The 57,671-nt window shown below is 64.2% G+C and carries 40 protein-coding genes and 1 tRNA gene (1 of these 41 cut by a window edge); 32 read left to right on the top strand and 9 right to left on the bottom strand.

Features of this window, described 5'->3' with window-relative positions; genetic code table 11:
- The first annotated feature begins 303 nt into the window (after nt 1-303).
- Genes J2S96_RS09115 through J2S96_RS09105 form a run of 3 tightly spaced genes read left to right on the top strand, consistent with a single transcriptional unit; the run spans nt 304 to nt 5,862 of the window.
- Nucleotides 304-849: a WhiB family transcriptional regulator gene (locus tag J2S96_RS09115; RefSeq protein ID WP_306862298.1), complete on the top strand. Its 546-nt coding sequence runs from the start codon at nt 304-306 to the stop codon at nt 847-849.
- Nucleotides 849-4,196, top strand: coding sequence for a glycosyltransferase family 2 protein (locus J2S96_RS09110; protein WP_306862296.1), 3,348 nt, complete (start codon nt 849-851; stop codon nt 4,194-4,196). The genes J2S96_RS09115 and J2S96_RS09110 overlap by 1 nt, the downstream gene beginning before the upstream one ends.
- On the top strand, nt 4,189-5,862 hold the full coding sequence (locus J2S96_RS09105; protein WP_306862059.1) for a DUF5719 family protein: 1,674 nt from the start codon (nt 4,189-4,191) through the stop codon (nt 5,860-5,862). Before J2S96_RS09110 ends, J2S96_RS09105 begins: the two co-directional genes overlap by 8 nt.
- On the opposite strand, the gene J2S96_RS09100 is transcribed toward J2S96_RS09105, so the two are convergent.
- Nucleotides 5,856-6,374, bottom strand: a complete 519-nt coding sequence (locus J2S96_RS09100; protein ID WP_306862056.1) for a metallopeptidase family protein — start codon at nt 6,372-6,374, stop codon at nt 5,856-5,858. The two genes, J2S96_RS09105 and J2S96_RS09100, sit on opposite strands and share 7 nt — an antisense overlap.
- A 97-nt stretch (nt 6,375-6,471) precedes the next feature.
- Between J2S96_RS09100 and J2S96_RS09095 the strand changes: the two genes are divergently transcribed.
- The 4 genes from J2S96_RS09095 to J2S96_RS09080 all read left to right on the top strand — a co-directional run bounded on the left by J2S96_RS09095 (nt 6,472) and on the right by J2S96_RS09080 (nt 10,323).
- Nucleotides 6,472-6,852 (top strand): DUF3499 domain-containing protein, encoded by a 381-nt coding sequence (locus tag J2S96_RS09095; protein WP_306862053.1) that lies wholly within the window; start codon nt 6,472-6,474, stop codon nt 6,850-6,852.
- A 195-nt stretch (nt 6,853-7,047) separates the two neighbouring features.
- Nucleotides 7,048-7,287 carry a Trm112 family protein gene (locus J2S96_RS09090; RefSeq protein ID WP_306862051.1) on the top strand — a complete coding sequence of 80 codons (240 nt, stop codon included), beginning with the start codon at nt 7,048-7,050 and terminating at the stop codon, nt 7,285-7,287.
- Nucleotides 7,288-7,340: 53 nt separating this feature from the next.
- Complete coding sequence (ahcY, locus tag J2S96_RS09085; RefSeq protein ID WP_306862048.1) at nt 7,341-8,834, top strand: adenosylhomocysteinase; 1,494 nt, start codon at nt 7,341-7,343, stop codon at nt 8,832-8,834.
- 127 nt (nt 8,835-8,961) lie between these two features.
- Nucleotides 8,962-10,323 carry a L,D-transpeptidase gene (locus J2S96_RS09080; RefSeq protein WP_306862045.1) on the top strand — a complete coding sequence of 454 codons (1,362 nt, stop codon included), beginning with the start codon at nt 8,962-8,964 and terminating at the stop codon, nt 10,321-10,323.
- Between the two features lie 40 nt (nt 10,324-10,363).
- On the opposite strand, the gene J2S96_RS09075 is transcribed toward J2S96_RS09080, so the two are convergent.
- A complete protein-coding gene (locus J2S96_RS09075) occupies nt 10,364-11,164 on the bottom strand; it encodes an RDD family protein (RefSeq protein WP_306862042.1) in 801 nt (266 codons plus the stop codon).
- A 139-nt stretch (nt 11,165-11,303) separates the two neighbouring features.
- On the opposite strand from J2S96_RS09075, the gene J2S96_RS09070 reads away from it, so the two are divergent.
- Together J2S96_RS09070 and J2S96_RS09065 are read left to right on the top strand one after the other, a co-directional pair.
- Nucleotides 11,304-12,296 carry a stage II sporulation protein M gene (locus tag J2S96_RS09070; RefSeq protein WP_306862039.1) on the top strand — a complete coding sequence of 331 codons (993 nt, stop codon included), beginning with the start codon at nt 11,304-11,306 and terminating at the stop codon, nt 12,294-12,296.
- Nucleotides 12,297-12,441: 145 nt separating this feature from the next.
- Complete coding sequence (locus J2S96_RS09065; RefSeq protein WP_306862037.1) at nt 12,442-13,593, top strand: TIGR01906 family membrane protein; 1,152 nt, start codon at nt 12,442-12,444, stop codon at nt 13,591-13,593.
- A gap of 90 nt (nt 13,594-13,683) precedes the next feature.
- Here the strand turns inward: J2S96_RS09065 and J2S96_RS09060 are convergent, their stop codons facing one another.
- Nucleotides 13,684-15,345, bottom strand: a complete 1,662-nt coding sequence (locus J2S96_RS09060; protein WP_306862035.1) for a dolichyl-phosphate-mannose--protein mannosyltransferase — start codon at nt 15,343-15,345, stop codon at nt 13,684-13,686.
- Nucleotides 15,346-15,417: 72 nt separating this feature from the next.
- Here J2S96_RS09060 and rsmI point away from each other — a divergent pair, with 72 nt between their 5' ends.
- Entirely contained in the window at nt 15,418-16,341 is a 924-nt protein-coding gene (rsmI, locus tag J2S96_RS09055; protein WP_370873055.1) for a 16S rRNA (cytidine(1402)-2'-O)-methyltransferase, read from the top strand.
- A 210-nt stretch (nt 16,342-16,551) separates the two neighbouring features.
- A complete protein-coding gene (locus J2S96_RS09050; protein ID WP_306862032.1) occupies nt 16,552-18,033 on the top strand; it encodes an NAD-dependent succinate-semialdehyde dehydrogenase in 1,482 nt (493 codons plus the stop codon).
- 85 nt (nt 18,034-18,118) lie between these two features.
- Here the strand turns inward: J2S96_RS09050 and J2S96_RS09045 are convergent, their stop codons facing one another.
- From J2S96_RS09045 to J2S96_RS09035, 3 genes are all read right to left on the bottom strand, one after another.
- Nucleotides 18,119-20,593, bottom strand: a complete 2,475-nt coding sequence (locus J2S96_RS09045; protein WP_306862029.1) for a transglutaminase TgpA family protein — start codon at nt 20,591-20,593, stop codon at nt 18,119-18,121.
- Between the two features lie 167 nt (nt 20,594-20,760).
- Entirely contained in the window at nt 20,761-22,182 is a 1,422-nt protein-coding gene (locus J2S96_RS09040; protein WP_306862026.1) for a DUF58 domain-containing protein, read from the bottom strand.
- A 22-nt stretch (nt 22,183-22,204) separates the two neighbouring features.
- The gene (locus J2S96_RS09035) at nt 22,205-23,281 is read right to left on the bottom strand and encodes an AAA family ATPase (RefSeq protein ID WP_306862023.1); all 1,077 of its coding nucleotides are present in this window, start codon (nt 23,279-23,281) and stop codon (nt 22,205-22,207) included.
- Between the two features lie 166 nt (nt 23,282-23,447).
- Between J2S96_RS09035 and J2S96_RS09030 the strand changes: the two genes are divergently transcribed.
- The 5 genes from J2S96_RS09030 to J2S96_RS09010 all read left to right on the top strand — a co-directional run bounded on the left by J2S96_RS09030 (nt 23,448) and on the right by J2S96_RS09010 (nt 29,590).
- Nucleotides 23,448-24,332, top strand: a complete 885-nt coding sequence (locus tag J2S96_RS09030) for a TatD family hydrolase (RefSeq protein ID WP_306862020.1) — start codon at nt 23,448-23,450, stop codon at nt 24,330-24,332.
- Between the two features lie 266 nt (nt 24,333-24,598).
- Nucleotides 24,599-25,750, top strand: coding sequence for a resuscitation-promoting factor (locus J2S96_RS09025; protein WP_306862018.1), 1,152 nt, complete (start codon nt 24,599-24,601; stop codon nt 25,748-25,750).
- A 106-nt stretch (nt 25,751-25,856) separates the two neighbouring features.
- Entirely contained in the window at nt 25,857-26,738 is an 882-nt protein-coding gene (gene rsmA / locus J2S96_RS09020) for a 16S rRNA (adenine(1518)-N(6)/adenine(1519)-N(6))-dimethyltransferase RsmA (protein ID WP_306862016.1), read from the top strand.
- On the top strand, nt 26,735-27,712 hold the full coding sequence (locus tag J2S96_RS09015; RefSeq protein WP_306862014.1) for a 4-(cytidine 5'-diphospho)-2-C-methyl-D-erythritol kinase: 978 nt from the start codon (nt 26,735-26,737) through the stop codon (nt 27,710-27,712). The genes rsmA and J2S96_RS09015 overlap by 4 nt, the downstream gene beginning before the upstream one ends.
- Before the next feature lie 39 nt (nt 27,713-27,751).
- A complete protein-coding gene (locus J2S96_RS09010; protein WP_306862012.1) occupies nt 27,752-29,590 on the top strand; it encodes an ABC-F family ATP-binding cassette domain-containing protein in 1,839 nt (612 codons plus the stop codon).
- 821 nt (nt 29,591-30,411) lie between these two features.
- On the opposite strand, the gene J2S96_RS09005 is transcribed toward J2S96_RS09010, so the two are convergent.
- Complete coding sequence (locus J2S96_RS09005; RefSeq protein WP_306862290.1) at nt 30,412-31,011, bottom strand: TetR/AcrR family transcriptional regulator; 600 nt, start codon at nt 31,009-31,011, stop codon at nt 30,412-30,414.
- A gap of 275 nt (nt 31,012-31,286) precedes the next feature.
- Here J2S96_RS09005 and J2S96_RS09000 point away from each other — a divergent pair.
- The 12 genes from J2S96_RS09000 (at nt 31,287) to J2S96_RS08945 (ending at nt 50,709) form a co-directional block, all read left to right on the top strand.
- Nucleotides 31,287-31,358: transfer RNA gene (locus J2S96_RS09000), tRNA-Gln, on the top strand.
- Between the two features lie 154 nt (nt 31,359-31,512).
- Entirely contained in the window at nt 31,513-33,021 is a 1,509-nt protein-coding gene (gene glmU / locus J2S96_RS08995) for a bifunctional UDP-N-acetylglucosamine diphosphorylase/glucosamine-1-phosphate N-acetyltransferase GlmU (protein ID WP_306862010.1), read from the top strand.
- Complete coding sequence (locus J2S96_RS08990; protein WP_306862008.1) at nt 33,018-33,998, top strand: ribose-phosphate diphosphokinase; 981 nt, start codon at nt 33,018-33,020, stop codon at nt 33,996-33,998. The genes glmU and J2S96_RS08990 overlap by 4 nt, the downstream gene beginning before the upstream one ends.
- 311 nt (nt 33,999-34,309) lie before the next feature.
- On the top strand, nt 34,310-34,885 hold the full coding sequence (locus J2S96_RS08985) for a 50S ribosomal protein L25/general stress protein Ctc (protein WP_306862006.1): 576 nt from the start codon (nt 34,310-34,312) through the stop codon (nt 34,883-34,885).
- 104 nt (nt 34,886-34,989) lie between these two features.
- Complete coding sequence (gene pth / locus J2S96_RS08980; RefSeq protein ID WP_306862004.1) at nt 34,990-35,574, top strand: aminoacyl-tRNA hydrolase; 585 nt, start codon at nt 34,990-34,992, stop codon at nt 35,572-35,574.
- Between the two features lie 180 nt (nt 35,575-35,754).
- Nucleotides 35,755-38,475, top strand: coding sequence for a helix-turn-helix transcriptional regulator (locus J2S96_RS08975; RefSeq protein ID WP_306862002.1), 2,721 nt, complete (start codon nt 35,755-35,757; stop codon nt 38,473-38,475).
- Between the two features lie 76 nt (nt 38,476-38,551).
- Complete coding sequence (locus J2S96_RS08970; RefSeq protein ID WP_306862000.1) at nt 38,552-41,212, top strand: helix-turn-helix transcriptional regulator; 2,661 nt, start codon at nt 38,552-38,554, stop codon at nt 41,210-41,212.
- A gap of 211 nt (nt 41,213-41,423) precedes the next feature.
- Nucleotides 41,424-44,207 carry a LuxR C-terminal-related transcriptional regulator gene (locus tag J2S96_RS08965; RefSeq protein WP_306861998.1) on the top strand — a complete coding sequence of 928 codons (2,784 nt, stop codon included), beginning with the start codon at nt 41,424-41,426 and terminating at the stop codon, nt 44,205-44,207.
- A complete protein-coding gene (locus tag J2S96_RS08960) occupies nt 44,204-46,885 on the top strand; it encodes a LuxR C-terminal-related transcriptional regulator (RefSeq protein ID WP_306861996.1) in 2,682 nt (893 codons plus the stop codon). The genes J2S96_RS08965 and J2S96_RS08960 overlap by 4 nt, the downstream gene beginning before the upstream one ends.
- A gap of 507 nt (nt 46,886-47,392) precedes the next feature.
- A complete protein-coding gene (locus tag J2S96_RS08955) occupies nt 47,393-48,775 on the top strand; it encodes a nucleotide sugar dehydrogenase (protein ID WP_306861994.1) in 1,383 nt (460 codons plus the stop codon).
- 31 nt (nt 48,776-48,806) lie between these two features.
- Entirely contained in the window at nt 48,807-49,811 is a 1,005-nt protein-coding gene (locus J2S96_RS08950) for a dTDP-glucose 4,6-dehydratase (protein ID WP_306861991.1), read from the top strand.
- Between the two features lie 166 nt (nt 49,812-49,977).
- A complete protein-coding gene (locus J2S96_RS08945) occupies nt 49,978-50,709 on the top strand; it encodes a hypothetical protein (RefSeq protein ID WP_306861989.1) in 732 nt (243 codons plus the stop codon).
- A gap of 203 nt (nt 50,710-50,912) precedes the next feature.
- Here the strand turns inward: J2S96_RS08945 and J2S96_RS08940 are convergent, their stop codons facing one another.
- The gene (locus J2S96_RS08940) at nt 50,913-52,076 is read right to left on the bottom strand and encodes a chitinase (protein ID WP_306861987.1); all 1,164 of its coding nucleotides are present in this window, start codon (nt 52,074-52,076) and stop codon (nt 50,913-50,915) included.
- A 516-nt stretch (nt 52,077-52,592) separates the two neighbouring features.
- On the opposite strand from J2S96_RS08940, the gene J2S96_RS08935 reads away from it, so the two are divergent.
- Both J2S96_RS08935 and J2S96_RS08930 read left to right on the top strand, forming a co-directional pair.
- Complete coding sequence (locus tag J2S96_RS08935; RefSeq protein WP_306861985.1) at nt 52,593-54,005, top strand: polysaccharide deacetylase family protein; 1,413 nt, start codon at nt 52,593-52,595, stop codon at nt 54,003-54,005.
- Nucleotides 54,002-55,381, top strand: coding sequence for a glycosyltransferase family 2 protein (locus tag J2S96_RS08930; RefSeq protein WP_306861983.1), 1,380 nt, complete (start codon nt 54,002-54,004; stop codon nt 55,379-55,381). Before J2S96_RS08935 ends, J2S96_RS08930 begins: the two co-directional genes overlap by 4 nt.
- Nucleotides 55,382-55,536: 155 nt before the next feature.
- Here the strand turns inward: J2S96_RS08930 and J2S96_RS08925 are convergent, their stop codons facing one another.
- Nucleotides 55,537-56,274 carry a hypothetical protein gene (locus J2S96_RS08925; RefSeq protein WP_306861982.1) on the bottom strand — a complete coding sequence of 246 codons (738 nt, stop codon included), beginning with the start codon at nt 56,272-56,274 and terminating at the stop codon, nt 55,537-55,539.
- A gap of 28 nt (nt 56,275-56,302) precedes the next feature.
- Between J2S96_RS08925 and J2S96_RS08920 the strand changes: the two genes are divergently transcribed.
- Both J2S96_RS08920 and J2S96_RS08915 read left to right on the top strand, forming a co-directional pair.
- Nucleotides 56,303-56,515, top strand: coding sequence for a hypothetical protein (locus J2S96_RS08920; protein WP_306861979.1), 213 nt, complete (start codon nt 56,303-56,305; stop codon nt 56,513-56,515).
- A 538-nt stretch (nt 56,516-57,053) separates the two neighbouring features.
- On the top strand, nt 57,054-57,671 hold the start of the coding sequence (locus tag J2S96_RS08915) for a helix-turn-helix transcriptional regulator (RefSeq protein WP_306861977.1). Its footprint extends 2,040 nt past the window's final position; only the first 618 of its 2,658 coding nucleotides appear in the window; it begins with the start codon at nt 57,054-57,056; its stop codon lies beyond the right edge, outside the window.

Below are 57,671 nucleotides of genomic sequence, written 5' to 3'. Positions count from 1 at the left end.
GGCCGCGGGGCGGCGAGGGTGCGGCGGCAATGGGCGGAAGCGATTTCCCCGAAATTCAACGTAAATTCATCTAAGTGATGTGGGACTTCCGTTTTTCGCCGGGGCGCGCGGAAGAGGACGGGAAAATCCCGGGCGTGGCGCGCCGCAAGTTAGTGCGGAAAGTTGATTATTATCCCGGCGCGGCTTGACGGCTTGCTAGTTACACGCGTGTAATTAGATATCAAACGCCGCTGCGGGAGTATCGGGTACATAACCGAGTACCGAATGAGCACGGCAGCAGCTGCAAAAATCAGGAGGGACGCCATGGGGCAAGCGTTGCGTATCCAGGAAGATGCAGTCGTCGCGGAATATGCGTCGGTGAAGTACCGATCGCGCGAAGTTCCGGGGGATTGGTATGTTGACCCGGCAGATCCGCAGGCGGCGGACCGCTATATCGAAACCACTCGGGAGTCGCTGGAAGAGCAAGCTACAGCGCTTCTTGCTGCCCACGAGGCTCTTGTGGGGGACACTCCGGTAGATCCGGAGGACGATCTCGATGATCCCCCCATGGAACTGCGCCGTCCGTTCGACAACCCGGCCCAGCCGGTATGGATCGGGTTGCCGGGCCAAGGTGACTTCGACGACGAAGGCGAACTTGGCTGGCAGACGGACGCCCTGTGCGCCCAGACTGACCCGGAGGCGTTCTTCCCCGAGAAGGGCGGCTCCACGCGGGATGCCAAGAAGGTTTGCGGCGCGTGCAATGTCCGTTCGCAGTGCCTTGAATACGCACTTGCCAACGATGAACGTTTTGGTATCTGGGGCGGGCTCTCCGAGCGCGAACGCCGCAGGCTGAGGAAGCGAGCGGTCTAATTCTCAAGGCAGTACACGTTACCGCCGTCGTCGTCTCGCATGACGGCGGTAACTATCTCCCCAGGACCCTGGCGGCTCTGCTGGACCAGACACGTCCGGCAGATGCCGCCATTGGCATTGATACGGGCTCCCGCGACAAGTCCGCAGCGTTGCTGCAGCGGGCCCTCGGCGATGCCAACGTCACCAGCACAGGCGAACACAAAGTAGGTTTCGGTGCGGCCGTCATGGCCGGGCTGGCCCGATCGGCCCCTTCGCGTGGGCCTGAGGCCGTGGAATGGATCTGGTTGTTGCATGACGACGCCGCTCCGGCCCCGGATGCACTCGCCGAGCTTCTTCACGCAGTCGAGCGCGCGCCTTCGGTCACTGTGGCCGGTTGCAAGCAGTTGGCCTGGGATGCGGAACGCAGGCTCATCGACGCTGGTTTGTCCACGAGCCGTTGGGCCGAACGGCTGACGCTCATTGAAGCCGACGAGCTCGACCAAGGCCAGTACGACGGGCGAACGGACACCTTCGCGGTGAACTCCGCGGGCATGCTGATCCGCCGCGATGCCTGGGAGCAGCTGGGCGGTTTCGACCCCGCCCTTCCCGGCGTGGGAGACGACGTCGATTTCTGCTGGCGCAACTGGCTTGCGGGCAACAGGGTTGTGGTGGTTCCGACGGCGCGCATGTTCCACGTGGAGCACCGGCCCCACGGCTTGGCGACACCCGCGGCCGCACGCAAGAGCCAAGTCCACTTGAGGCTCACCCATGCTGCCCCGTGGAAGGTTCCGCTGCACGCGCTTGGCGCGTTGCTTGGGAGCATAGTGCGGCTCGTCTTGAGCATCCTGGTCAAAGAACCGGGTTACGGGATTTCCCAGCTTGGCGCTACCCTTGCGGCGCTCGCCCGTCCAAGGGCGATTTGGCGGTCCAGGCGGAACGCGGCCCGGACGCGACGCGTCCGGCGCTCGATGGTCAAGGGTCTGCAGGCTCCGCGGCGCGAGGTCCGGGCCCACCGCCGCTCCCTTGTCGAGGCGATTGGCGCAGACGAATTCGAGGAGACGGATACCCTGGCTCCGGAACCGAGCGGCGACGCCGGTGACGATTTCGTGGCCCTTGCTACGAATGAGCGGGGTTGGATCGGCACCGGGGCCGTGGCGGCCGGATTTGTGGCGCTGGCTGCCTCGATCGTGGGACTGCCAGGGCTCCTGGGTGCAAACGGGGTGACTGGCGGAGGCCTCTTGCCTTTGTCCGCCACCGCCGACATTTGGCGCTCCGCGTCCAGTTGGTGGATCAGCTTGGGTGCAGGCTTGCCCGGACACGGGGATCCCTTCGCCTACATCCTGTGGTTTGTGTCGCTGCTCGGCGGAGGCGACTCCAGCACAGCCATCGCCTGGCTGTTGCTGCTGGCCATGCCGATCTCTGGCCTGGGCGCGTGGTTTGCCGCTGGCGCGATGACCACGCTGCGCCGTTACCGTTTCATTGCGGCGCTGATCTGGGCCGGTGCGCCGGCCCTCCAGGTCGCCTTGAACCAGGGAAGGGCCGGGGCCCTCCTGGCCCACGTGGCCATGCCTTTGCTGGTGTTGGCCCTCTTTCGGGCCACCGGAACGGCTCTGGGGCGCGACGCTGGATTCGACCAACACCTGAAAAGCCATCGGGTGCAGCCGTCCGCCTACACCGGAGGCAAGCCCGTGCAGGGCAAGCCGGGCGTCAACGGGACTCCGTCGTGGACAGCCGCTGCCGCGGCCGGGCTTGCGCTTGCCGTAGTGACGGCGTCAGCGCCGTCGCTGCTGGCTCCCTTCGCCGTCCTCATTGTTTTCTGCGGCATCGCCTTGGGGCGGCGTGGCCGGACCATCTGGTGGTCGCTGCTTCCGAGCGCCGCCCTTTTTGCGCCGTACGTCGTGTCGGTCCTGGAAAGGCCCCGCGCCCTGTTGGCCGATCCCGGCCTCCCGCTGGGGTTCGAAGCAGCACCGTTGTGGCAGCAGATTCTCGGCCAACCCCTCAAATTCGACGTCAATGGTGGATTGGCCGGCTTGCCCCTCTTTGGCCCTTCCGGTATTCCATGGGCACTGGCTCTCGCCGTGCTGGTGGGTGCGCCGGTCCTGCTCCTGGCCATCGCCGCACTCTTCGTGCCTGGACGGCGGTCCCGCGTCACACGTTTCCTCTGGGCAGGGGCCCTTTTGCTCCTCGCCTGGGCATGGCTCGCCGGACATGTGGCAACCGGCGTCGACGGCAACCTGCTCGTCTCGCCGTTCACCGGGCCGGCGGTTTCCGCCGCCGGGTTCGCGATCCTGGGCGCGGCGTTGATCGGCGCCGAGAACCTTCTCCGGCTCAAAGCCAAGGCAGAGGAGGGCCGCCCGGTCCAGCGCGCGGCTGTCCGGACCGTTTCCGCTCTCGCAACCCTCCTCCTCATCGCCGGGCCGTTGGCCAGCATGGGGCTATGGGCAACCGGAAATGTCCTGGCCGGCGCAGGCACCTCGCCTGCACCGATCGGCGCGCTTGGCGCGCCGCGCCTGGTCCAGCCCTCAGGGCCGGGCACCTTGCCCGCCACGGCCGTCGACCATGGCCAAGGGCCGGAACAGACCCGGACGCTGGTCATCACCGCGGATGATAGCGGGGGCTACACCTCTTCCCTGATGCGGGGAGCCGGAACTACCTTGGATTCGCTTTCCACCATCGCCGCGGCACGTTCCATCGTGGGTTCACCCGGGCAGGAACGCCTTATGGCCGACGACGACGCTACTGCGTCCATCCGGAACGCCGTAGCCACGATTGTTGCTGGAACAGGCGTGGACCCCCGGCCCGGCCTTGAGCAGCTCGGCGCGGGATTCGTGGTTCTGAAGTCAGCCGACACCGCTGCCCCGCTGATGGCCAACCGGATCGATTCCGTTCCCGGCCTGGTGGCGGTGGGCAAGACCGATTCCGGCTGGCTGTGGCGTGTCACTCCTCTCAAACAGGCCGCCGCAGCCGATGCCGAGACTGCGCACCGTGTCAGGGTGGTGGACGCAAAGGGTGCCGTTGTTGCCCTCTTGCCCTCCCTGGGAACGTCTGTCGCCGGAAACATCCCGGCAGGCGGGGACGGACGCCAGATAGTGCTCGCAGAACGGGCCGACTCCGGCTGGAGTGCCTGGTTGGATGGCCGCCAACTGAGCCCGACGACATCCGGATGGGCGCAAGCATTCAGCTTGCCGCCCGCAGGCGGCCAGATCGAGATCCGCTACACCACCGTCTGGGAGCCGTGGCTCGGCATTCTGCAGGCCGTGGTTATTGGACTGACGGTCTTGCTGGCCATCCCGGTGCCCGCCCGCAGGCCGAAGGCCGGCCATCTGAAGGAACAAAACTCTCTCCGTAAGGAGTACAGCAGTGTCTGACAACCAAGGCCCGGCACCCGAGGCCAGTGCGGAGTCGAGGAGGCGCGACCAGCGCAAAGCCGTCCCCAAGGGCCGCGACCAGCGCAAAACCGCCTCCAAGAACAAGGCCGTTGTGTTGGGAGCGCTTTCCGCGACGTTGCTCCTTGCCGCGGGTGCAGGAATGGTGTCGGCAGCATCCATCCTGCCTGCCCCGTCGGGGAACAAGAGCGTGGACATTGCCCTCGCGGATGTCCCGGCAGGCAGGACAACCGCAGTGTGTCCGGCTCCTCCGCGCCTTCCTGAAGGTTCCGCGGCGGGCACCGATACCCAGTTCAGCCCTGTCTCGCGTTCAGCAAAGAGCTTCCTCGATGCCGTAGTCCTCAGTGACGCCAAGGGATCGGTTCCCGGTAGCAACATCGCGTCGCTGGGTGGCGCTCCGATCGCCGACATTGCCAAGCCTCCCGCCAACGCCCAAGCCCCGGCGTCAGGTCCTCCGGTCCTGAATGCCGGCGTCGTGGCCCAGAGGCCCGCGGCCGACGTCACTGTGGTGGGGGCAGATCCCGTGAGCGGCCAAAGGGCCGCGGTAGCGGGCTTGATGAGCTACACCGCGAGCGACGGCGATCTCCGCGGCCTGGCGGCGGCCCCCTGCCAACAGCCAGTCAATGATGCGTGGCTCCTGGGAGCCAACACCGCACTGGGGCGACTGGCGGTTTTGAACATCAGCAATGCTTCGGGAACACCGGCTACCGTCAATCTTGACCTTTTCGGTGCCCATGGACAGATCCAGGCCCCGGACAGCCGCGGCCTGCTCGTATCCCCGGGAACTACCCGGTCCATCAACTTGGCTGGACTGGCCCCAAACGAGGGGCAGCTTTCGGTTCATCTGCGCAGCAGCGGCGGCCCCGTTGCGGGAACCATTCAGCAAAGCGTCCTCCGGGGACTCACTGCCGGCGGTGTCGAGCTCATTACTCCAGGTGCTGGTTCGTCTGATTCCCAAGTCATGACCGGGGTGGACATCCAGGACCCGGCCGCCGTGAAGTCACTTGCGGACAAGCCAGGTTTCGCCGATGTTGTTCCTGCCTTGCAGATCACCGTCCCTGGTCCTGTGGACGCCGTCCTGGACGTGCGCTTGTTCGGGCCGAACGGACAGCGCGCTTTGCCCGGCGGGGGAGCGGTGACCGCCAAAGCAGGTTCAGTCACCGAAGTGCCGCTCACGGGCGTCCCGGCCGGCATGTATACCGTGAGTGCTACTTCGGATGTTTCCTTCATCGCATCCGCCCGCGTGACGCGGGGACTAAAGGCCGGGGATCCCCTCGATTTCGCCTGGTCTCCGGCTGCGGGCCGCCTGGGCAGCCAGCATGTAGTTGCGGTGCCTCAAGGCGATTCGCGTTCCCTGAGCTTCGGCGTGCCTACGGGCCGGGCCACGGTCAGTTACACGCCCGTCACTTCGGACGGCAAGCTGCACAAGACCGAAAGCGTTGATATCGCCGGGGGGACTACCTCAGTCATCGCCGTTCCGGATAAGTCCGACGGCGCCGCGGTTTCCGGCTACGTCGTGTCCGCGGCAGGCGACGCGGCCTACGGCGCGCTCGTGCTTGGCCAGGACGGGCAGTCCGGGGTTTCGGTCCTGGCTATCCAGGATGGCGCTGCGGGCCACGAAAAAGTGCAGGTCAACCTGGGTTACTGATAACGACGGCGGTAGACAGGGTCCAGGGTCTCCGGCGGCACGCCGAGCATCTCGGCGGTGTACTCGACAACGACGTCGTGCACCAGGTCCTGCAGGTCCTCCCGGCCGCCGGTGGTGTGCTCTACGACGCGTCGATAGATGGTGATTACGGGTCCTGCGCCGTGGGCTGCAGGGGTGTATGCGCCCAGCGGTGCCGGGGTTCCCTCTGCCACGAGTTGCTCAAGGTTTGGCGGGATCTCGTCGACGGCGAACGCGACGCCGTCGAGCCTTTTGCCCCACATATCCTGCAGCCGTTCCGCGGAATCGAGCACGAGGTCATCGAACCTTTCGGCACGCGTCCGGTAGCCGGGAAGGTTGGGAAGGATGATTTCCCCCCGCAACCCCCGTCCATGGCGGTTCCTGCGGCGCTCCCTGAACCCGCGCGCGGATGAGCCCGCCGTCGTCATTTCCTGGCTGTCGCCGGTGTCAGACAAACGAACTGTGAAGCCCGGAACGTGGTGCTGTGACTGCATATATCGACTCTAGACCCGTGATTCGGCCAACGCGACATAATGCCGTCAAAGAGGCAATGCCCCGCGCCGCGGCGAAGTGCGGCTAATCTGGGATGTTGTGGGTGCAATTCGTCAGTGTTCCAGATCAGCTTGCCGCCAATCCGCGGTGGCTACTTTGACGTACGTCTACGCCGAATCGACGGCGGTGCTTGGTCCGTTGGCCACCTATGCCGAACCGCATTCCTACGATCTGTGCGCGCAGCATGCCGAGTCGCTGACTGTGCCGAGGGGCTGGGAAGTCATGCGGCTCGCCATGCCGTCCTCCCCGCCGGAGCCGGGGCCGGACGATCTCCTTGCCTTGGCGAACGCTGTGCGCGAAGCCGCATCGGCCCCGGCTCCGGCGGCGCCGGAACAGCGCACAGTCCGCGCTCCCTTCGACGGCCCGGCCCCCGTAGAGGGAACAAGGCGCCACCTGCGCATCCTGCGCGACCCCTCCTGAACCCCTGTCCCACTGCAACCCTGGACCACTGCAACCCCGGACCACGGGAAATTACCGTCTTCTTGCCCTGTGTGTCGCCGTTCCCTGCAGGACAAGCTGTGTGACACCGTTCCCTGCGCCGCCGGGTTGTACTCTGGAAGCTGCCATATCTGTCCAAAGCGGCGTCCGCTAGATGCCATCCAGGGAGCTTCAACCATGCCAAAGGTCAGTCCTGAATTGTTGTCCATCCTGCGGTGCCCCGTCACCGGGTCCCCGCTGGAGCAGGACGGCGAGGAACTTGTCTCGACGGTTGCGGCGGCCTCGGGTGAAAAGGTCCGCTATGCCATCCAGGACGGCATCCCCTTGCTGCTGCCCCCGGAACTGCTGGCCGCAGCCAACGCCGCGTCTTCAGGCCAGCACGACGCAGGCCAGCACGACGGTCCCCGCCACGCCTGAGCCCCATCTGACTCGACTGACTCGACCATTAGGTACACTTCCAAAGGACTTCCATGACTTTCGACTACAAGGTTGCAGACATCTCCCTGGCTGAAGCCGGGCGCCACCAGATTCGACTGGCCGAGCACGAAATGCCGGGCCTGATGTCGTTGCGGACGGAATTCGGTCCGAGCCAGCCGCTCAAGGGCGCGCGTATTGCGGGATCCCTGCACATGACTGTGCAGACCGCGGTTCTCATCGAGACCCTGACGGCCCTCGGCGCCGAGGTCCGGTGGGCCTCTTGCAACATCTTCTCCACGCAGGACGAGGCCGCTGCCGCCGTCGTGGTCGGCAAGGGAACCGTCGATGATCCCCAAGGTGTTCCCGTGTTCGCCTGGAAGGGTGAGACGCTCGAGGAATACTGGTGGACCGCCGAGCAGATCCTCACCTGGCCGGGCGCGGACGCCAACCCGGAGTTGGGCCCCAACATGATCCTCGACGACGGCGGCGACGCCACGCTGCTGGTCCACAAGGGCGTCGAGTTCGAAGCTGCAGGCGCGGTGCCGAGCGCCACGGAAAGCGACCCCGAAGAGTATGCAATCGTCCTCGACGTGCTGCGCAAGAGCCTTGAGGCCGATTCGAAGAAATGGACGCGCATCGCAGCCGGCATCCGCGGCGTGAGCGAGGAAACCACTACGGGGGTACACCGCCTCTACCAGCTTGCAGAACACGGCAAGCTCCTGTTCCCGGCCATCAACGTCAACGACTCGGTGACCAAGAGCAAGTTCGACAACAAGTACGGCATCCGCCACTCCCTGCCGGACGGCATCAACCGCGCCACGGATGTCCTCATGGGCGGCAAGGTCGCCGTCGTCTGCGGCTATGGCGACGTCGGCAAGGGGGCCGCTGAGGCGCTCCGCGGCCAGGGTTCGCGCGTGATCGTGACCGAGATCGACCCCATCTGCGCACTCCAGGCAGCCATGGACGGATACCAAGTAGCCAAGCTGGATTCAGTGGTGGAACAGGGCGACATCTTCATCACGACTACCGGCAACAAGGACGTCATCATGGCCTCCGACATGCTCCGCATGAAGAACAAGGCGATCGTGGGCAACATCGGCCACTTCGATAACGAGATCGACATGGCCGGACTGGCAAAGATCCCCGGTGTCCGGAAGGTCGAAATCAAGCCGCAGGTACACGAGTGGGTGTTCGCCGCAGCCGACGGCCGCGAAGAGCGATCGATTATCGTACTCTCCGAAGGCCGCCTCCTGAACCTGGGCAATGCCACAGGCCACCCCTCCTTCGTCATGAGCAACTCCTTCGCCAACCAGACGATCGCCCAGATCGAGCTGTGGACCAAGAAGGACCAGACTGGCTCTGGCCCAGGCGCCACGCGCGAATACGAGAACCAGGTCTACGTGCTGCCCAAGATCCTCGATGAGAAGGTCGCCCGCCTGCACCTGGATGCTTTGGGCGTGGAACTGACCGAGCTCAGCAAGGAACAGGCGGAATACCTGGACCTGGACGTTGCCGGGCCGTACAAGCCGGAACACTACCGGTACTGAGAAACTGAGAACATCGGCTGGGAGCACGCCGCGCAGGCGCGCTCCCAGCCAATATCAAGCCGCGCCGTTTAGGATTCGGCTGTGGGGCGTGAGCCCTTTGGGGGCGTGAGTTTTGGAGAAAACAGGAATGGGTCTTAATCCCGACGGCGAGCAAGCGGACACTTTCGAGCATGTGGATGCTGCGCGGCTCTTCGACACTGAACCGGGCAGCGGCAGTGCCGATTACTTGGACACTGCTTACCCGGATGCCGCTCACCTGGGCCCTGCGGCGACGAATCGACGCAGGTTCCGGAAGGTCGCCTGGATTGTGGTCGTTTGCCTCATTGCCGCGCTCAGTGGCACGTTCGCCGCAGTGGCCCCGCATGCGGCCAGCGCGGCAATCGAGTCCGAGGGATCATCAGGTGAACGCAGCGAAGCGTCCGCCGTGCTCCCTGTGGTGAAGCCTGCCACGGTGGTTGCCTCGCCGGCCAGTGGCGCGAAGCAAGTGAACCCGGCCGCGCCCGTCACGATCAGCGTCAAGGACGGGACCCTGGACAGGGTCTCTTTGACGAGCGCCCGGGGAAAGACCGTTGACGGCGCGTTGACCCCGGATGGGTTGAGCTGGACCGCGTCCACGCCTCTCGAATTCAACTCCTCCTACACTTTCAATTACACGGTTGCGGATACAGTCGGCCGCGCAACGTCGAAGACCGGATCGTTCACGACGGTTTCCACCCAGAACGAGGCAGACGCGGCCATGTACCCCCTGGACGGGTCGAAGGTGGGGGTTGCGCAGCCCCTCCAGCTCACGTTCAGCGAACCCGTGGTCAACAAGGCCGCCGTTGAGAAGGCCATCAAGGTCACATCCACCTCGGGCCAGGTCGGGGCCTTCCACTGGTTCAGCGACACCATGGTGCGCTACCGCCCGGAGAACTTCTGGGCAGCCAACAGCACCGTCACCGTGGACCTCAAGCTGTTCGGGGTGGATTTCGGCAACGGCCAAATCGGAAACTTCAACAAGACAAACACCTTCAAGATCGGCGACAAGAAAGTAGCGGTTGCCGACGCTGTCGCCCACACGTTCACGGTCAGTGTCAACGACCAGCAAGTCGGACAGTGGCAAGACACCATGGGCGACACGAGGTTCCCGTCCGCGCGCGGCTACTTGGTGCTCATGGAAAAGTACCGGGTAGAGCACATGGATGCCTCCACCATCGGCCTCAAGCCGGGGGATCCGGCCTACTACGGTCAGCTTGACGTCAACTACGCCACACGCCTGACCCCCAGCGGCGAGTTCATCCATCAGGCCACCGACGCGGCCCTGCCGTACGTCGGCGTCACGAACCTGTCCCACGGTTGCATCGGATTGGGACCGGACGGCGCGAAATGGGTATACGACAACATGACAACCGGAGATGTTGTCCAGGTGGTCAATACGCAGGGTGACTACGCCAATTTCGACGACGGTTTTGGCGACTGGAACATCCCCTGGGCCCAATACGCCAACTGAGCAATACGCCAACTGAGCAGTACGCGAACTGCGGGCCTTGCTAGCGCGTAAACGGGAGCCTGTTGAGTCGATCCCCGACGATGGCGCTGCGTTGTTCCGCCCGGCGAAGCCGCGCCAGGTCCCGGTTTCGCCGCTCGCCCAACACGGCGTGCAGATAGTTTTCCGGCGTCGTTCCGGCGGGCGGCGGTGGGGCGACGTAAGCCGCTAGTTCGCTTGCGAGGGCCGCCGCCAGGTGGGCGCGCGACTCCGGTGCCATGCGCCAGGCCTGCTGGATGAACTGTGAGGCCCGCCTCGCGGTGCCATCCGGAACCCTGCCGATATCCGCGAGTCCTACCCAAGCCTGCAGGTGCCCGGGAGCGTAGGGGAGGATCTTGGGTTCAGCGGGAACGCGCTGCCGGAGCGAATAAGTTCCTGCTACGACGTCGCCAAGCCTCTTCGACTTGTCGTTGAACAGCGCCACGGCAATGGCCAATCCGCCGAACGTCGCATAGATCTCCAGGAAACCGATCAACCCGCGGATCACCGCGTGCCGGAAGCGGATGGAACCGCCGTCGTCGCGCACGATCCTGAGCCCGGTAGCCAGCTTGCCCAGCGAGCGGCCACGACTCAGCGTTTCCACCGCCACGGGGACCACCACGAGGCACAACACGACGCTGGTCAAGGCCATCGCGCGGGCCGCGGCCACGTCCACATCACGCACCGCCATACCGATCAGGAACAACAGGCCCAACAGCAACACAATATGGACCAGGACATCGAGCATGAGCCCAAGGGCCCTCGCGCCGAAGGATGCCGGCCTCAGTTCAAGGACGACGGCCTCGCCGGTAATGATAGAACTCAAGCCCGCCCCCAAGCATTGCCGCGATGTCTGCAGGACCGGACGGCTCCCGCTGGATCGAGTTTAGCCGCGGCTACGGATGCGGGGGAGGGCTTTGCTTGGATTGGGACTATTTGGGGAGGGATGGGATTAGGGTTGAGCCGTGGACATGGATGCCTTCTCCGTGGTGAACGGGACCAAATGGTCCCGCCTGCACGAGCTTGCGCACAAACGACGCCTCGACGGCGCTGAAGCCGACGAGCTTCTGCGTTTATACCAAGTGGTGTCATCGCACCTGTCCCTCATCCGGTCTGTGGCCCCGGAGAGTGCACTCTCCGCATCGTTGTCGGCGGCCCTCGCCCAGGCCCGCACCCGCTTCACCGGGGCTCGATCGAATTTCATGGAAGACCTCGCCCGCTTTTTCGTGGTGTCCCTGCCTGCCGCGTTCTACCGCCTGCGCTGGCTCACGGTATGCTGCGGGGCTTTCTTCTGCCTCGTGGCCGCGGCCTACACACTCTGGATCGGTACGTCGCCGGACGCTTTGAGGGCCCTCGGAAGCAGTGACGCAGTGAAGCAATACGTCGACCATGACTTCGTCGGCTACTACTCCGAGAACCCTGCGGCGTCCTTCGCCGGCGCCGTCTGGACCAACAATGCCTGGATCGGGGCGCAGTCCGTGGCCCTGGGCATCACCGGATTCTGGGTGCCGTACATGCTGTTCTCGAATGCGCAGGGCGTGGGGATCGCCGCTGGCGTGTTCGCAGCCACCGGCAAGATGGATGTGTTTTTCAGCTACATCCTCCCGCACGGCCTCATGGAGCTGACGGCGGTGTTCATCGCCTCCGCGGCCGGCCTCCGCATTTTCTGGGCGATGGTTTCCCCGGGGCCGCGGCGCAGGATGCAGGCAGTCGCGGAAGAAGGGCGTTCCCTCATCACAGTGGCGCTGGGCTTGGTGCTTGTCCTGTTCGTTTCCGGACTCGTAGAGGCCTTTGTGACGCCCAGCCCGCTTCCTGTGTGGGCAAAGATCCTGATCGGTTCGCTCGTTCTCACGGCATACTGGGTTTATGCCTTGGTGCTGGGCGGACGGGCATTCCGTGCCGGCGCCACAGGCGACCTGGACGCAAACGACGCCGGCTACCGGGAGGTAGCCGCCTGACGACACGCCGGTCCGGCCGCAATCCGACCTTCGCCGGGGTGGCTCATCGTCTCCCCACGCGGGCTGACGGTAGGCTCAAAGGCAGAGAAGATTGCCAGCGGACCGTTCCTGCTCCGGCATGTGAATCCTACGGAAGTGAATCCAAGTGACCGAGAAGAGCCCGATTCCGAAAGACCCGGACGCGGACGTCCACGACGACGGCGATGAGCCGGCCTTCGAATGGATGAAGCCTGCGCCCAAGTCCGCGCCCGCTGACTCGCGCCCGGCCGCTGACGCGCGCCCGGCCGGGGCTGCCGATGGAGCCCGGGACTCTTCGACGACGCGTGTGCCCGAAGAGGGCAAGCCGGGAGCCGGGCCCGCGGCAGCACGGGCCGCGGCGGCACAGCAGCCTGAAAGCCGGGCAGACCGCAAAGCCGCCGAGGCTGCCCAGGCGGGGCCCGAACGGGCGCTCTTCGCAGAGCCTCTGCCGACGTCGGCCCTTCAGGTCCGCCCGCCGGAAGCGGAGGTGGAACGTCGTAACCACGAGCGGGAGCAGGCCGCCAACGCCAAGCCGCTGGCGCCGCGCATTTTCCAAGTCCTGCTGGCCGTGTTCTACCCGGTGGTTCTCTTGGTGCTGGCAATCCGCGCCGTTGCGAGTCCGCTGTTCCTGTGGGTGGAATACTATCGGCCGGGATTCCCCGGCGATGGTTATGGCTTCAACGCCGATGACCGGATGACCTATGGTTCCTATGCCCTGGACTATCTAAGCAACTGGTCCGGTCCACGTTACTTGGGGGACCTCGTCAATCGGAACGGCGAGAAGCTGTTCAAAGAAGGCGAAGTTTCCCACATGGCCGACGTCAAGACTGTGATGCTTTCCGCATTCGGTGCGGGCGCCCTCATGATCATCATTGGCATCCTCGCCATGATCTATCTGCGCAAGCGAAGCACGGGCGGGATCCGCCGCGGACTGTTTGCAGGTTCGATCGTCACCCTGGTGCTCATTATTGGACTGGGTACGCTTGCTGCGCTCGGCTGGCAGCAGTTCTTCACTGAATTCCACCACATCTTCTTCGCCAACGGAACCTGGACTTTTGCGCTGGATGACACGTTGATCCGCTTGTTCCCGGGACAGTACTGGATGGACTCCGGAATCGCGATCGGTGCGTTGGTCTTCGTCACGGCCTTGCTGAGCCTCATCTTCACGTGGCCTACGCGCCGTCGTCGCGGACTCCCTCCCAAGAAGGAAGCCGCGGCGGAAGCCAACGTGGCTGCTGAATCGGAGGCCCCCACGGGGGCCGGCATGGCGGAGGAGTAACCTCGGCAACAACGTAAAGAGCGGTCCGCCCGGGAACCAAAGTCCCGGGCGGACCGCTTTTTGCGTGTCCTGCCTTTCCGGCAGGCCCTACTAGATCCAGGAAGGCATCCACATGCGCATGCGCCAGTCCTGGTAGCTGATCACTTCCGCCGTCCACACCGGATAGAAGAACGCCGACAACAGCACGGCAGTGACCACCACAAGGCCAACCAAGTACAGGCCGGAGCGGCGTCGCCACGGAGGAGCGTCGCTCTTACCGAGCACAAGCCCCAATCCATAAACGAGAGCCAATACCAGGAAAGGCTCGAAGGAGAGCGCATAGAAGTAGAACATGGTGCGCTCCGGATACATGAACCACGGCAAATACCCGGCGCCGACGCCGGCCAGGATTGCCCCCGCCCGCCAATCGCGCCGTCCGGCCCACCAGAACAACACTACGAAGAGTGCAATCGTGGCACCCCACCAGACCACCGGGTTGCCGACGGACAGGATCGCCGACGTGCAGTTGGGCAGATCGCAGCCAGGGGTTCCCTGCTTGGGGGACTCATAGTAGAACGACGTGGGCCTGCCCATGACCAGCCAAGTCCACGGACTCGCTGAATACGGGTGGGGTGAACTGAGGCCTTGGTGGAAGTTGTAGGCCTGCAGATGGTAATAGGCCAGGGAGCGCAGCGACGCAGGGATCCAGCCCCACGTGGCGGAGGGATTCGTATCCGCCCAGTGCCGGTAATAGGCGTCCTTGGAGAGGAACCAGCCCGTCCACGTCGACAAATAAACGGCACCGGCCACGGGGATCATCGTGAAGAACGCCGGAATGCCGTCCTTGACGATCGCGGCGCTCGGCCAGCTCCGGATGCCGGCAATGCGCCGCGCGCTCATGTCCCAGAACACGCTCATGAGGCCGAAACCAGCCACGAAGAACAGCGCGGACCACTTCGTGCCGACCGCCAAGCCGAGGCAGACACCGGCTGCCAGCCGCCACCAGCGGAATCCGAGCCACGGGCCCGACGCGAGGTTCAACGCCGTCGGCCGGCCGTCCTTGGAGGCGCCCGCAAGCGCGGCGAGCCGTGCCGCCAGGCGGCGGCGTCCGTCGTCGCGATCCATCAGCAGCGCACCAAAGGCCGCAAGCAGCCAAAACATCAAGAAGATGTCCAGCAGTGAAGTCCGCGACATGACCAAGTGGTGGCCATCGACGGCGAGCAGCAGCCCCGCGGCCGCGCCCAGGATGTGGGAACGGAACAGCTTCAAGGCGATCAAGGCGATCAGGAAAATGGAGAGGGTGCCCGTCAGGGCCGCGGAAAACCTCCATCCGAAGGAATTGTCCGAACCAAAGAGCCACATCCCGAAGGCGATCATCCATTTCCCGACCGGGGGATGCACCACATACTCGGGGGAGTTGAGGAGGACGTTGGGGTTGCCTGCATTGAAGGCATCGTTGGCCTTGTCCGGCCAGGCGCGCTCGTACCCGCTGACCAGGAGCGAGTAGGCATCCTTGACGTAGTAGGTCTCGTCGAAGACGAGGCTGTGCGGGTCATCGAGCCGGACAAAACGCAGGATCCCACCGATGACGGAGGTAATGGTGGGTATCAGCCAGAACCAGAGCCTCAAGGACGGCGGGTAATCCCGCCAGCTTTGGATGCTTCCAATGAGCCGCGTCCGCAGGGCAGCGGCTGTGAAAGCTTCCTCTGGCCGGGTCAACCAGTGCCGCGTCAACCAGGATTGCGGGGCGGGGCGCACGGAGGTATCGGTCACTCAGCCCATGCTACCTTTTGCCTCCGGTAGCTCCCTGAAAGCCGGAGCGGGCCGGGGCATTAGGCTTGTTGGGTGACTGAACAGCTGAGTTCCCCGGATGAAACCCCCGCTCCTGACTCGGCGGAGTCCCTTGAGGCGCACGCGCTTCCCGACCTGCCCGGCGGCGCAGGCCGGATCGTGTTGGCCGCCACTCCCATCGGCAACGTCGGCGATGCCTCAAGCCGGCTCATCGAGTTGCTGCAGACGGCCGACATCGTGGCCGCCGAAGACACGCGGCGCCTGCATCGGCTGGTCCAGTCACTCGGCATCACCGTGTCCGGCCGGGTCATCAGCTACCACGAGCACAACGAAGCCGCCAAGACCGAGGAACTGCTGGACCACGTCCGGGCGGGCAAGACGATCATCATGGTGAGCGACGCCGGCATGCCCGCAGTGTCCGACCCCGGCTTCCGGCTCGTAGAGGGAGCCGTGGCGGCAGGGCTCTTCGTCACGGCCTTCCCCGGCCCCTCGGCCGTGCTGACAGCCTTGGCGCTATCCGGGCTGCCCACGGACCGGTTCTGCTTCGAAGGATTCCTCCCCCGCAAAGCAGGAGAACGCAGCTCCCGGCTTGCGGACCTCGCCAATGAGCGCCGGACCATGGTGTTCTTCGAGGCGCCGCATCGGCTTGAGCCAATGCTCCGGGCCTTGCACGAACGGTTCGGCGCTGACCGCCGCATCGCTGTGTGCCGCGAATTGACGAAGACCTACGAAGAAGTCATCCGGGGAACCGTCCGGGAATTGCTCGAGTGGGCTGAAAACAACGAGGTCCGCGGTGAGATTGCCGTCGTCGTGGCTGGCGCCCCCGAACAGGCGCCGGGCAAGCCAGAGGACCATGTCGCCGCGGTCAATGAACTCATCGAGAAGGGCGTCAGGCTCAAGGAAGCCGTCGCTGCAGTGGCGGAGGAGGCCCGCATCAGCAAGCGCGAGCTGTACTCTGCAGTGCTCGCGGCGCGGTAGGGCTGTGCTCGCGGCGCGGTAGGGCTGTGCTCGCGGCGCGGTAGCTTCCAACCCTCGCGGGGGCTGTGCAACTGCACAAACTCCTGCTGCTTTGGTAGTGCGCGAAGGCGTAGACACTGCTTCGCGGCGGGCAGTACCGTGACAGTAATTCCACAAAAACCAAGTGTTGGTGCATCCCTACACCTTGCACCGACTGACGAAGGAGTCACTGTGACTGTTACCGCCGATCGCGAAAGCGAACTTCTCGCCTCCGTTCCCACGGGGCTGCTCATCAACGGCCAGTGGCTGCCTGCGGCATCGGGGAAGACCTTCGACGTCGAGGACCCCGCCACGGGCAAGGTGCTCGTGAGCATCTCCGACGCGGGACCGGAAGACGGCGCCGCCGCACTGGACGCTGCCGCTGCCGCCCAGGCGTCCTGGGCCCGTACCGCTCCCCGCGAGCGTGGCGAAATCCTGCGCCGCGCGTTCGAGCTGGTCACGGCACGAGCCGAAGACTTCGCGCTCCTCATGACCCTCGAAATGGGCAAGCCCTTGGCCGAAGCCCGCGGCGAAGTAGCTTACGGGGCCGAGTTCTTGCGCTGGTTCTCCGAGGAAGCCGTCCGCGTCAGCGGCCGCTACTCCGCAGCGCCGGACGGCAAGAACCGCATCCTGGTCCAGAAGAAGCCTGTTGGTCCCTGCCTCCTGATCACCCCGTGGAACTTCCCGCTGGCCATGGCAACCCGCAAGATTGCTCCCGCGATTGCGGCTGGCTGCACCATGGTGCTCAAGCCTGCGAACCTCACCCCGCTGACCAGCCTGCTCTTCGCCCAGGTCATGCAGGAAGCGGGCCTGCCCGCAGGCGTGCTCAACGTCATCCAGACCTCCACGGCGGGCGTTGTGACCGGGCCGCTCATCAAGGACCACCGCCTGCGCAAGATTTCCTTCACGGGCTCCACCGCCGTCGGGCAGTCACTCATGCGCGAAGCGGCGGACAAGGTCCTGCGCAGCTCCATGGAACTCGGTGGCAACGCACCGTTCGTGGTCTTCGAGGACGCCGACCTGGACAAGGCCGTCGAAGGCGCCGTCGCTGCCAAGATGCGCAACATGGGCGAGGCCTGCACCGCGGCCAACCGTTTCATTGTGCATGACTCCATCGCCGATGCCTTCGCGGACAAGTTCGCCGCCAAGATCTCGGCACTTAACACCGCGCGCGGTACCGAGCCGGAGTCCACGGTAGGCCCGCTGATCGATGGCAAGGCCCGCAACGGCGTGCACGCCCTCGTGTCCGACGCCGTTGCCAACGGCGCGGTGGCCGTCACGGGCGGTGCCCCGGTGGACGGCCCGGGCTACTTCTACCAGCCCACCGTGCTCAAGAACGTGTCCGCGGACGCCCGCATCCTGAAGGAAGAAATCTTCGGACCGGTGGCCCCGATCATCACCTTCAAGAGCGAAGACGAGGCCGTCAGCCTTGCCAACAACACCGAATACGGCCTGGTTGCCTATGTCTACACCAAGGACCTGAACCGCGGACTGCGCGTCAGCGAAAAGATCGAGACCGGCATGCTCGGCCTCAACGCCGGCGTCATCTCCAACGCCGCGGCACCTTTCGGTGGCGTGAAGCAGTCGGGCCTGGGCCGTGAAGGCGGTTTCGAAGGCATCGAGGAATACCTCACCACACAGTACGTCGGCATCGCGGATCCTTACGCCGACTAAGCCGGGCGACTCGCGGTAGATGTCGTTTTCGTATAACGGCATCTACTGCGAGATCTACTGCGGGATCTACTGCGATGCCAATGGGTCAGCGCCGCCAGCGGATGGCTGTGAACAGTCCCTGCACGGTCGCGGCCGCCCTGCGTGCTGCCGCCGCGCAAATGCGGCCCAGCCAGCGGAAAGGCGTCCAAAGCAGCTGGGTCCACCTGGACATCAAGGACGGCGGGAACCAATCGGCACGGAAGACCGCGAACCAGGAGGCGTTGCGCCGGAACGCGGCACGGACTGCCGCGATGCGGACGGCGGCCGTGTTCGCTTCCGCCGTTGAAGTATTTGCCCTTGAACTATTTGCCGTTGAAGGATTCGCACGGACGCCCGGCGGGGGGCCATAACGCTCTTGTTCGAAGTCCGCGGTGAGAGATGCGACCGCGCGCGCCCCGGCGTCGTCGTCGGTCCCCGACGGCGACGCTGCCGCTACCGGCGCGGCCGCTACCGGCGCTCCGAGTGCCGCCGAGGTGCGCAATCGTGCCGCGAAGTGCCGCGGCGTTTCGCTGGGCACGGGTGGTAGGCCGTAATCCGTGGCGAGGTCCTGAAGCTCAGCCCATGCCAGGACCGGACCATCCCGTGGCATGGACGGGCCGGACGCACCCCCTGGGCCTGCCTGCTTGCGCCGGGCCGGCCTCAGTCGCCGTGCCCGGATGCCGGAGCGGACCAACCGTGGGGAGGCCGCCAACACGGCCAAAAGGAGTACCGCGGCTGCGACGTACAGAACCGTTGCCGAGCCAGCGGCCGTGCCCGATCCAACCCCCGGGCCCGCAAGCGGAGGCACAGCGGCCGTGCTTGGCGGGGGCGTCGAGGAACCCGGGACCAGGTTCTCGTCATGCAGGTTGGTGCTCGGGCCACCCGCTGCCGCAGGCTCGGCAGCATAGGGCGGGACCACACCGCGGGATGGGGTCGGTTCGAAGGCGACCCAACCGACTCCCTCGAAATAGAGTTCGGGCCAGGCATGGGCGTCACGGGCATCCACCTGGAACTCCGGCAGGGGTTCCTGTCCCGCCACGGCGACGGTGGCGCCCGTGGAGTGGCCCGGTGCGTAGCCCACGGCGATTCGGCTCGGGATTCCCTCCAGCCGCGCCATGACGGCCATCGCAGAGGCGAAGTGCACGCAATAACCGCTCTTCTGCTGGAGGAAATCCGCGAGCACGGACATGCCGTTGCCGTCATAGCCACCCTGCACCGGAGCCTGCAGGGAGTAGCTGAACTGGGACGAGCGCAGATAGTCCTGGATTGCCATTGCCTTGGCATAGTTGCCGTTGGCCCCGGAGGTCACTGTCTTGGCGGTGTTCTTCACGATGTCTGGAACATTGCTTGGCAACTGGATGAAATCCTGCGAGATGGACGTGGGCCTGGCGTTGTCCTGGCTGAGCGTTGCGGACGTCAGGGCCGGCAGCGCCGAATACACCGTGTACTGCTGGTTCTTCGCGGTGGTGTCCTCCCCACGGATGCTGAGCGTCGCGGGGTCCCACGACCAGCGTCCGCTCAGGCCGTTGACTGCGGTCGGGGCATAGGGGACCGGCAGATACGGACTGCTGAACTGCCCTGTATCGACCACGGTCAACTGGCGGACCAGCTCAGAGGGGAGAGGGTAGTCCGGCGCCATCCGGCCTGGTCCAATGCGGCGGGTGGCTTCGCGGTCGTCCGGTGCCCAGGTATCGCCGTCGAACTTGTCAATGGTGACGGAGCGCAAGTACACCGGGGCCGTGGAACTCGTGGCGTAGGTGATGCTGCCGTCGCTGGTGGGATTCCGCAGGCTGTTGCCGAGCGTGATCATGGGGTTCAAGCCGTTGGATACGCCCCAGGGATTCAGCCGCGAACCCACCGGAAACGTCCCGCGTTCGAAGCCCGGGATCGCCAATGGCAACAGGAGTCCCAGCACCAGGGCAACGCCGCCGATCACCACCGACCGTTTGAGCTGCCCCGTGCCGGGGGCGTTGTCGCTCTGCAGCCGCGAGTCCGGGGCGAACCACTGGCTGCAGCCCAGGATCAGCATGAAGCCGACGGCGGCGGCGAGGAATCCAAGCAGCCCACTGCCTTGGGGCTTGATGGTCGCGGGGAAGATGAGGACCACCAGCAGGCCCAAGCCGCTCGTAGCAGGCATGCCGAGCGGGACCGCCAGGGCATCGATGAGGACGGCCACCAAGCCCAGGCCCGCGCAGGCGACAAACACTATTCCGGCGTTCGGTGAGACAGGGGCGGTCTCCGATACCACCGTCTCACCGGCCCGTTCGAGGAATCGTCCCAGCGCGTCAAGGCTCGGGCCGGACGGAATAAAGCCCGCGATGCTTTCCGGCCGGAAGAACGTGAAGTCGAGGATGCATACCAACGCGAGCAAGCCGCCCACTGTGGTGAGCGCCGGGTGGACCCTCAAGGCACGGAGGACAGCCAGGGTCAGTCCGACGACAAAGACCGTTGTGACAGCGGGAACCAGCCAGACCCAGCCCCTGAACACCCCGTTGAGCGAGAGCGACGCCCCGAGTACGGCGACAGCGATGGCCGCGGACATTGCCCAGGGATAGGCACCGGGCCCTGGCTTTCGAGGGCCGCGGGCCGCCCCTTCCCGAGCTGTCCTGTCCGGACCCAACCTCCCCGAACCGGGCGACAAAGCGTCGCCGTTCCTTGCCGCCTCCGGACTCGTGGACCGTTCAGGAGGGCCGTTCCTGGAAGTAGTGGTCATCGCGGCACCGCGGCGCCCCGGCGGACGTCCATCGCCGCGGCAGCAGCCGCGAGGATCTCTCCTTGGTCGAAACCGGCCCAGGCGGCGGGTAAGTCCGTTCGCGCACTCACGGCGACGGCGCGCCAGCCGCCCAGCTTCAAGGCTTCGATGACGGGCTGGACATGGCGCGGGTGGTCGGTGACCATGAGGGCGAAAGCGTTGGCCCCGTAACCGGCGGCCGGCGCCAGCGCGCGGGCCTCGGAGAGCGGCATGTTGCCGAGCAACGCGAGGACGGGCCCGCGCAGGCGGTGTGCGGCCAGCTTGTCCATCAGGTGGTCGTCGAAGGGCGCCTCAGCACCCTCGACGACGGCGCCGGCCTCTTTGCGGCCGCGCTCGGCATGGACATGCCGCGGCCCGCTGAGCTGGATGGCGGCGAGGCTTTCGGCAATGGATTGCAGGCCGCCCAAACCAGTGAATTCCTCGGCTTCGGGATACGGTGCGGAGCGTGACGAGCGAAATGCGGGGTGTCCGGCAGCGTCGAGGAAACGCAGTGAATAGTTGCGATCGGCAAGGTGGGCGCTGATCGACATCGCTGCAGTTACTGCCCACTCGAAGTTCTCGCTGCTCACCAGTTCAAAAGAGTCCTCGTGGGCAAGGCCGAAGACCGACGCTGAGCCCGACACGAACGCCGAGTAGCGCTGGTCCAGGATGATGGTCGCCTCGGGCGTGGTGACGGATTCCTCCTGCCGCACCATGAGTTCGCCGTGTCGTGCCGTCGCTGCCCAATGGACGCGTCGCATGGGGTCGCCATGCCGGTATTCGCGGGTCATCACGTCGTCGTCGCTGGGATTGGCGCGGATCCGGGTGGCCGTCACGCCGTCGTTTCCGCGTGCGCCGGCGAGGCCGGTGGCGGGGAGTTCGACGGCGGCGGGCGTCACCGTGAGGATGTCGCCGTCGTCGATCTCGTGCCGGTGCAGCGACAAGCCGAAAGGATCGCAGAACTCGGCTGTGACCGGACCGATCCTGAATTGGCCGCGCTTGCCGGAGCGCAAATGATATTCGTAGCGGCTGGTGCCACCCGAAGCGCCACGCGCAGGAAAACGAAAGGCCGGAGGTTCACCGAAGCGTGGCGGCAACTGCTCCTCCATGATTACCGGTCCGGCTGCCGCGCCGGTCCGTGCCACGGCCAAGCGCACCGTGGCCGTGGAGGAGGTCTCCACGGAAGAGGGATGGAATTCGCGGAACACCTGGAAGCGGGGTTTGAGGATGCGGACGCCCGCAAGCGATACCAGCGGCAGCACCAGCAGCAGGATCCCGAGGGCCAGGAGATCGCGCCTGCCCATGATCTGGGCAAGGAACAAGGAAAGCGCGCCGCTGGCCAGCAAGCCCCAGCCACGGGGAGTGAAGAGGTGCTTCGGAAGTAGATCGATGAGTGCCATGGCTGCCCGCTCCTTCGCTCGCCTAGCTGCTGCGGCGTTCCGCGGCAGTGTCTTGGCTTACCGGGAGGGAGGCCAGGATGGCCCGGATAATGCTCTGCGGAGTATCACCGGAACTCGCTGCCTTGCGGTCAAGGATGATGCGGTGCGCCAGGACGGACTCGGCTACGGATATGACGTCGTCGGGGAGGACGAAGTCCCGGCCGTCGAGGGCGGCGGTCGCTTTGGCGGCCCGCAGCAGTTGCAGCAGGGAGCGCGGGCTGGCTCCAAGGCGCAGGCGCGCGCTGTCCCGGGTGGCCCGGCCCAAGGCCACCGTATATTCCTTGACGGATTGGGAAACATAGACCTGCTGCACGGTTGCGATCATCGCGGCGACGTCCGCGGAATTGACCACCGGTGTCACCTTGGCGAGGGGGGAGGCTGCCTGGTGCGTCTCGAGCATCTCGATCTCGGAGAGCTTGTCCGGGTAGCCCATCGAGATGCGGGCCATGAAACGGTCCCGCTGGGCCTCCGGCAGCGGATACGTGCCTTCCATTTCGATGGGGTTCTGCGTCGCCACAACCATGAATGGTTCACCCAGCTGGTAGGAATGGCCATCTACCGTCACTTGGTGCTCCTCCATGCATTCGAGGAGCGCGGATTGCGTTTTGGCGGAGGCGCGATTGATTTCGTCTCCGATCACGATGTTGGCGAACACAGCACCCATCCGGAACTCGAACTGGCGCGAGGATTGGTTGTAGATGGAGACGCCTGTGACGTCCGAAGGAAGCAGGTCCGGGGTGAACTGGATCCGGCTGACCCTGCAATCGATGGTGCGGGCGAGGGTTTTGGCAAGCAACGTCTTGCCGACACCGGGCACGTCCTCCACCAGCAGGTGGCCTTGGGCGAGGAGGACGGTGAGGGCGAGTTTGGCGGCTTCGGCCTTGCCGTCGATGACTTTGTTGATGGCCGCCAGGATCTTCTCGCTGGCAGTGTGGAATTGCCCGGGATCCATGACGGTCGGCTTGTGCCCGTTGAGGGACTCGCGCTCAGGCGGCAAGGCAACCACAGCCTCGTCCCGCAGAAACGGTTCGTCAACGGTGCCGTGTCGCTTTGAGTCCATGGACATTCCCCTCGACCATGACAGCATCCCGGCCGGGCCGCGGTGCCTGGGCCGGGATAAATGCCGCCTTTGTACCAGACTACCCAGCCGGGGGCCGACGCTGACAGAGGAAGATCCAGCAGGGAGTGGTGAGGATTGCGGCAGCAGGGAAAGATAGGGTGGATTCATGTGCAATTCCCTCCCGCCGGCTTCCTACCGCGCGCCTGAAACCGGCGATTCACGCAAGGAATACCCGCCTGCTCCCGAGCCGCTGCCGGTACCGGTGATGGACAACCACACGCATCTGGACTTCCGGCATGGCTTGCTCGAAGTTGCAGTGGCGGATGCTTTGGACGCGGCCGAAGCCGTAGGTGTCCAGGGCGCGGTGCAGGTCGGTTGCGACCTGGAGTCATCGCGGTTCACGGTCCAAGCGCTTGACGCGGACCGGCGTCTCCTCGGAGCTGTCGCCATCCACCCCAACGATGCCCCGGTGTATGCGGGGCGTGGAGAGCTGGAATCGGCGCTCGCGGAAATCGAAGAACTGGCGGCCCATCCGAGGGTGCGTGCGATCGGCGAAACAGGACTTGATTTCTTCCGCACCCACGGCGAGGGCCTGGTGCACCAGCGCCATTCGTTCCGCCGGCACATCGATATTGCGAAGAGGCTGGACCTCACCCTCCAGATCCACGACCGTGACGCCCATGACGACGTCGTCCAGGTACTCCGGGAGGAGGGCGCCCCGGAGCGGGTGGTATTCCATTGCTTCTCGGGCGATGAAGAGCTCGCCCGGATCTGTAACGTGAACGGTTGGTACATGTCATTTGCGGGCACCATGACGTTCAAGAACGCCGCAAATCTGAGGAGTGCGCTTGCCATCGCGGATCCGGAACTGGTGCTCGTCGAAACCGACTCCCCGTTCCTCACGCCGCATCCCTACCGGGGCCGTCCGAACGCAAGCTACATGGTGCCGTACACCGTTCGTTCCATGGCTGAAGTGACAGGAACGGAGCTATCGGTTCTGTGCTCCCAGCTAGCTCAAAACACTGTGGCGACGTATGGGTCCTGGGACTGAGTGAAAATCCCACTACATACCCGGTATGTAAAAATCTTGGTCACTTTATAACGCTTCGGTTACAGTGGGTAACCAGTAGCCGGGGTCGGGGAAGGCCTACGGACAACTAACTCCGTTCGCAATTGGTGTTTCAAGTTGAATTGAGTGTGGCGGTGCACACCTCCGCTGCAGTCCTCCTGCGTGCTTCGGCACGCATCCGGGACCGCAGCAGGAGGCCCTTGTGCGCTTTTCCCCGTGCCCGGATGGTCCAAAAGTTACGGGCAAACATGGTTAAGTTCTTCACCACGGGCGGCAAGTTCAGTTTCGTCAAGGTCGGTGCGCAGTTGCTGGTACTTTCGGCACTGGTACTGGGAGTAGTTGCTTTTACGGGCAATAACAAATCAGTCACCCTCAACGTCGACGGCAAAGTGAGTTCCGTCCAGACCTTCGGCAATACCGTTGACCAGGTGGTCAAGGCAGCCAAGGTCGACCTGAAGGCTGAAGACCGGGTTTCCCCGGCCTTGGACGCCTCGGTGCAGAACGGTTCCATCATCAACGTCAACCTGGCCAAGGCCGTCACCGTCAACCTGGACGGTGCCCAGCGGACGGTCAACACAACGGCTCCCAATGTCGAAGGCCTCGTCTCCCAACTTGGCGTCGCGAGCGCATCGGCTGTCTCCCAGCCTAAAGACACCCAGCTGGCGGTCTCGGGATCCTATGTTTCGATCCTGACCCCTAAGACGATCAGCCTGATCGTAGACGGCCAGAGCTCTTCAAAGACGACGACGGCGCCCGACGTGGGAACGGTCCTCAACGACGCCGGCGTCTCGCTCGGCGCTAACGACCGGGTTTCGCAGCCCAACTCCGCTCCCGTTGTCCAGAACATGGTGATCAAGGTTTCCCGGGTGGATACCAGCAAGACCGCCACCGAGACGGAGAACGTCCCCTTCGATACGGTCACCACGGAAGACGCCACCCAGTTCACCGACCAGAAGACGGTTACCCAGGAAGGGGTCCTCGGGCTCCTCAGCAAGACGTTCAAACTCGTCCTGGTGGATGGTCGCGAAGCTTCCCGGACCTTGGTCTCCTCGGACGTGACCGTCCAGCCGGTCCCGGCGAAGGTGACGGTCGGAACCAAGGAACGCCCCAAGCCTGCCCCCGCGGCGGCTGTTGCCTCCGGACCTACCGGCGCCCCGAATGAGGCAATGTGGGACAAGATCGCGCAATGTGAGTCCGGTGGGAACTGGGCCACCAACACCGGCAACGGTTACTACGGAGGCCTGCAGTTCGACATCCAGACCTGGATCGGTTCCGGCGGTGGCGCCTACGCTCCCAACGCCGCCGCGGCCAGCAAGGCCCAGCAGATCGACATCGCAAACCGCGTCTACGCGCAGCGCGGCCTCTCTCCGTGGGGCTGCGGATGGGCAGCCTCGAGCTAAGCAGAGTGAAATTGGCCGGGTCCGGAATCTCCGGGCCCGGCCTTTTCGCGTGCTGAAGATTGCAGGCGGGCGCTCCCGCTACCTGCTCAGACGATACGATACCTAGGTGACTGAACCGAATTCCGAACACGCCGCCGTCGCGCCCCTTCTGGGAGCTGCGGACATCCGACGGCTCGCCGAGGAAATCGGTGTCCGCCCAACCAAAACCCTGGGGCAGAACTTCGTCATCGACGGCAACACGATCCGGAGGATCGTCGCTGCCGCCGCGATCGATCCGGCGGAAACCGTCCTTGAAGTCGGCCCCGGGCTCGGTTCCCTTACGCTCGGCCTGCTCGACGCCGCCAAAACCGTGGTCGCCGTCGAAATCGATCCCGTACTGGCCGGCAAGTTGCCGCACACCGTGCGCACCTGGCGCCCGGAGTCGGCGGACGATTTCCACCTCGTGCTCTCCGACGCCATGAAAGTCACCGAGCTCCCGGTGCAGCCCACTGCCCTCGTGGCCAACCTGCCGTACAACGTGGCGGTCCCCGTGGTTCTTCACCTCCTCCAACATTTCCCGAGCCTGCAGCACGGGCTGGTCATGGTACAGGACGAGGTGGCGGACCGCTTGGCTGCGGGTCCCGGCTCCAAGGTCTACGGAGTCCCGTCGGTCAAGGCCGCCTGGTATGGCCGCATGCGCAAGGCCGGCGTGATCGGCATGAATGTTTTCTGGCCGGCTCCGAAGATCCATTCCGGACTCGTGTCCTTCACCCGCAGCGCCCCGCCGGCAACGCACGCCACGCGCGAACAGGTCTTCGCGGTCATCGACGCCGCGTTCGCCCAGCGCCGCAAAACGCTCCGCGCGGCGCTCGCAACGTGGGCCGGGAGCGCGGCGGAGGCCGAACGATTCATCGTTGCTGCCGGCGTTGATCCGACAGCCCGCGGAGAGGTGCTCGATATCAACGCGTTTGTCCGGATCGCCGAGGCACGCCACCCCCTGGACGCATGAATCCGGCGATCAGCGGTGCAAACCGGGGGCGCGTCGTCGCTCGGACCGTTCGCGTCCGGGCACCGGGCAAGGTGAACGTTTCCCTCAACGTCGGCCCCCTGCGGCCCGACGGCTACCACTCTGTGGCCAGCGTGTATCTCGCCGTGTCCCTGTACGAGGAAGTAGCCGCCACGAGCACGGAGGGGCCCGGGATCACGGTCAGCATCGATCCCGCAAGCACGTTGGACCTCGACGGAGTGGACATCCCCCTGGACGAGCGGAACCTGGCCTACAAGGCTGCCGCCATTATGAAGGATGTCTCGGAGAACGCCACGGGCGTGCACTTGGAAATCACCAAGCGCGTCCCCGTGGCCGGAGGCATGGGCGGCGGCTCGGCCGATGCCGCGGCGACCCTCCTGGCCTGCGATGCCCTCTGGAACAGCGGTTTGTCACGCGAAGAACTGGCACACCTCGCAGCCGAGCTGGGCGCGGACGTGCCGTTCTCGCTCCTTGGCGGCACCGCCGTCGGGCTTGGCGTCGGCGACGAACTCTCACCCGCCCTCGCGAAGGCACAGATGGACTGGGTCCTGGTCTGCGCCGACTACGGACTCTCAACGCCTGAGGTCTTTCATACCTTGGACAGGCTTCGGACCACTGAGGGACTCGAGATCCCCGAACCGCTCGAGGTCGACGCCAAAATCCTGCAGGCGCTGCGCGACGGGAATCCGGACGCCTTGAGCAAAGTCCTTATCAACGATCTTCAGCGCGCCTCGATCGAGCTGGCCCCGCAATTGCGGGACACCATCGGGATAGGGGAGTCCAACGGGGCCCTCGCGGGGATTGTTTCCGGTTCCGGCCCCACCGTGGCTTTGCTCGCGCACAATCCGCGGGCTGCCGAGGGGCTTGCCGAGGACCTTCGGCACCTGGGACACAACGCGCTTGCCGTGCACGGGCCGGTTCCCGGTGCCCGGATCATCTCCGATACCCTCCTATGACACGTCGCCCCGACTGTTCACACCAGAAAGTAGTACCCAGTGGCCCACCTGCTTGGCGGTGAAAACCTCACCGTTTCGTTCGCAACCCGCACTATCCTCGACGGCGTAACCCTTGGTTTGGAGGACGGCGACAGGATCGGCATGGTCGGGCGCAACGGCGACGGCAAGTCCACGCTGATGCGCTTGCTGGCTTTGCGCTCGACGCCGGATTCCGGCCGTGTCACCAAACGCGGCGACGTCAATGTCGGCTACCTCGACCAGTCAGACGTGCTCGACGGCGACCTCACGGTGGGTGCGGCGATCGTCGGCGACCAAGCCGACCACGAATGGGCCGCGAACCCCAAAATCCGCGAGATCATGGGCGGGCTCGTGGCCGACGTCGACTGGCACGCCAACGTGCACGCCCTTTCCGGCGGACAAAAGCGCAGGGTCGCCCTGGCCAAGCTGCTCATCGAGGACCACGACGTGATCATGCTCGACGAGCCCACCAACCACCTCGACGTCGAAGGCGTCGCCTGGCTCTCCCGGCACCTGAAGACCCGCTGGCGGGCCAACCAGGGAGCGTTCCTTGTGGTCACCCACGACCGTTGGTTCCTGGACGAAGTTTGCAACCGGACGTGGGAAGTGCACGACGCCGTGGTGGACCCGTTCGACGGCGGCTACGCGGCCTACGTGCTTGCCCGCGCCGAGCGTGACCGGATGGCGTCCGTCGTCGAAAGCAAGCGGCAACAGCTGGTCAAGAAGGAGTTGGCGTGGCTGCGGCGCGGCGCTCCGGCGCGCACCGCGAAACCGAAGTTCCGCATCGAAGCCGCCAACGAGCTGATTGCCGATGTTCCTGATCCGCGCGACTCGGTGGCCCTCAGCAAGATGGCAACCGCCCGGCTCGGCAAGGACGTGCTGGACCTTGAAGGCGTCTCCCTTGACTTCAACGGCGGCGACTCGGCTGGCCGGAAACTCTTCGACGACGTCACCCTGCGCTTGGCTCCCGGGCAGCGGCTCGGGCTCGTGGGCGTCAACGGTGCCGGAAAGTCCACGCTGCTGAGGCTCCTCAACGGCGAGATCGCCCCGACGTCCGGGAAGGTCAAGCGCGGCAAGACTGTTGTGACGGCGGTTCTCAGCCAGGACGTCAAGGAGCTCGACGACGTGTCGGACCTTCGCGTGATCGAGGTCATCGAACGCGAGAAGCGCGCCTTCAGCGTTGCGGGTAGGGAAGTCACCGCCGGCCAGCTCGTTGAGCAGCTCGGGTTCACGAAGGAAAAGCAGTGGACGCCCGTCACCGACCTCTCCGGTGGCGAACGGCGCCGCCTGCAACTTTTGCGCCTGCTCGTGGGCGAACCGAACGTCCTGATGCTCGATGAACCCACCAACGACCTCGATACCGACACCCTTGCCGCCGTCGAAGACGTCCTGGACGGCTGGCCCGGGACCCTGGTGGTAGTCAGCCACGACCGTTACCTGCTCGAACGCGTCACGGATTCCCAAATGGCGCTCCTGGGCGATGGCAAGCTGCGCGGGCTTCCCGGTGGCGTGGACCAGTACCTGGAATTGCGCGAAGCCGCGTTGGCGAGCGGCGCAGTGGCCGGCAGCAGCTCAAGCGGAAGCAGCAGGCCGACGGCGGCCAGCGGCCCGGGCTCCGGCGCTTCGGGTCCGAGCGAAGCAGAGAAGCGTGAAGCCCGCAAAGACCTGAACAGGATCGACCGGCAGCTAGGCAAGATCGCGCAACAAGAAGAGAAACTTCACGTACAGATGGCTGCCAAGTCCCAATCCGGTGACTTTGACGCGCTCGGCGAGCTGAACACGAAGCTCCAGGAGCTCCTCGATGAAAAAGAGGACCTCGAGCTCGAATGGCTCGAGGCGGCGGAGATCCTGGGGGAGTAGGCGCGGGCTCGCCTCCTGTCCTGGTTCCGTGGTCGCCTTGGGGTGCTCGCCCTGGGTGCCGGAGTCAGCTCTTCCGCGTCGCTTAGACACGGCACAATTGTGCGCCTGCGGTCGCTGAGCGACCTCCAGCCCACGATGTGCCGCGATGCGCTCCTTTCGGAAGAACCGCCTCCGGCGGGAAGTCACCTGGGTGCCCCCGTTTTTCGACACTCAAATACGCTGGTGACACCCAAATGGCCTGTCGACGCGCGGATTCCGGTGTCGTCAGGAATTTTCCGTGTCGCCAGGAAAGTAGTGCGTCTGAACCGGACCGGAACCTTTGGCGTGAGCGGCGTTGGGGGCCTTCGGGTAGGAGTGCATCGCGGTGGATCGTGGGCTGTTTTCGACATCCAAATGCGCTGGTGACAGGAAAGTAGTGCGTCGGAACCGGACCGGAACCTTTGGCGTGAGCGGCGTTGGGGGCCTTCGGGTAGGAGTGCATCGCGGTGGATCGTGGGCTGATTTCGACACCCAAATGCGCTGGTGACACGGAAAATTGCTCTCGACGCGCGGATTCCGGTGTCGTCAGGAATTTTCCGAGTCGTCGGGTAAGTAGCGCGTCGTCGGGTAGGTAGCGCGTCGGAGCCGGAACGGAACCTTTGGCACGAGCGGCGTTGGGGGCCTTCGGTTGGGAGCGCATCGCGAGTCATCGGGCACTGGAGGTCGCCCAGCGACCGCAGGTGCCCCTATGACTTGTGTCTAAGCGACGGCGAAGGGCCGTCGCGACGCGGAGGTGACCACGGACACGCAACAGGCGAGCAAGGTGCTGACCCACCCAGGCCCTACGCCTCGCTCCGCAGCTCCGGCTCCTTTTGCAAGCCGGTCAGGCCGTTCCATGCCAGGTTGACCAAGTGGGCGGCTACCGCGCGTTTATCGGGCTCGCGGTGGTCCGACCACCATTGGCCGGTCATGGCCACCATGCCCACGAGCATCTGGGCGTACATGGCGCCGTCGGCCGTACTGAATCCGCGCCGGGAGAATTCGTCGGCGAGAAGGCCCTCCACACGGTCGGCCACATGGGAAAGCAGGGTGGAGAAGGCGCCTTCCGGCTGGGACGGCGGGGCATCCCGCATGAGGATCCGGAAGCCGTCGCTCCGCTCTTCGATATAGCCAAGCAACGCAAGTGCAGCCTGTTCCACAAGGACGCGTGGCTTGGCCTCGGCGGCGAGGGACTCGTTGATCGCGTCAAGGAGGATCCGGAACTCGAACTCCACGACTTTCGTGTAGAGGCCTTCCTTCGAACCGAAGTGCTCGTAAATAACCGGCTTGGACACACCTGCGGCAGCTGCGATTTCGTCAATGGTCGTGGCGTCCAGGCCTCGGGCGGCGAAGAGGGTCCGGCCGATTTCAATGAGCTGGGATCGACGCTGGGAGCCTGTCATCCGGGCACGTACAGCCTGGCCTCCGGGGCGGTGGTTGATCACCTTGGAACCCGCCGGCTGCGGGGGAAGTCCTGTGCTATTGCTCACCCATCCATCATGCCCTACACCAAGCGTGCAGCGGCGTCGGAGGTTCCGCCAATACTGCTGAAAAGGACTCGGGGATGCGCCAAGTCGCGAACACCGCAATGGTCATGGCAAACTAGATTCTTGTGTGTGCGACCCGGTCGATCGGGAAGCCCGCGGACCCTGCGTCCGCAAAGGCCGCGTACGCACGGTCCGCTCTGGTGTAATGGCAGCACCCCGGCCTTTGGAGCCGTGGAGTATAGGTTCGAATCCTATGGGCGGAACTTGTCGGTGGTCTGCCGGCACCGCCTCTGAAGGCGCGGCCTCTCCCGAAGCTGTCCACCGGCTGCACGGAAGGCTGTGAAACGGCAAGAGTAGGATAGAGCAGATGCCGCAGCCGGGTTCGCCCGGACGTAACCGAGCAAGGAGAGCGACTTCGTGAGCCCCGATACTACTGGCCCCGCCGCTGTGATTGTCCTAGCTGCCGGAGCCGGTACGCGCATGAAGTCCCGGACTCCCAAAATCCTTCACGAAATCGGCGGACGCTCCATGGTGGCGCATGCCATCCTCGCGGCGCGTTCCATCGATCCCCAGCAGCTGGCCCTGGTGGTCCGCCATGAACGGGACCTCGTCGCTGCGCACATTGAATTGATCGATCCAGACGCCGTCATCGTGGACCAGGACGACATTCCGGGAACCGGACGCGCGGTGGAAGTGGCCCTTGACGCCCTGGACGCGAAAGCCGAACTCAACGGCACGGTGGTGGTCACGTATGGCGACGTGCCATTGCTGACCGGTTCCCTTCTCTCCGAGCTTGTCGCCACGCATGAATCCGAGGGCAACGCGGTGACGGTCTTGACTGCTGTCCTTGACGACGCCAATGGCTATGGCCGCATCCTTCGTGCCGAGGACGGCACTGTGCTGGGCATCCGCGAACACAAGGACGCCAGCGACGCCGAGCGCTCCATCCGCGAGGTCAATTCCGGGATCTACGCTTTTGACGCAAAAGTGCTCCGCGAGCAGCTGCACAAGGTGACCACTGACAACATCCAGCGCGAGAAGTACCTCACCGACGTGCTCGGATTGACGCGCGACGCCGGAGGCCGGGTTTCCGCCGTCGTCACCGGGGACCGTTGGCAGGTGGAGGGCGCCAACGACCGCGTGCAGCTCGCCGCCCTGGGCGCCGAACACAACCGCCGCATCGTCGAAGCCTGGATGCGCGCCGGCGTGACCGTGGTGGATCCCGCCACCACGTGGATCGACTCCACTGTTGTCCTCGACGAGGACGTGCGGATCCTTCCCAACACGCAGCTTCACGGCGCTACCACTGTGGCGCGCGACGCCGTCGTCGGGCCTGACACGACCCTCACCGACGTTTCGGTGGGCGAAGGCGCGAAAGTGGCCCGCACTCATGGCTCAGGATCCACTATCGGTGCCAAGGCGAGCGTGGGCCCCTTCACGTACCTGCGCCCCGGCACGGTCCTGGGAGAGACCGGCAAGATCGGCGCCTTCTACGAAACCAAGAACGTGACGATCGGCCGTGGGTCCAAGCTGTCCCACCTCGGCTATGCCGGCGACGCTGAGATCGGCGAGGACACCAACATCGGCTGCGGCAACATCACGGCCAACTACGACGGCGAGAAGAAGCACCGCACGGTGATCGGCTCCGGCGTCCGGACGGGTTCCAACACCGTCTTCGTGGCCCCCGTAACGATCGGCGACGGCGCATACAGTGGCGCCGGGGCCATCATCCGCAAAGACGTTCCCGCTGGAGCCCTCACCTTGAGTGTTGCTCCGCAGCGAAACGCCGAAGGCTGGGTCATCGCCAACCGGCAGGGCAGCAACTCGGCCCACCTGGCCCAGGCTGCGCAGGCCGCGCTTGGCTCCACTGCCACCCCCGATTCCTCAAGTACTCCGGCAACCACAGAAGAGGGCACACAGGCATGAGCGAAATTACCGCACACGGCGAGAAGAAACTGGTTCTCGCCGCCGGACGGGCGCACCCCGAGCTGGCGCAGGAAATCGCCAAGGAGCTGGAAACGGAACTCCTGCCCATCGACGCCTACGACTTCGCGAACGGCGAGATCTATGTGCGCTCAGGGGAGAGCGTCCGCGGCACCGATGCCTTCGTCATCCAGGCGCACCCGGCCCCGCTGAACAACTGGCTCATGGAGCAGTTGATCATGATCGATTCCCTGAAGCGGGCCTCCGCGAAGCGGATCACGGTCGTTTCGCCGTTCTACCCGTACGCCCGGCAGGACAAGAAGGGCCGCGGCCGCGAGCCGATTTCCGCCCGCTTGGTGGCTGACCTCTACAAGACCGCCGGCGCGGACCGCATCATGTCCGTGGACCTGCACACGTCCCAGATCCAAGGGTTCTTTGACGGTCCCGTGGACCACCTCATGGCCATTCCGCTGCTTGCCGACTACATCCGTACCAGGGTCGAAGCGGACAACATCACTGTTGTCTCGCCGGACACCGGCCGTGTCCGCGTGGCCGAACAGTGGGCTGAGCGCCTCGGCGGCGCGCCTCTGGCGTTCGTCCACAAGAGCCGCGACCTCACGGTGCCGAACCAGGCCGTCTCGAAGACCGTCGTCGGGCAGATCGAAGGCCGTACCTGTGTCCTGATCGACGACATGATCGACACCGGTGGAACGATCTCCGGCGCCGTCCAAGTCCTCAAGAACGCCGGTGCGAAGGACGTCATCATCGCGTGCACCCACGCCGTGTTCTCGGATCCCGCGGCGCAGCGCCTGGCCGATTCCGGTGCCCGCGAGGTTGTCGTCACCAACACCCTGCCGATTCCGGCCGACAAACGCTTCCCGCAGCTCACGGTGCTGTCGATCGCACCCCTGATCGCGCGCGCCATCCGCGAAGTGTTCGACGACGGGTCCGTCACGAGCCTCTTCGACGGCAACGCCTAGTCCCCGCCAGCCGGCTTACTGGCATTCGTTGTCGCGCTGCCAAACCGGCAAGGGCTGCGAGCCAGTTGGGCCGTACCCGCATGCGGCTGCTAAACTCTTGGGGATACCTTGGCGAGGGAGAGCACATCCGGATAAAACCGGAGTGCGGGTCTCCGTTATCGACTGGGTCTGAATCTCCTTCCATGAAGGCGGACTGAACTTGCTGCTCAGCGGCGGGCATTCCGCCGGGCGTCGAAGGTCACCACAGACCTCCGCCCTTGCTGATCGACTTGCCGGCAATTTGCCGGCGCCACAGTAATCAAGGAGTACACATGTCTGAGCAGAAGCTCGCAGCAGAACTGCGCACCGAATTCGGCAAGGGTTTCGCCCGCCGCGCACGCGCTGCAGGCCAGATCCCGGCCGTCATCTACGGCCACGGCGCTGAGCCCATCCACATCAACCTGCCGGGCCGCGCCACCACGCTGGCCGTCCGCGTCTCCAACGCCCTGCTGTCCCTGGACATCAACGGCGAAGAGCACCTTGCCCTGGTGAAGGACATCCAGCGCGACCCGATCAAGCAGATCATTGAGCACATCGACCTCCAGACGGTCCGCCAGGGCGAGAAGGTCACCGTTGACGTTGCCGTTCACGTCACGGGCGAAGCTGCCATCGGTGCTGTCGCCAACCAGGAGGCCACCACGGTTTCCCTCGAGGCCGAAGCAACCCACGTGCCCACCTCCGTCGAGGTCAGCATCGAGGGCCGCAAGGCGGGCGAGCACGTTCACGCTTCGGACATCGTCCTGCCGAAGGGTGTCTCCCTCCTGACCGACGCCGAGACGCTCATCGTCAACATCTCCGAGGAAGCCCAGGCTGCCGAGGAAGAAGCCGAAGCTCCCGCTGCCGAGTAGTCCTGTTCTGTAGTTGAGGCGAACGCCTTGCGAGTGGCCGGGTCCCTGAGGGGTCCCGGCCACTTCTTTTTCATTCCACCCTCTTGATTCCCTAGGATGACTCCATGACAGACACTTGGCTGATCGTAGGCCTTGGCAATCCCGGCGCTGAATACAGCCACAACCGCCACAACGTCGGCCAAATGGTCCTGGACGAACTTGCCTCGCGCATGGGCGGGAGCTTCAAGGCCCACAAGGCCCGGGCCCAGGTGGTCGAGGGCAGGCTTGGGATCGGCGGCCCACGAGTGGTACTGGCGAAACCGATGAGCTATATGAATGTTTCCGGGGGACCCGTTTCCGGCCTGGCCAGGTTTTTCGACATCGCTCCCGATCACGTGATTGCCGTCCACGACGAAATTGATATTCCCTTCAATACCGTCAAGTTGAAGATGGGCGGCGGAGAAGGCGGGCATAACGGCCTGCGGGATATTTCCAAGGCTTTGGCGACAAAGGACTATTTCCGTGTCCGAGTGGGCGTCGGAAGGCCACCGGGACGGATGGACACCGCGGATTATGTCCTTCGGGACTTCGGAGCGGCAGAGAAGAAGGAGCTTCCCTTCCTCCTGGATGAGGCGGCGGATGCCGTCGAGGTATTGATGACGGAAGGCCTGCTCGCCGCCCAACAGAAGTACCACCCGGTCAAGGCGTAGCGGCTGGCTCGTACCCGCTCGGTTGTTAACAAGTACCCGGTGGCTCGCTGGCTGGCTAATTGATTCGGGCCGATCGCTATGATACTTTCCAATCACTGTCGGGCTGAAGAGGAAATTCCAAAAGCAAACGACCCGCTGAACGTCACGTCCGCCAGAGCTGCGAAGGTAGCGTGATCTAATTTGCGAGCAATACCGGAGCCTGAAACAGGCCGACCCGCAACGGAGCGGCAAGCACTGGGCGCTGCAGAGCGTCGAAAATGGTCGTCGCTGGTCCGGCAGGAGCTTCAGAACACGGTTATTGAAGCGCTCGGCGAACCGTCCCTGTATGGGGTGGTGGTGGTTGGCGCTCCGGGCGTAGGCAAGGCGACTTTTGCCCGTTCGGTGGAAGCCCGGCTCACTCCACGGACCCACGTTCTGCACCTCCACGGCTCCACGGACATCAACACTCCGTTTGGGGCGCTCGCCCATCTTGTCGCGAGGCTGCCGGCAGAGGCGGCGGATTCGCCCAGCGCGATCATCCACGGCATCTCGCACTTGATAAGTTCGGACGCCGCCGGACGCAACGTGCTGATAGTACTTTCGGAACTTCCTGCTCTGGACACCATGAGCACGGCCCTCCTGGTGCACTTGTTAATTAGCGGGACCGCAAAGGTGCTCGTCACTGTCCGCCAAGCCACGGACATGCCTGAAGACCTGATCCGGCTGTTGAAAGACGGCCTCCTGGACGAGGTTGAACTTCAGGTTTTTTCCCGTGCGGAAGTCGCCAAATTGCTGACCGGCGTCCTTGGAAAACGGGTGACCGCAACGGCTGCAAGTGCATTGCACGCGTCCAGCGGTGGAAATCCCCTGGTGCTCCAAGCCATCGTCACCGAGCAGCTCCGCTCGGGCAATCTGCACTTGGCTGGCCAGGTCTGGGCAATGAAGGGCGAAATCCACCTTTCGTCCGCGGAAGTCCTGACCGACCTGGTCCGCTCGCGCCTGGCCCGGGAGAGCCCCGCCGTCCGGGAAGCCCTCGAGCTGGTCGCCCTCATTCGAACTGCCCCGCTCGCCGTGCTCCTGGACGTCCTGGAACCTGAAGTGGTTGCGGAGATGGAGTCCTCCGGTTATCTTCGCATCGAACCGTCAGATGCACGCCGAGTGGCACTGCGCGACGAGTACATGGGCGAGGTCATTCGAGGCTGGATGGACCTGCCACGGCGGAATGAACTGCGACAGCTTGCCGCGGGGGTGATTGGCAGCATTACCCGGGACCTGGATGCCGAGGCGCTCCTGGGCTTTGCCTCTTCGACGCTGAACGTACACGAAACCCTTGAGCCCGGAGTAGCCTTGGCGGCAGCGACCGCAGCGAACAAGCAATTCGATCCTTGGTTCGCCTTGGAATGCGCCAGGCAAATCGGACGCGAGGACAAGGAATGGGTGCCTGCGGCCCGGCAACGCTGCGTTTCCCACGTCATTCTGGCCGAGCACGAGGCTGCGGTGGCCGCTTTGAAGGACGTGACGCCTGAGCAGCTTCGGCGCCTCCCCGCGTACGACTATGCGGACTATGTCCAGGAGCTCTGCAGTGCGCTCTTGTGGATGCCAGGCGGTCACCTCCAGATACCAGGCATCATCGCCGAGGCCAAGGAGGATCTTTCCCGCCGTTCGCAGGAAGCCGAAGCCGATCCCGCGGAAATCGAACGGGCATCCGGGATGCTCGAGCTCGCGGGTTTCGAGCTCCAGGTCCACCAGGGCGAGTACGCCGAAGTTGCCGAAGCCTTGGAGCAGGGGTACCGGGATGGCGTTGACCTTCAACAGCGGCTGAGCTGCGGGAGCCTGCTGACCATGGCCTGGGCGATACTCGGCAGGGAAATGGAGGCCATCGAACTGGCGCGCGAGTTGAGGCATAAGATACAGCGCGCAAAGGCCCGTCCGAGGTTGCACAACTGGTTGTCCGAAGGCTTGTTCGCCGCGCTCCTTTGCAGCGGACAGTGGGAGGAACTCGCCCGGATGCTGACGGCGACCCTTGATCAGCAGCCAAAGAACATCCACTATCTTGGCGGTGCCGCCGAACTAGCCCTGGGCGTTTCCTATACCTATGCTGGACGCGCCTCGGTGGCGATCGACACCCTGCTGGGGGCCCAGGCGCAGTTGGAAATCAGGCGCAACTACTATGGACCCGTCCTGGCCTACTCCGCGCTCGCCTTTGCCTACGCCCAGGCCGGCGACGTGAAGGAATCCCGGTCCTTTCTCGAATTGGCCGAAAAAGGACAGGGGGAGACTGCTTGGTTCCCCGCATGGATGGCCGAGTTCTGCGTCCGGATGGCAAGACGCTGGTTGAAGGACCCCGGGGCGAAGCAAGGCCTCATCGAGTCGGCCAACCGGGACTTGGCGAAAGGGCGGATCACCACGGCATCCATCAGCCTCTTCGGCGCCACCGTCCACGGGACCGAGGACGAGCTGTTGCTCCTGGAGCAGGTTTCATCCCGCCGCCAAGGCAAGATGGCCGCAGTGAACCGGATGGTGGCGGAGGGAAGCCGCAAGAAGGACCCGAAGACCCTGCTTCTCGCCGCTTCTGTTGCCCAGGAACTGAAATTGGACGCGGTGGAGTCACGCTGCGCCGTCCTGGCCTTGGACATCGCCCGGGAAGCCAGCGATTCAGCGTCCGCGAGGCTGGCCCAGCAACGGCTTGACCGCTTGGTCGGCACCCTACCCGTACTGCCCCTGACACCGCACACTTTCGGACCCGAGCTGACCGAAAGGGAGCGTCAGGTTGCAAAGATGGCCAGTCAGGGGTTGAGTAACAAAGAGGTAGCCAACCAGTTGCAAGTTTCCGTTCGCACAGTGGAGGGCCACCTTTACCAAATCTTCACGAAAATGGGAATCTCATCGAGGAGCGAGCTTGAAGGAACCGCGCAGTCATGACAACGCTGCGGCGGTGCATGGTCATGTCGGAGAAAGCGGTACAAGACCGCCTGAACCGTGGATCGACTTTGGGCATTTGCTTCCCGGAATCACGGCCGCAATCCGTGCGGATGACTGCTCGGCCGTCTTCGTCGTAGGCGATTCCGGACTCGGCGCGTCATCGCTCCTGGCCCAGCTCGGCAGCGTCCTGGGCGGGGACCACGCGGTAGTCCCGATTCACGGGAGCCCGTCGCTGACTGCTGTCCCGTATGGAGTCCTGGCTCCGTTCCTTTCCCACCTTTCACTTGCCGACATATCTTCCCGGGTCGCCGTGCTGCGCTCACTCTGGGATCACCTCGAGGCTATCCGCGTAGGTACGGGACCAGCACTGCTGTTCGTTGACGACGCGCACTACCTGGACGATGCCACGTGCGCGATGCTGACGGAGCTTGTTCAGGCAGGTTGGGTAAAAATCGTGGCTGCATGTGTTCCGCGACCGGGAGTCCCGGGGCCGCTCTTGCGCTTGTGGCACGAGGGAGCCGCCGAATGGTTTGACCTGGAGCCGCTGACGGCCGAGCAAGGCCACGAATTGTGCGAAGCGTTGCTGGGCGGAATCGTCCTGAACAGCACGAGCCATGGTTTCTGGACGGAGGCAGGGGGCAACACCCTTCTCCTGAAGACCCTTGTCCGCGAAGCCGAGAGATCGGGGACCCTCGTCCAGAGGCACGGCGTTTGGCTCAAGACAGCCGCTGCACCCGTCCATACGGTGAAGCTTGAGGCCGCAGTCAAACTTCAGCTAATGCGCATCTCGCCCGAGGGCAGGGAAGCCTTGAGCTTGATCGCGTTGGCAGAACCTGTGGACGAGGCGCTGATTCATGTTGTGGCCGGTGAAGCGGCCGTCCAAGAGTTGGTGGACCAGCATTTAGTCAGGCCAGGGGGCAACGGGTTGCCAACCCTCCGACTCGTCAATCCAGTCTATGGAGAGGTGCTTCGCAGCATCGTCCCGGCCGCGCAGAGCCTTCAATTGCACCGGCAGTTGATCTCCCGGATGGATGTTTTGGAGGACAACCCCGACTCGTTATTGCGGATGGTGACATGGTCACTTGACTGCGGGGCGGACGTGCCCGATCGCCTCTTGATCCGGGCCGCGGTCTTGTCGGCGAGGCTCCTGCAGAGCCAGACGGCATTGCGCATGGCGGCCGCGGTGCGGGACAAGCAGTGGCAGTCGGTTGCCCAGGCGGTTTTGGCCCGGTCATACTTCAATCTCGGCCGCCGGGACGAGGCCGCGGCAGTCCTCGCCCAGGAAACGGTGGACGGCGACGCCGGACCCTCCCGCGTAGCATCGGGCAGCCTTCTCCGCGCGGTAACGCGTGCCGCCGTCGGGCAGCCGGCTTCCTTGATCCGGGCAGAAGCCGGGGCCCTCCGTGAGTGGGGCGAGCAGGAGCCCGGCCTCCAAGGCCAGCGGACGCCGGAGGCAAAAGCCGCGGTGGAGCTCGCCGTCACCGTGATCGGCCTGCTTGCTGATTCCGTGGACGGCGACTACGGGAGGATGGGCCTTGAACTGGAGCGGGTGCTCCTTCGGCCGGCAGCCGGGGAAGGCTCTTTGGGTCCACTGGCGAGGGCCCTTGCCCTCGCCCTGAAGGCAGAGATGCTCTGCGCCCTCGGCCGCGGACGCCAGGCAAAGCTGTTGGTTCTCGAGGCCGCCGCCTTGGTGCAGCCCCAGGAGAACGACGTCTTCTTCGTCCCCGAGTTCATCTCGGCCCGGCTCGTCATTTGTGCATTGGCTGTAGGCGACTGGGTGGACGCACAAAAGCTCCTCGACAGGTACTACGAAACGTCGGGTGTCTCGATGGCCTCCTTCGGCGGAGCGGCCTACGCAGTGGCCGGATACATTGCCATCAGGCAGGGAAAGCCCGGCGATGCACTGCCGTTGCTGAATGCCGGCCTCGAAGCACTGCGGGACAGCGATCCGCAGAATCTTTTCGGGCTGTGTGCTGCCATGGCTTTCTATGCCGCGGCCGGCGCCGGGTTGCCTGAAGCCGAAAGGTACCAGTCGGACTACAGCACCTGGGGACAACACAGCACCCACCTTCTCGCGGCACAGGCACGCAGTTTTTTCGACGCCGCGCGTGAACTGTTCAGCGCCGACGGCTCCGGCGTTGAAGCGTTGCACCTCAACGCTGAGAGCGCCGCGAAGGAAAACGCCACGTACCTTGAACTTCATGCCCTGGAGCTTGCGCTTGGCCTCGGAGACACCAGCAGGCTCGAGCGGTTCTGTGAAACCGCGGCCGCGACGGAGGGCGAATGGGCGCAAGCACTCGCGGAATACGGGCTTGCGCTCAAGTCCGGGGAAGCCGTCCGGTATGTCTCTGCCGGGGAGAAGCTGCAGGCTGCCACCATCTATCACCTGGCTGCGAAAGCCTACGGTTTGGCGCTGGCAGCGTCGGATCCCGGCCGCACCAAAGAGCTCGGCGCGGTCGCGCGCGCGGGGCTGGCGCGCTGCAACGAAGAGCTGGGGAAGGGCAGCGAGGAGGCACACAACGAGTCGGTGGTGCCGAGGCTGACCAAGAGGGAGTGGGATATCGTCAATCTCGCTGTCCAAGGCCTCAGCGACCGGCAGATTGCGGACACGCTCCTTATCTCGGTCCGGACCGTCGAAGGGCATCTGTACCGGTGCTATTCGAAACTGGGGATCACCGGCAGGGACGAACTCGCCGGCGCTGCCGCCGTCGCACAGGAAGCGTCGAGTACGCGCTGAAGCCAGGATGGCCGCGAGGCAGTAGTAGTGCACTCTCGGTTCGAACGATCGCCACTGTCGGCGACGAGTACCCGCCACCCGGGGCAAGGGTACTCACACCCGCGTACGAGTATCCGGCAGTATGAAAGTCGAGTACTCACTACTGGTGTGGGCCAAACGGCTAGCTGGTTAATTGGGGGGTGTCACCACTCGATCACTGGGGGTCTCGCTCATGTTGACAGCAGGCAGTGCATCTACGGTCCGCGCCGTTCGGTCCGGAGGCGCGTCCCGGTACCAGGCATTCGAGTCATCCGCGGCCCCATCCTCATCCGAGGGATCCGAAAGCAAGGCGGTCATTTCGACGTCGTGGCCACCGATCGGACCAAGGGCGGCTGTCGAGGACATCGCCCTTGCGCTGGCAGCCTCCAAAGGTGGAGTGCTTGTCACGGGCCCATCGGGAAGCGGCAAGAGCTACTTGACTACCCGCGCGGTGAACGAACTACGCGAACGCTCATTCGTCGTCGTCGTCCGCGGCAGCGCAGCGTTGGCCAGATCACCCTACGGCGCCCTCAATATCCTCTTGAGCGATCTTGACCCGGGATACCTGGCCCATCCCGTCCTGGTGTTGTCGGCGCTCACCAATTTGCTCCGTGAGCGCGCCGAGGGAAAGCGCGTGTACCTGGTGATCGAGAACGCGACCGAGCTTGACGAGTTGGCGGCCATGACAGTGGCCCAGCTCGCGAGGAACGGTACCGCGCAGCTCGTCCTCACCTGCACCGACCCCCAGAGGCTCTGCGGCGAGATCACGCGGCTTTGCGGCGACGGGTTCTTGCACCGGATAGACCTCAAACCACTGACTTTCCAGGAATCGCACGCCTGGCTCGAGGCCGGGCTCGGAGCACAGGTCTCTCCGTCCGGGGCCCACGCCCTGTGGACAGCCAGCGGAGGCAACCCCCACTACCTCAAGATGCTCGCGGCGGAGCTCGCCGAATCGGGTGCGCTTCTGAAAAGCGACGGCGTCTGGGTCCTGACGTCCCGGAGCGAACACCACGGCAGGGCAATCACCGATCTGATCACCACGCGGCTCGGACGGATGGGCGGCGGCGAGCGCAAGGTCCTGGAGATCCTCTCACTCGCCAAGGCCGTTCCCCTCGAATCCCTGCTTGCGCTCGCCTCGGCGGACGATGTGGATTCCCTTGAGAAAAGGGGCGTCCTTGTCGTCGACGATTCGCTGCCCAGGATGGCCCGGCTCCAAAGCCAGCTCGTGGGTGACGTGGTCCGGGCGAACGTTCCCACTGGCCGTAGCAACGAACTTCGGAGCTTGCTCCTTGAATCGACGGATCCGGGCCTCGGCCAACGCTCGATGTTGCTGACCATGGCCGCCTGGGCCTTGGACTGCGGAGCCAAGCTGGGAGAGGAAGAAGCGCTTGAAGCTGCGGCAGTGGCGAATCGGCAACTCGATGCGCGGCTGGCCCTGCGTTTGGTCCGGTCCATTCCAGGCCACTCCGCGATCCCCGGCGCGGTAGCGCAGGAAGCCCGTGCGTTGATGACACTGGGGGATATCGCAGGGGCCCGGGACGTACTGCGGCAACACCCGGATGGGGCCGGGGATGAAGGTGCCCTTGCTGATTGGGTCCGGCTCAAGCTGGCCGAAACCTCGGTCCTGCTGGCCCGCCCCGAAACCACGGCGCAGGCTTGCGAGACGCTGGCACACGTCCGCCGCCGGCTCGAAGGCGAAAAAAAGACGGCCGGCGAGGGGCAGGCCATCGCCACGCTGCGGGAGGAACTTGTCCTGGCCGAATCCCAGGCAGCCAGTTATTCGGGTTCCTACGCCGAGATGGCAACAAGGCTCGAAGAGGAACTTGACGACTTTGAATCGCACGGCACCGAGTTCCGCCTCCTTGCCGGGAGCTGGCTGTGCGAGGCATGGGCCCTGACGGGACGGCAATCCGAGGCGGCGGACATGGCCGAACAGCTTGCAGCCGACTGCCATGATCCCGCTGTTTCAGTCGCCGCAGCCCGACGCGCCACATCGAGGCTGCGGTTCGCCTTCGTACTCGCCGGACGGTGGGATAAAGAAGCGGAAATGGTCCAGCCCGGCGATGATCTCCTGGTCTCCGCTGAGGCCCTGCCCACCGCCATCGATCTTCCCCAAGCGATCTTCCGGTGCATCCAGGGCCGGGGCCAGGACGGATTGGACGCGCTCATTCCGGTGATAAGCCAGCTGCGGGTCCAGGACAACGAAGGCATGCTGGATGTGGCCTGCACGGCAGCAGCCTACGCCTCGGCCTTGCAAGGCGAAGAGGAGCAGGCCCTGCGCTACTTGAAAGAAGCATCCACCCAGCTGCGCAGGCCGACATGGCGGAAGGAACGGACGAAGCGGTACCTCGCGGCTTTGGCCCGGGAACGGATCGACGGCCCGGAGACGGCCGTCGAGGAGCTCCTCCGCTTGGCCGACGCCGACCGGGACGAGGGTGCCCCGGGCCACGAGATCTTTTGCCTCAGCTCGGCCGTCCGGCTTGGCGCGGTGGCAGCCGCTCCACGGCTGTTGGACTCGGCCCTCCGCTGCCAGGGACAGTTCGCTGAACTGTGCGTTGCGTACGCACGGGCGACGATATCCGGAAGCGCTGAGATGCTTCTCGAAGCCGCACGGATGGCTGAAGCTATGCAGAACGACAGGTTCGCCTTCGATATCGCCGAGACCGTGCTGCACCTTGACCAGGTTCAGCTGGACAAGACGGCACTCAGGAGGGCGCGGCAGCTCGCGGAGACGTGCCGGCAGCGCTTGCGTACACCGCAAAGCGGCAACCAAGAGGGACTCAAGCTGACTGCCCGCGAGTTGGAGATCGCCAGGCTGGCCGCGAACCGGGAGAGCAATAAAGGCATAGCTGCGAAGCTCCATGTTTCAGTACGCACGGTGGAGGGGCACCTCTACCAGATCTTCGGCAAGCTGAAAATCGTGGAACGCTCCGAGCTGAGCTTCGCGCTTGGCAACGTCGAAGGTGGTGCCAAGTGACTGAGGTAATTTCGGAAAAAGCACTTGTTGGGCGATTCAGCGTGACGGCAGCAGTGGTGGATTGTCTTCTCGATGTCAACGGCCCGGGGGTCCTGCTTTTCGGCGACGCTGGCATCGGCAAGACGGCGCTGATTAACGAAGTGGTCCATGAATTGGGGCAACGCATCCGGCCCTTCCGGGTCTTTGCCGGTCCCACTTTGGCCTCGGTACCGTTTGCCGCCTTGGCGCCCCTGCTGACGGCCCTGACCCCCGGACAGATCAATGAGCCGTTGTCGGTCCTGAGGGCCGTCGTGGCTGCGTTGAATCCGGCCGGCCAGCCACATCCGGCACCCGCCGTCCTGATCGTGGAGGACGCGCATCACATCGATGACAGCAGCGTGGCGGTGCTGGCGCAATTGGCGGCCGCGGAAGCCGCCAAAGTCGTGTTCTTGTGCCGTCCATATCCTGCGCCGCCAGCAGAGGTTTTCTCGATGTGGTCCGAGGGGCTCGTCGACCGATTCGACTTGCAGCCGCTCAACGAGCAGGAAGTCAACCAGCTTTGCGCCCAGGCATTGGATGCGCCCGTCGTCCAAGGTACCAGTGCCGTCCTGTGCAAGTACTCGGGCGGAAACCCGATGTTCCTCTTGGAACTCATCGAGCACGCCAAGTCGCTCGGCCAGTTGGTCTGCCGAAACGACGCGTGGATGCTCTCCGGCGAGCTTCGTGGAACCAGCGTGCGTCTGATGGACCTCGTGCGCAACCAGATCCTGATGCTGGGAGCCGCACAGCGTGAGACCCTGGAGACCGTCGCGCTGGCGGAGCCTGTCCCGCTGAGCGTAGTGCAGAAAGCCAGCGACTCCAGCGCCGTGGACGAATTGCAGGAGCTGCATTTCATCGAGATCGCGTCCGACCCCGCCCGGCATGTCCGGCTGGCCCAGCCACTTGTCGGAGAAGTGATCCGCCAACTGGTCCCAACCGCCCACAGCATGACTGTCAGGCGGCGCATCGTGAACCTCATGGAGTCCAAGCCGCAGACCATGGACGGACTGCTGCGCCACGTCTCCTGGGGATTGGAATCGGGCATCGAAGTTCCGGACTCCGACATCCTGGAAGCAGCGCAGCTGGCCAACCGCTTGTTCATCCCCAGCTATGTGGAACGGGTAGCCGGGGCAATCAAGGATCCTTCCCTGAAGCTGACGGCCCAGGTGGAAGTGGCGCGGGCCAAATGGTACCGCGGCGACATCAGGGGATCGGTGTCCTCGCTCGCCGGAGTGGTGGATAGGACAAATGATCCGCGGACGGTCCGGCTGGCATCGATGTTGGCGGCACAGCTTGCGGGGCGCCAAGGCGTCGGACCGAACGCCATCAAACAGGCGGCATACGAATGGGAGGCAGCCCTGGCCAAGCTCGCCGAATCCCGGCAGGGCATCGACCCTGACGAACTGGAACGCGGGAAGCTGGGAAGCAGGCTCCTCTCGCTGGAAGGCCTCCAGGCCGAAGGGCACTACATCGAGACAGAGCGTGAGCTCCGACAGATCTGGCAGGAAGCGGACGACGACGAGTCCCGCCTTGTGGCGGGCACCCTCCTCGCGGAGGCCCTGGCGGTCACGGGACGGCCGGTTTCCGCGATCCAGATTCTGATGGAGATCCAGGAGATGGTGGCCACGAGCGGCGACTGGAGCCTCCAGTACGCGGGAATGGTGATGCGCCGCTACATCCTGGCCTTGCAACAGGCAGGGGAGTTCGGCGTTCTTGAAACGTATCTCAAAAACCATGTGTCGCAAGCACCGAATTCCCTGATCTATTCAGGCGGGATGCTCCATTTGGCTGCAGGAATGGTGGAACTTCGCCGCGGAGACCTCGGAGTGGCGCTGCCACGGCTTCGCCAGGCGGTCAGCATGCTGCGGGTCTCGGATATGGGAAGCGACCTGCCCGACGCCGTTGCTGCCGCGGCGTACGCGGCGTCGATCCTGAAGCGCCGGGAAACTGCCATGACGTACTCCAACGAATACGACGCATTGATCCGGGACGGGGTGCACCCGTCGCTGCTGGCGCAAGGTCATGCGGCAGTGGCGCGAGCCGAACATACCGGATCGCCGACAGCGATCGCCAGACTCATGTCCCTCGCGGATTCCGCGGCTGCGGACGGAGCGATCGGCGCAGAGATCGACATCCTGATGTTGGTCCTGAGGCTGGGAGACCCGGGCGTGGCGCGTCGGCTGACAGCAGTAGCCGAGGGCAGCGAAGGGCGCACAGCGGAGTTTGCCTTGAACGTCGGCCGTGCCCTCACGCACAAGGACGCGGACCGCCTTATTGAGCTGAGTGATTCGGCGGCCAAGGACGGCCTGGAGCTTGCCGCAGCGGACTGTGCCGGCTATGCCTTGCGGATCCTCGAAAGCCGGGGGGACAAGGCACGCCAGCTTGAGGGACAGCGGCTCCTTAAGCGCCGCACCGCGGCCCTGGACAAGGCCGGCCCGGCAGTAAACGGGGGTTCCCCGGATCTGCAGAAGCTGACGCGGCGCGAGCAGGAAATCGCAACGATGGTGCAGTCGGGAGCGAGCAACAAGGACATCGCCCTGAGCTTGGGCTTGTCATTGCGTACCGTTGAGGGGCACCTGTACCGAATGTTCGCCAAGCTTGGCATCGGCCACAGGGAAGACTTGATGAACGGTGCCCACGGCTCGCAGGACCTGGGCTAGCCGCAGGCGCGACTACCTTGACCACTCCGACGGGGTAACGCTTTCCCCCCAGCCTCCTTCCGCCGTCGTGCGCTGTAATTCGTGCGCTGGAATACAGGCGCGTGAAAGGCGTGAGGCCTAAAAGCGAGTACTGAATCGAGTGGTTAAAAGCGCTCGGACGGGTAGTCAATGGCCTCGGAAGGGATCCCGCATCCAAAGACGGGTATAGCCCACTCGCGCCCGCCCTAAGGGTTCGTTAATACGCTTTTCCTGATGGCAAACGCTACTCAATTGGGGATAAGTGGGTCTCGAGATGAAGCGCAGGAAGAATTCTTTGCTACAGGAAAACCACCCGGTGATCCGGCGAGAAATGAACTCCGATGCAGCCGGTATCCAACATTCGGCGGGTACCCCCAAAAACGAGTCGGCGGCGGGCGGTCATGTGCCCTCTGAGACCAGGGCACGTCCCGTTTCGCCGCCGGCTTTCTTTCACACTGGAGACAAAAGGCACCGGGAGGTCGACTGACCATGGCACCGAACACGAAGGTAAAGACCCTCAAGGCAGAGCCCAGCGCGGGCTCGCAGTCCTTGCACACGCAGGCACCAGCATGGCCTGAGGGCGCAGGAACACGGATTACCCCACAGGACCAGGCCTTTACTTTCGACGTGGCGATTGTGGGCATGGGCTATGTAGGCCTGCCCACAGCCTTGGCCATCAATGCCTCCGGCCGGCGGGTCCTGGGCCTTGACGTGTCCGACGCCCGGCTGGCCGTGATCCGCGAGCAACGGGCCGATCTCCTGGACTCCGACAAGGAGCGGCTCAGCAACGCGCTCGCGGACCCGACCTTCATGCTGAGCAGTGATTTGTCGTTGCTTGCACACGCTGCCGCGGTTGTGGTCTGCGTTCCGACTCCCGTAGACGAGTACTTGGTCCCTGACCTCTCCATTCTCCGGGCGGCCTGTGCCTCGGTGGTCGAATTCGCCACCACCGGCCAGCTGCTGATGCTGACGTCGACAACGTACGTCGGATCCACGCGGGACCTCCTGGCTTTGCCCCTGGCTGCCAGGGGGCTTATTCCAGGCCATGACGTGTTCGTGGCCTTCTCGCCGGAACGCATCAACCCCGGCGTGGATTCTTTCTCCCACGAAGACGTTCCGCGGGTAGTCGGCGGCGTGACGCCGGCCTGCGGCGAGGTTGCCGAACGGCTTCTGAGCGCCAGCACCAAACTGGTTCACGTTGTGCCGTCGGCGGACGTCGCGGAAATGACGAAGCTGGTGGAAAACACTTTCAGGGCTGTCAATATCGCCTTGGCGAACGAATTCGCTGATATCTGCCACGAACTCAATATGGAGGTCATGGACGTCATCGATGCGGCTTCCACCAAACCCTATGGATTCATGGCATTCACTCCAGGTCCAGGAGTCGGCGGACACTGCATCCCCTGCGATCCCCACTACTTGCTGTGGCAATTGCGTAAAGCCCGCTTGACGGCCCCGGTGATCGAACAAGCGATGGCCGGGATTGCAGGCAGGCCGCACCAGGTGGTGGAGAAGGCCAGGCGTATCCTGTCGGACCGCAACCACGGTGTTGCCGGTGCCCGCGTCATGGTGCTCGGGGTGGCGTACAAGCCGGACGTCGAAGATCTCCGGGAATCCCCGGCATTGGAGATCATCACCTCCCTGATCGCCGACGGAGCGGAAGTGGCATTCTCCGATCCGTGGTGCCGGACGGCTCCGGACGGCCACGGCGGGACACTGGAATCCGAGCAATCGCCTGCTGAGTGGGGCGCGGACCTGGTGATCCTGCACACGAAGCACACCCAGATGGAACTTGACTGGCTGGCCGGAGCGCCGGCGGTCCTGGACACGACCTACCGCTTGCCCAAGGCCGACAACGTAACCCGGCTCTAGATCCACCACGATCTCGACGGAAGCAGGAGTAATGAAAACAGCAATAACCGGCGGTGCCGGGTTCATAGGAAGCCACCTTGTTGAACATTTGTTGGCTGCCGGGGACGAAGTCGCCGTGTTGGACAACTTGTCCACCGGACGCTTGGAGAATCTCAAAGGCGTCATCGGCCACCGGAACTTCCATTTCATCGAGGGCACCATCCTCGACCGCGACGCAGTGGACAAAGTAGTGGCAGGTGCCGATAGGGTCTTCCATTTGGCGGCCGCAGTCGGTGTGAACCTGATTGTCGACCACCCGCTGGAGAGCCTCCGTACGAATATCCATGGCACGGAGGTAGTCCTGGACTCGGTCCTGGAATCGGGTGCCTCGCTGCTGCTGGCCTCCACGAGCGAGATCTACGGCAAGAACGCCTCGGACAGCCTTTCGGAGGAAGCGGACCGCATCCTGGGATCCGCGCTCAAATCCCGGTGGACCTATGCTGCGGCCAAGGGCATTGACGAGGCATTTGCCCATGCGTACTGGCGCCAATTCGGGTTGCCGGTTGCCATAGTCAGGCTCTTCAACACGGTCGGTCCCCGGCAGACCGGCCGCTACGGAATGGTTGTTCCCCGGCTGGTGAGGCAGGCTCTCGCCGGCGAGCCCCTGACGGTGTATGGAGACGGCCACCAGACGAGGTGCTTCTCCTACGTCGGCGACATCGTTCCCGCCATCGTCCGGATTTCCGAGGAACCTCTTGCCTACGGAAACGCCTACAACCTCGGCGGCAGCTACGAGATTTCCATCCTGACGCTGGCCGAAAGGATCGTTGAACTCCTCGGCAGCGAAAGCGTCATCACCTTGGTCCCTTATGAGCAGGCGTACTCGGAAGGCTACGAGGACATGCGCCGGCGGGTTCCGGACAACAGCAAGTCTTTCGAGCTTGTCGGCTTCGATCCGAAGACAACGTTGGATGAAATCATCCGCAACGTGGCGGCCGACTACAAGCCGGCAAAAGTCCTGGATCCCGCAGGCTGGAAGATCACCCTCGCGTCTTGAACGAAGGAGCAGGCTAGCCTACAGCGTAAGGACAGGCGGCTGGGTGAGCGGACTATCCGCACACCGGTCGCCTGCCCTTGTCCAAGGAATGATCGTCAAAACCACTTTCCAGGAGCACGATGTGAATCGCCCAGCATCGGGACCAAGGCGTTCCCGTCGGGGTCGAGTGGCTGCACTTGCGGTCCTGACCATGCTGTCGGCGGCGTGCGGTGGGCCGGGCCCGAATCCGAGCCCGTCGGCCACGACGGCCGGCCGGTATCCCTGGCACACCGGAATTGTGTCCACGACTTTCTGGGTCGGAGAGATCTTTGATCCCAAGGCAGCCGACGGAAGCCAGGTGATGTCCACCTACGACTCCCGGTGGATGCAGAGCTACGGAGGCTGTGACGGCGTTGAGGCGAACGGCTGCCACACCGAAGCGAGAACGCAGGCCAACGGATACGCGCCCAAAAACATGACGCCGAAGGAAAACCCGTTCTACCTCGATCTTCCGTACGATGACGTCAACGATCCCGTCGCCTTTGCGGAACGGGCAAGCGTCATCCCATGGGCCAATGATCCGGGTTTCGCGGGCAACGCCCAGAACCGCTCCTTCAGCTACATGAAGAACCAATGGGTCAGGATCCGGATGGGCAGCCGTGAATGCTACGGACAGATCGAAGACGCCGGTCCGGGCCAGTATCACGACAAGGAATACGTTTTCGGCTCCAATGATGCGCGTCCTGCCAATAAGAACTTCAACGGTGCCGGCATGGACGTCTCGCCTGCGCTTAACGGGTGCCTGGGTTTCTCCGAGCTCGATGGCGAGTCGGACAAGGTCGACTGGCAGTTCGTGCCACGGGACCAAGTTCCGGCGGGTCCGTGGCTGAATATCGTCACGGTGAGCCAAGTGAAATAGACCCGGCGGCCGGAGCCGTCCAAGCAATCCGGTGCAAGCAGTCCCTCGAAAACTGGAGGTATCCATGCAGTGGCTCAAAAAGCTGTTCCAGCACGGCAACGGCCGGCACCTCGCGCGTCCGGTCGAACCCAGGAACCAAAACAAAGCGTAACCGCGTAACCTCGTAACCTGCCGGCGCGGCATGATCCTGTTGATCGGCCAAGTCAAGGCAGTTTGGCGTGGAACCCTGCGCTCAACAAGTCGGAAAAGCGTTGGGTCCCTTGATCGATACCGCTGCACACGTGGCTTGCTGCGTCCTCCGGGGTGTCCTGGGGACAAGACACGTCCCGGTTCAGGGACCACATTGACACTCGTTGAACCCCCTTGCTGACGGCGAAAGAGTTCAACCCGCGGGCTGCGTCAAGGTCGAATACTTCGCCTGGGAGGTCGTTCCGGCCGATCATGGGCGTCAATCCCATCTTTCCCCAGATCTGCTCGCTGTTCAGGGTCATTCCCGCACGCTGATAGATGATGCTGAGCTGATCGTGCGTGGACTGGGCGGCTGAGGTTCCGGCATCGAGCATGCTCTGGGAGTTACTCCGGCTTGATCCGTAGTTCATGGTCATGATGTTGACCCCGGCCAGCTGGACGCCCGCGGCCAGCATCTGGTCAACGGCGGAGGTTCCGGCGTCGGTCAGTCCTTGCGGGGTGACTGGAAGGGTCAGCCAAATTGAGAGGGCGTGCCCTTCCTTGATCCGCTCCTTCTGGAGGGCGGAGATGGCATTGGCGCGGCGCTGCCAGGCCGCGCTGTCGGCCAGGTTGTCGCCCTCGACGTCGAAGTCGATGGTTGCGGGGTTGTAGCGCTCCAGGACGGCCCGATAGGCCCTCTCCAGCTCGGCTGGATTCTGGCAGGAGTCTGCGAGTTCACTGTTCACTGAACCGCCGAAAGACACAGCGAACGCGCCACCGTTCGACCGCAGCTTGGCGATACGCGCCTCGAGATTCAGCGAAGTCTTCGCGGCGTCAAGGCTGTAGGTGCTGCCCCAACTTGGTGTGCAGGCCTGTCCAGCCATCGCCACCACAAACGCCAACGTGACATTTTTGGTGCCCTCGCCCGAAGGTACTTCGAAAGCGTACTGGGGCACCACGGTAACGTCGACGTAGCCGGAAAACCATGGTGGTTCGACGGCGCCGTTCCCGTCCGTGGTGAACCGCCACACAAGGATGCCGCCAATCGCCGCCACCGCCAGGGTCGCGGCAATGCAGGCCCGGGCGAAAGCTGACAGCGGCCGGCGAAGTCCCTTGGCTCGGGCGGCCACGCCTCGGACGTCCCGCCTGCGGACCTCCTTGGCGGCAATTGAGGTGCCGCTTGCCTGGTTCCTGGACACGCTCTTCCGCCATCCTTAAACTCCGACTGCCCTGATTGCACCATTTGACCACGAACAGATCGGATTCGCCCCTGCTCGCAGCCGCGTGCTTTGTCCCGGTAGCCTCGGCGCGCAGCGCACGAGTAGTGGCGGTGTCCTGACGCCAAGGTTGAGTGTAAAGACGGGTAGAGGCTACTCGTGTCCGCCGTCGCCCTCATTCTTAGGCTGATGATGTCAGTTGGTTGAGGGCAACGGGGGAAAGACAGGTCTCGCAATGGAAATGGACGCTCTGGTCCGGGCTACATCAGGACACGGCGGATTCATTCGAGAGGGCGCTTGCCTGTATCTCGAGCCCGTTGGGGGATTCAGCACGGTCCTTCCCACAGATCCAGCGCCAATTGACGGTGCTGCCGGATGGCGGCACGCCCTCATGCAGAGGGCCCCTGAGCGGGGGCCGGTGGTGAATAAGCCTTTGAGACCGAGGCTTCCCCCAGTCGCCACCGGCCCCTTCAGGAAACCCGGCAGCGCGGGTTGGCGATGAGTCGCCGGGGAAAGGGCGCCGCGTCGGACCCGGGCCGCGCTTCGAGGAAGCGGGCAGGTCTGTGGGCTGCCTCGTGGGTGTCGGTGCTGCTCCTGTTGACGGGCGCGACATCGCTGATCCACGGAAGCCAGGTTCCCGTCGATGGGTCCGGGACGAACAGCCCCACACCTTCTGCCGACCCGCTCTCATCTGTCAGCTTGACGTTCGACGCCGGCCGGTCAAGCCAGATGGAGGCCGCCCGGATCATGAAGGACCACGGCCTCCGAGGCACCTTTTTCATCGACTCCGGATTTGTTGGCGCACCGGACTACATGACAACGGACAACCTCCACAGCCTGGCCGCGGGCCAGAATGAGATCGGTGGCCATACCGTCACCCTTGCCGACGTGACTTCTGTGGAACCGGACGAAGCGTCGAGGCAGATCTGCAACGATCGAGCTAACCTCACGGACTGGGGCTTCAAAGTCACCTCCTTCTCATATCCGTTCGCGGCATCAACGCCGAAAACGGAGGAGCTGGTTGCTGGATGCGGCTACAGCAGCGCGCGCGGCCTCGGCCAGATAGCCACACCCCTTGACTGCGTGGGCTGCGCGGCAGCCGAAACTGTCCGCCCCGCCGACCCCTTCCGGACACGGGCAACATCGGAAGTCGGCAGCAGCTGGACGTTGGCCGACCTTGAGGCGACCGTCGCGCAGGCAGAAAAGGCCGGGGGCTGGTTGCAGCTGACCTTCTACGACATCGACAACAGCGGCAGTCCGCGCTCCATCAGCCCCGCGTTGTTCGAACAGTTCGCCACCTGGCTGGCGGGCAAAACCCAACAAGGAACCATGGCCGTGCGGACGGTACATGACGTGATCGGCGGCGTTGCCAAACCGGTGGTAAACGGTCCCGTGGCGGCGCCGGCAGCACCGGGGAAGAACGCCATCCGGAATCCGGGGCTGGAAATCGCTGGAAAGTATGGCTTGCCGCAATGTTGGCAGGTGTCCTCCTACGGCAAGAATTCGGTAGTCCTGAGCACCTTGACCCCCGGACGCACTGGTGCGGTAGCCCGCAGGCTGGACGTAAGCGATTACTCGTCCGGTGACGCCAAATTGCTTCCCGTCCTCGACCTCGGAGCATGCGCTCCGAGCGTAAGCGCCGGCCACAGCTATTCGCTCAGGGCGTGGTACCAGTCCGACGCGAAGACCCAATTTGAAGTGTATTACCGCAACAAGCTGGGCACGTGGACCTACTGGACGGCCAGTCCATGGTTCCCGGCGAACACTAGTTACGAGCAGGCGATCTGGGAAACGCCGCCCGTTCCGGCAGGAGCCGAGGCCATCAGCTTTGGAATGAACCTCTTCAGCGATGGCCAGCTTGCTACCGACGATTACGAAATGTACGACACAGTGGGAGCTCCGTCGCCGTGATAGTTTTTTCGATCTTTTTGGTTCTGGGGGTAAGCACGATCTTTTGGTCGCTGGCCGGGCTGATCCGCCTGGCGGGGGAGGAGTCTTGGCGAGCCCGCAGGTTGTCATACCGTATCCGTGGGTGGATCGCCTCGCTGCGGGGCGGCACGGCACCGATCCCTCGGAGCCAAAGGGCCCGCCATCGTGCGCGGGGAGCGCGGATCTCGCCGTCGAATGTCGCGGTCCTCGTGGCTGCCCACAACGAGGCCTTGGTCATCAAGGAGACAATCCTTGCCGCGTCCGCTTTAGTCCCTCGACGCAACATCCACGTCGTTTCCGACATGTCCACCGATGACACCGCGGCCATTGCGCGGGCCGCCGGGGTGAAGGTCCTTGACCTTGAACCCAACCGCGGCAAGGCAGGCGCACTCGCGGCAGGCATCGCCTATTTTGATCTGTGCAAGCGGTTCAAGGTGGTCATGCTTTTGGACGCTGACACTCGTCCGATGCCGGATTACCTCGAAACGGGGCTGCCGCTGTTTGACGATCCGACGGTGGTCGCCGTGGCGGGGCGCGCCAAGTCGATCATGAGCCCGGCAGCTCCGACGGCGATTGGCCGCTTCGTGGTGGCCTACCGGGAGCGCCTGTACATCGTGGTCCAATTGCTGCTCAAATACGGACAGGCAGCCCGGGGCGTGAATGTCGTTTCGATCGTGCCGGGATTTGCCAGCATGTACAGGTCCAGCGCACTCGCAAAAATAGAGGTCCTGGCCCCGGGACTGGTGATCGAAGACTTCAATATGACGTTTGAGATCCACGCAAAGAAGTTGGGCCGGATCGCATTCCATCCCTCCGCCGCGGTGGCATACACCCAGGATCCGGACAACCTGAAGGACTACATCAAGCAGGTACGGCGGTGGATACTTGGTTTCTGGCAGACCGTCAGGCGGCACGGCCTTCGGTTCAGCAGGTTTTGGGTTGCCCTGGCGCTGTACATCGTTGAGCTCGTAGCCAGCTGCCTTTTCTTCGTGCTCCTGGTGCCGGCTTTCCTGCTGTCGTCCCTCGCCGCGGTCGAGGTGTGGATCTTTGGCGATCGCTCGGACGTTTTTATCTTTCTGTCGGGCGTCCTGCGGCCCCAGGACGTTCTCATCGGAGTCTTCCTGCCGGACCTTGTCCTTTCGATCCTTGCCGCAGTTTCGATGCGCAACCCGCGCTTTCTGTTGATGGCACCCCTGTTTCCGCTGATGCGGATCCTGGACGCGGTCATTTGCCTCCAGGTCTTGCCCAAGGCGTACTCGTCGAGTTCGTCGGGAGTTTGGGTCAGCCCGGTCCGCAGGATCCAGCGCCAGCCTCAGGAAATCGCGACGCCGGGACCTTCCGTGGTGCGGGCCGGCTAGGACACAGCCCGGCTAGGACACAGCCCGGGCGAGTGACCGGACACGCGAACGCCCGTGCCATACAGCCATTGCGGCTGGGTGGCACGGGCGTCCGACACTGCCGGAGCGCGTAGCAGTATCCCGCTGAACTGCGGCTCCCGGGAACGCGTGTGGCGTTAGTTGGCCACTCCCGAAGTAGTGACAACGTTGAGCCACGGACCGGCCGGCACGCTGGCTCGGTCAACGAAGCGCCACGATACGTGGTCATTGTCGCCGTTCAATTCAGCGAAGCCCAGGCAACCGTTCAAGGCAGGCGACACATCCATGCCTGCGCCCTGGCTCGGGTCGCCGGAGAAGGATTTGTTGGCGGGCCGGGCGTTGTTTGCCCCGAACACGTAGGCAGAATCGTGGTACAGGGAACCGCTGGAGGGGCCGGCATCTTCAACTTGTCCGTAGCACACGCCGCCATTGGGGCCGGTGATCTGGACCCACGCGTTCTTCATGTAGCTGTAGCTCGAGTCTGCACAGTGGTTGACGCCTGTCTTGGCGTTGTCCGCGGCGGCCCAAGGAATTACATTGCAACGCTCGGCGAAAGCGGTGCTGTCATTGACGTCGTCGTACGGCAGATCCAAGTAGAACGGGTTCTGCAAGGGCTTGGGTTGGTGCAGCGGGAAGTACCCGTTGCTGGCAACGCGCTTTTCCGTGGCGCACTGGAAATTCGAGGCGGTGCCGGAACTGACTCCGTCACAACCGCCGTAAGTGCTGCCGGGGCAGCCGCTCGCGCCGGACGGAGTGGTTCCCATATTGACGCCAGTGTGCTGCAAAGCCCATTGGCCGTTGTAGGTGGAGCAGACCTGGGAGCCGTCCGAGAGGCTGGCATTGAAGATTTCGCCCACCCAGAAGGTGGTGCTCACGATATTGGTGTGCAGCGGATATGTTCCCGTGACAGGCAGCGGGGCTGCCGTTGGTGCGGGTGCGCTCGTCGTGGCTGGAGCGGGCGCGCTTGCGGGTGTTGTGGCCGGGGCCGGCTTGCTTGTCGTCGCAGCGACCGGGATGTTGCTGGGCGTCGGCGTCGAAGTGCCCTTGGGGGTGGAAGAAACGGTCGGCGACGGAGCTGGCCGCGTACTTGTGCTCGACGGGCGGCTGCCGGCTTGATAGGAGGACTTGTGTGACGACTGGACAGCCGAGATGGTGGCGAAACCGCCGAAGGCAAGAAGTGCGACGGCGACGAGCGCTGTGAACAGGTGTTTCATATTTTGGATGACATATCTGTTGGGGACATAGACATACGAGACCTGGGCATGGATAAAGGCGATCTGCGGCGAAAATGCCGCAGAGTCGCACACGGCCAAAGGGTGTGTGACGACAGAGTCGTTGCGAAAATCGGCTGCGCTTCAACTCCCCAGAAGTAGCCAGCCGGAACTTACTCTTGCGGCACCAGCTTACACAGTCAGATCACAGGGCGATAACAGCGGACGCAAATCCGTCGGGTGAACCGGGCTGGAAACGAAGCCAGGGCAGCTCACCCGGGAGCTCCGTGGAGCGCGGATTTATCGCGCAAGTAGCCCCGGAAAACCAAGTAGTTACCACTCAATCCAGGACTGAAACCCGGAGGTAACGTGTGGAAATGACACCGGTCCGTGCCAAAGCCGTCAGGAACGTGTGTCCGGCGGCCCGAAGATGAGACAGGACCATGGACGATACCGAAGGGACCCACACCTCGCCCCCGATTATTCGGGCAGCCGAGCTCCAGGAGATTGTTATTGCCTTGTCAGGGCCGGAACCGGCCGGGATTATCGTCTCGGGCCCGGGGGGTTCCGGAATGACCACTCTCTTGGACGCCGCGGCTTCAGTGCTGAGCGGTTCCTTCAGCGTGATCGCCCACAACGTCTCGGAGTCATTCGCGGACATTCCGTTTGGCATAGCCATGGCGCTTGTGCCGGACCTGCCGGCCAGGACCAAGGTGTGGCCGGGCTCGATCGTCGCGGCTTGCCGCAAGGCAGTGCGTGGCGCCGCTGCGTCCGGATCCCCAGCGTTGCTCGTGCTGGACAACATCGATTTCCTGGATGACATGTCCCTTTGGCTCCTGAACCAGCTGCTTGTTGAACCGGATATCCGCCTCATTGCGACACACCGCTCGGACCGGCCGTTGCGGATGGAACTCATGGAGTCGGTGGTTTCGCGGCAGCTGTCCGTTGTGACCCTGGACGATCTCACGGAGGAGCAGCTTCGCGAGTTCCTTGATGATCGCCTCGGGGGGCGCTCTGCCCGCAGCCTGGTCCGGGAAATCCATATCCTCACCGGGGGTAAC

The sequence above is a fragment of the Arthrobacter bambusae genome, from assembly GCF_030812595.1.
Classification (GTDB): Bacteria; Actinomycetota; Actinomycetes; order Actinomycetales; family Micrococcaceae; genus Arthrobacter; species Arthrobacter bambusae_B.
Note: the sequence above shows the minus strand (reverse complement) of the source record. Positions and strands in the feature narration are given on the sequence as shown.

Bases quoted from the DNA above. Each gene is read 5' to 3' on its own strand.
- J2S96_RS08955 (WP_306861994.1), top strand. From the start codon at position 47,393: ATGGCACCGAACACGAAGGTAAAGACCCTCAAGGCAGAGCCCAGCGCG.
- J2S96_RS09040 (WP_306862026.1), bottom strand. From the start codon at position 22,182: ATGGCACTCATCGATCTACTTCCGAAGCACCTCTTCACTCCCCGTGGC.
- J2S96_RS08985 (WP_306862006.1), top strand. From the start codon at position 34,310: ATGTCTGAGCAGAAGCTCGCAGCAGAACTGCGCACCGAATTCGGCAAG.
- J2S96_RS09035 (WP_306862023.1), bottom strand. From the start codon at position 23,281: ATGGACTCAAAGCGACACGGCACCGTTGACGAACCGTTTCTGCGGGAC.
- J2S96_RS09115 (WP_306862298.1), top strand. From the start codon at position 304: ATGGGGCAAGCGTTGCGTATCCAGGAAGATGCAGTCGTCGCGGAATAT.
- J2S96_RS08935 (WP_306861985.1), top strand. From the start codon at position 52,593: ATGAGTCGCCGGGGAAAGGGCGCCGCGTCGGACCCGGGCCGCGCTTCG.
- J2S96_RS09030 (WP_306862020.1), top strand. From the start codon at position 23,448: ATGTGCAATTCCCTCCCGCCGGCTTCCTACCGCGCGCCTGAAACCGGC.
- J2S96_RS08990 (WP_306862008.1), top strand. From the start codon at position 33,018: ATGAGCGAAATTACCGCACACGGCGAGAAGAAACTGGTTCTCGCCGCC.
- J2S96_RS08965 (WP_306861998.1), top strand. From the start codon at position 41,424: ATGTTGACAGCAGGCAGTGCATCTACGGTCCGCGCCGTTCGGTCCGGA.
- J2S96_RS09045 (WP_306862029.1), bottom strand. From the start codon at position 20,593: ATGTCCGCGGCCATCGCTGTCGCCGTACTCGGGGCGTCGCTCTCGCTC.
- J2S96_RS09100 (WP_306862056.1), bottom strand. From the start codon at position 6,374: ATGCAGTCACAGCACCACGTTCCGGGCTTCACAGTTCGTTTGTCTGAC.
- J2S96_RS09090 (WP_306862051.1), top strand. From the start codon at position 7,048: ATGCCAAAGGTCAGTCCTGAATTGTTGTCCATCCTGCGGTGCCCCGTC.
- J2S96_RS09025 (WP_306862018.1), top strand. From the start codon at position 24,599: ATGGTTAAGTTCTTCACCACGGGCGGCAAGTTCAGTTTCGTCAAGGTC.
- ahcY (WP_306862048.1), top strand. From the start codon at position 7,341: ATGACTTTCGACTACAAGGTTGCAGACATCTCCCTGGCTGAAGCCGGG.
- J2S96_RS09080 (WP_306862045.1), top strand. From the start codon at position 8,962: ATGGGTCTTAATCCCGACGGCGAGCAAGCGGACACTTTCGAGCATGTG.
- J2S96_RS09005 (WP_306862290.1), bottom strand. From the start codon at position 31,011: ATGACAGGCTCCCAGCGTCGATCCCAGCTCATTGAAATCGGCCGGACC.
- J2S96_RS09015 (WP_306862014.1), top strand. From the start codon at position 26,735: ATGAATCCGGCGATCAGCGGTGCAAACCGGGGGCGCGTCGTCGCTCGG.
- pth (WP_306862004.1), top strand. From the start codon at position 34,990: ATGACAGACACTTGGCTGATCGTAGGCCTTGGCAATCCCGGCGCTGAA.
- J2S96_RS08950 (WP_306861991.1), top strand. From the start codon at position 48,807: ATGAAAACAGCAATAACCGGCGGTGCCGGGTTCATAGGAAGCCACCTT.